We start from the raw sequence: 55,788 nt of genomic DNA, 5'->3' as shown, positions 1-55,788 counted from the left end.
TCCGGGCGCACCGCAACGAGGACGGCAGCGCGGACTACTACAGCAGGGCCCAGTTCGCCCCGCTCAGCCTCGGCGACCCGGACATGGGGGTGGCGGCCGAGAACGTTGCCGCCTGCTACGGCATCAGCCGGGACCGCCAGGACGCTTTCGCGCTTAGCAGCCACCGCCGTGCCCTGGCGGCCGCCGCCGCCGGGCGGTTCGACGGCGAACTCGTGCCGGTCGCCGCGCAGTCAGGGGCCGCCGTGGCAGCCGACGACGGTCCGAGGCCCACCCTTGGCCCGGCCCTGATGGCCCGCTTCCCGCCCGTGTTCGCTGCCGGCGGCACGGTCACGGCCGGGAACTCCTGCTTCGACGCGGACGGCGCGGCCGCTGTCATCATTACCTCCGTGGAACGGGCCCGGCAGCTGGGCGCCCCCGACGGGCTCCTGGTGCTGGCAACCGAGACTGCCGGGGTGGCGCCGCACCTGCTAGGCATCGGGGCGGCCGCGGCGGCCGGGCGGCTCCTGGCCGCCCACGGCCTCACGTCTAAAGACCTGGGCCTGGTCGAATTCAACGAGGCATTCGCCTCCCAGACGCTCGCGTGCCTGGATCAGTTGGGGATCGATCCGGAGCGCGCGAACCTCGACGGCGGCGCCCTGGCTCTCGGGCACGCCTACGGAGCTTCGGGCGCGGTGCTGGTGACCAGGCTGCTGGCACAGGCCCGCAGGTCCCGGGAGCCCGGCCAGCTCGCCTTGGCCATGATCAGCATCGCCGGCGGCATGGGCACGGCCGCGCTGCTCGGGTACTGCAGCCTGGGCTGACCCTCCCGGGCCACCCGGGGGACATGCCCATTCTTCGCCGCGGCCGGTGGACATGCGGGGCTAATGTCCCGTGGCTGCGGACAACGGAGGACATGTCCAGCGGGTATGGGTTCCGGGTGTGGGCCGCTCGGGCACCGCGGACGGGACATGCCCATTCCTCGGCTTGAAGGGTGAACACTATGGCTCTATGTCCAGTGCCCGCGGCCCGGGGAGGACATGTCCAGCGGGTATGGGTTCCGGGTGTGGGCCGCTCGGGCACCACGGGCGGGACACGCCCATTCCTCGGCTTGAAGGGTGGACACTGTGGCTCTATGTCCATTGCCCGCTGCCGGGGGAGGGCATGTCCAGCGGGTGTGGGCTCCGGGTGTGGGCCGCTCGGGCACCGCGGGCGGGACATGTCCATTCCTCGGTTTGAAGGGTGGACACTGTGGCTCTATGTCCATTGCCCGCGGCCCGGGGAGGACATGTCCAGTGGAACTGGGTCCGGGAGAGCGCCCCGGGGCAACCGTCAGGGGACTAGTCCTCCGGGTCCTCCGGGTCCTCGGGCTCGCCCAGGCCACGCGCGGCCAGCGCTTCGCCGGTCTGCCGGGCGAAGGCCACGGTGGTGATGAACACTGGGAGCACCAAAGCGCGGGGGTTGCGGTCGAGTCCGCGGGCCCGGGCGGAGTCGCGGACGTTCAGGTAGGCCTCGGCAACGAACGGGATGCTGCGGAGCATGATGGCAATCGTCAGGGCGAAGCGCTCAGGGTCCGCACCGAAGCGCCGGAACGGCCGGGCCAGGGATGCGACGCCGTCGAGGAGCGCCTGCACCGGGGTAGTGGCGGTGAGGATCGAGGCCGCCACAACACAGACCAGAACGTTCAGCACGATCCGCGCGGCGGTGGGTGCGCCCAGCTGCCACCACTGGAAGACGCCGATCGCCAGCAGGACCGGCAGGACCGGGCGCACCGCGCGGAACAGCCGGGCGGGGCCCGCGCCGCTGAGCAGGAACAGCCCGCACAGCAGCGCCAGCGCGACGGCGGACACCGCCCAGTCGGAGATCAGGAAGGACGCCATTCCGCACCCGACAACCAGCAGGAACTTCAGCCAAAGCGGCGCCCGGTGGATCAGGGAAGTGCCTGGCGAGTAGGTTGCCAAAAGGAAGCCGTGGCCGCTCACGGCCGCTCCAGCCCGCCCTGCTGAAGCCCGGCCAGCCCGGCGCCCCCGGCACCGGTCCCAGGCAGGCCCTCGGGAGGCAGGCCCGCAGCACTCAGGGCGTGGTAGTGCCGGACGGCCTCGGCCGGACCGCCGTCGAACACCACCCTCCCGGCATCCACCACAAGGACCCGGTCCATGTCCTGGGCGAGCTCGAGGTCGTGGGTGGACAGGATGACCTGCTGGCGGAGCCCGGACAGCGTGCGCCGCAGCAATTCGCGGTTGCGCAAGTCCAATAGCGTGGACGGCTCGTCCAGGACCAGCACCTCAGGGTCGACGGCCAGGACGGCGGCCAGGGCCAGGAGTTGGCGTTCGCCGCCGGAGAGTTCGTAGATGCTCTGGTCCGCGAGGCGCAGGAGCCCGAACCGGTCCAGGACTGTCTCCGCGTGGGCGCGGCGCTCCGTGGTGTTGCGGATGGAGCGCCGCAGGGACAGCTCCACGTCCTCGCGCCCGGTGGGCATGACCAGCTGGGAAAGCGGATCGGTGAAGACAAAGCCCACACGGCGGCGGACCTCCCGCACGGCGCGGACGGTATCGGCGCCGTCGACTCCCACCGTGCCGTCGCTGGGTGCAACGAGCCCGTTGAGGAGCCTCAGGAGGGTGGACTTGCCCGAGCCGTTCGCCCCGATAATCCCAATGCGCCGTTCCGTGAATGTGAGGGAAAGCTCCTGGAGCAGCGTCTTGGGATCGGTGCGGCCGTCAACGGACACCCGCACCGAGACCCGGTCCAGGACGATGGTGCTCACGGGCGGGCGTCTGCCGTCCGGACGCGGCGGAGCAGCAGATCCGGGAAGGCCTTGTGCAGGGCCACGGCAATGCTCACGGCCAGGACGTTTTTGATGATGTCGCCGGGGTAAAACACGAGGTCGGCCAGGAAGGCCTTGGAGAAGTCCAGCTTGGCGTTGACCATCATGCCCAGGATGCCCAGGCCGTGGATGAAGACGATGCTGCTCACCATGGCGGCGGCGAACAGGAGCGCGGCGCGGAGTTTGCCGGTCCGGGTGGCGGTGCGAGCGAGCACGACGACGGTCAGCCAGCCAACCGCCGTGGCGGCCAGCAGGAAACCGATGATGTAGCCGGCGGAGGGGCCGGCGAGGACGCCCAGCCCGCTGCGCCCGCCGCTGAAGATCGGCAGGCCGGCGAATCCCAGCAGCAGGTAGAGTCCCAGGGCAGCGAAGGCGCGCCCCGGGCCGAGCGCCAGCCCCGTGAGCATGACGGCAAGAGTCTGCAGCGTGATGGGCACGCCGAGTCCGCCAACGGGAATGGCGGCGATCAGCGCGGAACCTGCCACTAGGGCGGCGAACACGGCGATCAGGCCGAGGTCGGTGGCGTTCCAGCGGCTACGGCGGCGCGAGAGCCCGGTCTTGGCTGTGGCGGGGTGGTCGGTCTGCGTCATGGTGTTCCTGTCGAAGGTGCGGTGCGGTGCGGTGCATGGCGTCGATGCGGCGCACAACGGAATGGTGATTTCGACTGTACGGCCGCGGCCGTCCGGGTTTTTTGTAGGTGCCCCACTAAGCGGCGGCCCGGATGCTGGAGGGCGCCGCCAACGAATGCCGTCCGCGGCACGCGGGGCGGCCGGCTGCGGCCGCCGGTGCCCATGTCACGGAGCCCGGGCGGGGCCGGTAGACTTGTAGAGGCCGTGCTCTCGGCCGACCTGCCCCGGCCCCGCCCAGACTCCACCCGATGTGCCGCGGCATTCCCTGTTGTGAAAGGCCTTAGCTGCATTGATTACCGTCCAGGATCTCGAACTTCGCGCCGGCGCCCGCCTCCTCATGGACCAGGTGAGCTTCCGGATCGACAAGGGAGACAAGATCGGCCTGGTCGGCCGTAACGGTGCAGGCAAGACCACACTGACGCGGGTGCTCGCGGGCGAAGGCCTGCCGGCCGCCGGCAAGGTGACCCGCAGCGGCGAAATCGGCTACCTGCCGCAGGATCCGCGCACCCCGGACATGGAGCAGCTCGCACGGGACCGGATCCTGTCCGTCCGCGGCCTGGACGTCGCCGTCGGCAAGCTCCGCGTGGCGCACGAAGAGATGGCCAGCGAGGACGCAGCAGTCCAGCGCAAGGCGATGAACCGCTACGACCGGCTGGAATCCGAATTCCTGGCCGCCGGCGGCTACGCGGCGGAAGCCGAGGCCGCGGCGATCTGCTCGAACCTCGCCCTGCCGGACCGCCTGCTGAACCAGCCGCTGAAGACCCTGTCCGGCGGGCAGCGACGCCGTGTGGAGCTCGCGCGCATCCTCTACTCGGACGCCGAGACCATGCTCCTCGATGAGCCCACCAACCACCTCGACGCCGATTCCATCTCCTGGCTCCGTGAGTTCCTCAAGAACCACCAGGGCGGCCTGATCGTCATCAGCCACGACACCGAACTGCTCGAAGCGACGGTAAACAAGGTCTTCCTGCTGGACGCCAACCGCGCCCAGATCGATTTCTACAACATGGACTGGAAGCGCTACCTCACCCAGCGCGAAACCGACGAGCGCGCCCGCAAGCGGGAACGCGCCAACGCGGAGAAGAAGGCCCAGGTCCTCATGGACCAGGCGAACAAGATGCGGGCCAAGGCCACCAAGGCCGTCGCGGCGCAGAACATGGCCAAGCGCGCCGAACGTCTCCTCGGCGGGCTCGAAGCGGTCCGCGAAAACGACCGCGTGGCAGCCCTGCGCTTCCCGGACCCCTCGCCCTGCGGCAAGACCCCGCTGACCGCGGACGGCCTGAGCAAGTCCTACGGCTCGCTGGAAATCTTCACCGACGTCGACCTCGCGATCGACCGCGGCTCCAAGGTGGTCATCCTGGGCCTCAACGGTGCCGGCAAGACCACGCTGCTGCGCATGCTCGCCGGCGTCGACAAACCGGACACCGGCGAAGTGATCCCCGGCCACGGCCTGAAGGTGGGCTACTACGCCCAGGAGCACGAGACGCTCGACGTCGACCGCACCGTCCTGCAGAACATGCGTTCTTCCGCCCCGGACATGAACGATTCCGAAGTCCGCGGCATCCTGGGCTCATTCCTGTTCTCCGGGGATGACGTCGACAAGCCCGCCGGTGTCCTCTCCGGCGGCGAAAAGACCCGTCTGGCCCTGGCCACCATTGTGGCATCGAGCGCGAATGTGCTGCTCCTCGACGAGCCCACCAACAACCTGGACCCCGCCAGCCGCTCCGAAATCCTCGGCGCCCTGCGCAACTACACCGGCGCCGTCGTGCTGGTGAGCCACGATGAGGGCGCCGTCGAGGCGCTCAACCCGGAGCGCGTCGTCCTGCTTCCCGACGGCATCGAGGACCACTGGAACGAAGACTACCTGGACCTGATCACGCTGGCGTAAACCCCTAACGGACGGGCATCTCCACGGCGCCCGTGATCCGGCGGAGTTGTTCGTAGCTGATCGAGAACATCGAGTTGTGGTCGCCTGCCCCTGCCCAGAGCACGGGGTGTGCCGCCAGCGACTGGTCCAACAGCGTCCGGATCTTCTCCGGATGCCCCACGGGAGCCACACCGCCCACTTCCTGACCGGTGTGTTCCAGGACGAATTCGGGGGAGGCCCGCCGGATTTTCCCGGCCCCCAATTGTGCGGCGACCTTGCGGACATCGACCCGGGCGGCGCCGCTGGCCAGGATCAGCAACGGCGTGCCGTCGAGGTCGAACACGAGGCTGTTCGTGATGGCCGCGACGTCGCAGCCCAGGGCGTTCGCGGCAGCGGCCGCCGTCGGGACTTTCGACTCAAACACCGTGACGGTGTCCTCGGCGCCCAGTGAGGTCAGCGCGTGCTTCACCCGGGCCACCGGCTCCGGAATCAAGGCGCCCACGTCTCAGTAGCCCTGCGCGTCCAGAATCGCGTCTTCCTCTTCCTCCGCGGTCGCGTTCTTCCGCTTGCGGGGGACAGGACGACGCCGGGCCACCGGGCCGCTGGAGTGGAGGAATCCGCCGTTGGCGGCCTCAGCTTCCGCGTCCTCCGCGTCAATCGCGGCGTTGCGGGCCTGCTGCCGGGCGGCATAGCCGAATCCGACGAACATCAGCACACCAAAAGCGAACCACTGCAGGGAGTAGGAGAGGTGGGTTCCTTCATCGGTGGACGGTTTGGGGAACGGGAAGGGCATGGCCTGCACCGAGGGGGACTCCGAGGCAAGTTGTCCGTAGGCGCCCCTGAGCAGCGGATATCCCAGTTGCGTGGAATAAGTCGGGAGGTCGATCGAGGCCAGCTGGCCGTCAGGGGCCCCGCGCTGGAGCTCGGGTTCGCCGGCCTTGAGGCGGGCAACCACCGTCACCGGTCCCTGCGGCGGCACGGGCACAGAGTCGGGCCGGCCCGGCGTGTTGTTCCCGATCGGCAGCCAGCCCCGGTCAATCACCACAGTTTCGCCGGACTCGAGCCTCAGCGGCACCACGACCTCGTACCCGGGCTGGCCGTTCAGCGGCCGGTTGCGGACGACTCGCTGGCCAGCGGCGTCGTAGCTGCCCTTGAGTTCCACCTGGGTCCACTCGCGCTCCGGATCGAGCCGGCTGAACTGGTCCCGGACGGCGGAGAAGGGCACCGGTGTGGCGGAGTAATTGGAGACCACCCGGTTGATTTCAGCCAGTGTCTCGGCGCGGCGGTCCATCTGCCACCGGCCAAGACCCACGCAGGCTGCGGCGAAGACCGCGGCGAGCAGCAAGTACCCCAGCCACTTGCTGGAGAAGAGAAAGCGGTACATTCAGCCGATCCTGCCTGACGGGTCCAGGGGGGCAGTCTTGTCGAAGGACGCGGTCGCTTCGAGGGCCAGTGTCTCTTTCCACAGCCCGCGGGTCTGGAGATAGTCCTCAAGCCAGGAGCGGTGTTCACCGCACGCCAGCCAGATCTTGCGCCGCTCCGGGGTGTGGATCTTGGGGTTGTTCCACAGGAGCTGCCATTCCGCCGGCGTGCGGCAGGCCTTCCGCGAGCAGACGGTGCCGGGGGCCGCGGCGGTGCCGCCGCCGTTCCCGGCCAGGTCAAAGAGGTTCATGAAGCTGCCCGTCCGTGGGTGTCGTCGTCGTTCTCATCATCGATCAGTTCGCCTTGCAGCAGCGTCACGGCGGCGTCATCCCCGGCGCCATCCGAGGCGGACGCCTGGCCCGGGTCTGTGAAAGCCGGGGCGTCCAGCTCGACCTGCGGCACATAGTCCAAGAGGGAATCGCTGTGGATCTCCGCCTTGTCGCTGCCGTTGGCGATCACCACCGCAACCCACGGCAGGAACACGGCCCCCAGGACGGGAAGGAGCTTGAACCAGCCGTCCACGACGAAAATGAGGATCAGGCAGACCATGCGGATCCCCATGGCGATCGCGTATTTGATCATCCGCTGGCGCATCTCGTCCGAGTGCGCGGCAGCGGCGTCGGTAATGCTGTGCACCTCAGTGCCGCCGGACTCGGCGTCCGGCCTCCCGGGCACAGGAACACCGGGTCGGTTTTTGAGTGTCACGGCTGTTAGATCACGCTCCCAAGGCTTACTCCGATTCTCTCACCATCGGCGGAGCCGCCCAAACGGATGCGAACCGGACGCTAAGATCGGAGGCAGGAAAAATCCAGCCCCCAGCGCGGCCTTCCCTGCCGCAGAATTCCGGAGCCCCGCATGTCTGAAACACCCACCACCGGCCGCAGCGTTCTGATCACCGGCGGAAACCGGGGGATCGGCCTGGCCATCGCCGAGTCCTTCCTGGCCAACGGCGACAAGGTCGCAGTGACCTTCCGCAGCGAATCGCCCCTGCCCGAGGGCATTCTCGGCGTCAAGGCAGACGTCACGGACGAAGCCTCGGTTGACGCCGCGTTCGCCGCTGTCGAAGCCGCCCACGGCCCCGTCGAGGTACTCGTTGCCAACGCCGGCATCACCAAGGACACGCTCCTGATGCGCATGAGCGAAGACGACTTCACCTCCGTGCTCGACACCAACCTCACGGGCGCCTTCCGCGTCATCAAGCGCGCGTCCAAGGGCATGATCCGGGCGCGCAAGGGCCGCGTGGTCCTGATCTCCTCGGTCTCCGGCATGTACGGCGCGCCGGGCCAGATCAACTATTCGGCCTCCAAGGCCGGCCTCGTGGGCATCGCCCGTTCGCTCACCCGCGAGCTTGGCGGCCGCGGCATCACCGCGAACGTGGTGGCGCCGGGCTTCATCAACACCGACATGACGGCCGAGTTGCCCGAGGCTACCCAGAAGGACTACCTGACCAAGGTTCCCGCCGGGCGCTTCGCCGAGGCCTCCGAGGTCGCCAACGTCGTTCGCTGGATCGCCAGCGACGAGGCCTCCTACATCTCCGGCGCGATCATTCCGGTCGACGGCGGCCTCGGCATGGGCCACTAGATCCCGACGGCGGCGCACGGCCGCCTCGCGCGCACCGGCCGTGCCGGGCGCGGCGGCCATAGCGGACGACGGCGGTATCCGCCGTCGTCCGCTGCCATCTGCCGCCCGCCGCCTCCATCCCCGGGACGCCCGCCCGACTCCTCGACGCCGGGCCTTTTTGCCCTTGGCAGTGCCGGCCCGGGAGCGTGTAATGGGCTCACAGCCCCTGACCTGCCGCGGCAGGGGCGTGGACGCAGGAGGAAAATCATGAGTGATCTGAGCAAATGGACGCCCTCGGACATGCTGGAACCCGTCCGCCGCTTCCTTGACGGAGACTTGACGCTGGCGCCCAGCATCAAGATCGAACAGTTCCAGGAGGGCAACACCCTGGTGGTTCGGGCCGAAGTGCCCGGCATCGATCCCGACACGGACGTCGACGTCTCGGTCAGCGAGGGCATGCTGAACATCTCGGTGGAGCGGGAGGAAAAGTCCGAGCAAAAGAGCAAGACCGGTTACCGCTCGGAATTCCGTTACGGCTCGGCCACACGAAGCATTGCGTTGCCTGCAGGGGCGAAGGAAGAAGACGTCACGGCCACCTACAAGGACGGCGTCCTGGAGGTGCGCGCGCCGGCGCCCGAGGTGGCGCCCGTCGAAACCACAAAAAAGATCCGGATCGACCGCAGCTGATACGGCGCTGGTCGAGACGGTACTCGCTGATCCTGCACTCGCTGATCCTCTGCGGTTTGACCCTTTACTGGCCGTGCGATGAGGCTGGCGGCAGCTGCCGCCGCGGCGTCAGCGGGCCTCGTCGCGGGCCCGCTGGAGCCAGCCCGCGACCTCGGCGTCGAGGTCATCTTCCGAGCGACGCTCCAGGTGGTGCATCCAGACGCCGGGGGACGGGCTGACCACTGACTTGAACCTTGATGCGTCGATACGGCTGGGCCGCCCGCGTCCCCAACCGGGGGGACATGTCCAGTCCTGACCCCCGGCACTGGACATATGGGCCACATGTCCAGGCCAGAGCCCACACGGAGAGCATGTCCCGCGCAGGGGAGGTGCAGGGGAGAAACAGGGGACACGCCATGCTCCCGGAAACTACGCCGCCGGGGCTTCTTTGTGGAGGCTGAACAACTGAAAAGGCGAAGACCGCTGGCATGATGGATTGCAGACCCAAAGTGTTTGGACGTTTGGAACAAAGGAGCTTGTATGGGACTGCTGGAGAATAAGACTGCGATCGTGACCGGTTCGTCGCGCGGAATCGGCGCCGAAGTCGCCAAGTTCCTCGCTGCCGAGGGTGCTGCCGTGGTTGTGAACTACCGTCAGAAGGCGCCGCGCGCCAACAAGGTTGTCGCCGAGATCGAGGCCGCCGGCGGCCGCGCGGTGGCGGTCGGGGCTGACCTCACCACCCAGGAAGGCGTCCAGGCCCTGGCCAGCGCCGCCATGGAGAACTTCGGCTCGCTCGACCTCCTGGTCCTCAATGCCTCCGGCGGCATGGAGACCGGTATGGAAGAGGACTACGCCCTGAAGCTGAACCGTGACGCGCAGGTGAACATGCTCAACGCTGCTGCGCCCCTCATGCCGGAAGGCTCCCGCGTGGTCTTCGTGACCAGCCACCAGGCCCACTTCATCGACACGGTGCCCACGATGCCCGAGTACGAGCCCGTCGCGCGCAGCAAGCGCGCGGGCGAGAACGCCCTGCGCGAACTCGTCCCGGACCTGGCCGACAAGGGCATCTCACTTGTGGTTGTTTCCGGCGACATGATCGAGGGCACCGTCACGGCCACCCTGCTTGACCGCTCCAATCCCGGCGCCATCGAGGCCCGCCGTGCCGAGGCCGGCAAGCTGTACTCGGTCACGGAGTTCGGCGCCGAGGTCGCCAAGATGGCCACGGCCGACGTCGAGACCGGTCACACCGAATACGTCGGCGGCGCCGATTATTTCGATAAGACCGCAGCCAAGTCGGCCGACAAAGGTTCCCACTAGGACCTCAGGCCCGCGGCCGCGATGGCACGTCGCGGCAATGTTTCCCCCAAAACATTGCCGCGACGTGCCATCCCGCAGTTAACGCAACGGAACAGCGTCAGACCCCCGAGATGTACCGCACGGCGTCGAGGTAGGGAAGGTTCACGGCGGCATCTGCGGCCGCACGGACGGCCGGCTTCGCATTGAACGCGATGCCGATTCCTGCGGCGCCGAGCATGTCGAGGTCGTTGGCGCCGTCGCCCACGGCAATCGTGTGCTCCATGGGGATGCCTTCGGCCGCCGCCCACTCGCGCAGGTACTTCTCCTTGGCGGCGCGGTCGACGACGTCGCCGATCACCTTGCCGCTCAGCGCACCGTCGACGATCTCGAGTTCGTTGGCAATCCAGTAGTGCAGGCCCAGGTCCTCGGCGATCGGCCGGAGGATCTGGTTGAACCCGCCGGAGACCACGGCCACGGCGTGGCCGGCGGTCTGGAACGCCGCCACGAGCTCGGCGGCCCCGTCGGTCAGCTTGACCTCGGCGCGGACCTTTTCGACGACGTCGGCAGGCAGCCCGGCGAGCACCGCCACCCGGGCGTGCAGGCTCTGGGCGAAGTCCAGCTCGCCGCGCATGGCCGCCTCGGTCACCGCGGTCACTTCCTCGCGCTTGCCGGCATAAGCGGCCAGGAGCTCGATCACTTCCTGCTGAATGAGCGTGGAGTCCACGTCCATGATCAGGAACTTGCGAGGCGCGTTGCGCAGTTCCGCGGGAACCAGGGCCGTGTCCACGCCGTCGATGCCTGAGGCCGCCAGCGTGCGGCGCGGACCCTCCAGCAGCGACGCCCGGAGGGAGGCTTCGGCGTTTCCGGGCTCTGCATCGAGGGAATCCAGTGCGCAGTCCGCCGCATACACCTCGAAGCGGCCGTCGCCGGTGCGGGTTTCGGCGTCGACGCTCAGCCCCGCGGCCGTGAGAAGCGACCGCAGGCGCTCGATGTCGGGAAGGGACAGTTTCAGGCCGTAGCTGACTGCGGTCACGTTCGAACTCATGGCTTCAATCCTAGCGAGCGGGCGCCGGACGGCCCGAATTCGTTGCGCACCGGCCCCCGCCGCGTGACGCCCCACGGCAGCCCGCGGCGCCGGTTATCAGTCGTCCGCTTTTTTGTCCTAGTGTCTACTCCTATGAGTGAAGTTCTTGAAATGGCCGGCGTGAGCGTTGTACGTGGGGCTAAGACCCTCCTGGACAAGGTCGACTGGCAGGTCAAGGAAGGCGAACGCTGGGTGATCCTGGGACCCAACGGCGCCGGCAAGACCACTCTTCTTCAGCTGGCAGGGGCGCGGATCCACCCCACGTCCGGCACGGCGGGCATCCTGGAGGAAGTGCTGGGCGCCGTCGACGTCTTTGAACTCCGGCCCCGGATCGGACTGTCCTCCGCCGCGCTGGCCAGCCAGATCCCGGAACAAGAAAAGGTCCTCAATGTCGTGGTCACGGCCGCGTACGGCGTGACCGGCCGCTGGCGCGAAGGCTACGAGAAGGACGACGAACGGCGCGCCTTCGGGCTGCTGAACGAGTGGGGCATGGGCCCGCTGCTCAACCGTCCCTTCGCCTCGCTCTCCGAGGGGGAGCGCAAGCGCGTCCAGATCGCCCGAGCCCTCATGACCGACCCTGAACTCCTGCTCCTCGACGAGCCCGCCGCCGGGCTGGACCTCGGCGGCCGCGAGGACCTCGTCCGGCGCCTGAGCGAACTCGCCCGCGATGAGTCGGCCCCGGCGATTGTCCTGGTCACGCACCACCTCGAGGAAGTGCCGCCGGGCTTCACCCACGCCATGCTCCTGCGCGACGGCGGTGTGGTGGCTTCCGGCCCGCTGCCCGAGGTCCTCACGGCCGAAAACCTGAGCGCGACGTTCGGCCTGCCGCTGGACGTCACCGTCACCGCCGGCCGGTACACCGCCACCGCCAGCCGCTGACGGGGCCGCTGACCGCGCGTGGAGCTCCTCAATAGCGTCTTCATTTTCTTCGCCGGGCTGTGGGCGGGCACCATCAACAGCGTCGTCGGCTCCGGCACGCTGGTCACCTTCCCGGTGCTGATCGCCCTGGGCTACCCTCCCGTCACCGCGTCCATCAGCAACGCCATGGGACTTGTGGCCGGCAATGCCGCCGGCGCCTGGGGCTACCGGAGGGAGCTGACAGGCCGGGGCAAGCAGTTACTCCGGCTCCTGCCGGCCTCACTGCTGGGCGCCGTGACCGGCGCCTACCTGCTGCTGCACCTGCCCGAGAAGGTCTTCTACTACGCCGCCCCTGTCCTGATCGTGCTGGCCCTGCTGATGGTGGCCTTCCAGCCGCGGCTCCAGCGGTGGGTGAAGAACCGGGAAGAAAATCCCGAGCACGCGATCCGGGACCGCCGCCACGGTGTGCTGCTGGTGGTGCTGGTGTACCTGGCCGGCGTCTATGGCGGCTACTTCGTCGCGGCGCAGGGCATCCTGCTGGTCGGCATCCTGGGCGTGTTCATGACCGGGACCATCCAGAACGCCAACGCGATGAAGAACATCCTGGTCCTGGGCGTGAACGTCGTCGCCGCCTGCTCCTACCTGTTGTTCGCCTTCGACCGGATCAGCTGGGGAGTGGTCGGCCTGATCGCCGTGAGCTCCCTGATCGGCGGGGTGATTGGCTCCAAGGTGGGGCGCAGGCTTTCCCCGGTGGTCCTGCGCGGGGTCATCTTCGTCCTGGGCCTGGTGGCGCTGGGATTCATGATCGCCAACCTTTTCAAATAACTACACGAACCTGCTGAAATGACCTGCCCGTGACTTTTTACTATCTTGACTCCGCCGACGACCCGCGGGTTTCGGACTACACCCAACTCACGGACGTGCACCTGCGCAAGGTCCGCGAACCCGCCGAGGGCCTGTACATCGCGGAGTCTTCCCGCGTCCTGCGCCGGGCCCTGGCGGCGGGGCACCGGCCGCGGTCCTTCTTCCTGGCCGAGAAATGGGCCGAGGACCTGGCGGATGTCTTTGCGCAGTACCCGGACGTCCCGGCCTATGTCGGCCCGGCCGCGCTCCTGGAGGAAATCACCGGCTTCCACCTGCACCGCGGCGCCATGGCCGCCATGCACCGGCCTGCCCCGGTGCCCCTGGCGGAACTGCTCGCGGGAGCCCGCCGGGTGGCCGTGCTGGAAGACATCGTGGACCACACCAACGTGGGGGCGATCTTCCGCTCCGCCGCTGCCCTGGGCGTGGACGCCGTCCTGGTGTCACCGCGCTGCGGGGATCCGCTGTACCGGCGCAGCGTGCGGGTCAGCATGGGCACGGTGTTCCAGGTGCCGTGGGCGCGGCTGGAAGACTGGGCGGGAGGATTGGCCGCGCTCCGGGAGCAGGGTTTCACCGTGGCCGCCATGGAGCTCACGGATGACGCCGTGGACCTGGACAAACTCGCGGCCCGGCGCCCCGAGCGGCTGGCGCTGGTGCTGGGCACGGAGGGGGCGGGCATGAGCGAAGGCACCCTGGCCGCCGTCGACCTCGCCGTGAAGATCCCGATGCGCCCGGGCGTCGATTCACTCAACGTCGCGGCGGCGTCGGCGGTCGCGTTCTGGGAGCTCCGCCCGAAGGGCTGACGTGCGCAAACGGCGTTCGTCACTCCGTCCGCTTTCCGCTATGATTGATAGCTGGCCGTCCGGTGCTTTCCGCCGGCCATCCCATTCATACCTGGCAGCTGGCAAAATCCAGTTGTGCGAACAAAGGTCCAATTATGAAGTCTGATACCCACCCGAAGTACGAAGCTGTTGTTTTCAACGACCTGGCTTCCGGCGTCAAGTTCCTGACCAAGTCCACCGTGTCTTCTTCCAAGACCATCGAGTGGGAAGACGGCAACACCTACCCGGTCATCGACGTCGAAATCTCCTCCGAGTCCCACCCGTTCTACACGGGCAAGCAGCGCATCATGGACTCCGCAGGCCGCGTCGAGCGCTTCAACGCTCGCTTCAAGGGCTTCGGCGGCAAGAAGTAACTTTCTTCCCCAAGGTCTTGTAGGAAGCCCGCACCGGCAACGGTGCGGGCTTTTTGCGTTGCCCTCGCGTACCGCCGTGCGTCGCGCCGCTGGCGGCGCCCGGGCCGCCGCCGCTTCCGTCGCGCCGCAGGCAGGATTGCCGTGGCAGGATTAATGCCATGACGACCCTTCCCTATGCTTCCGGTTCCGCGCACGACGACGGCGGCCGTCACCACGGCGAATACAAGGTCCCGGGCGGCAAGCTTGTGGTCGCCGATTTCGACGTCGTGGACGGCGTGCTGACGAACGTCTCGCTCAGCGGTGACTTTTTCCTGGAGCCGGACGAGGCGCTGCCGGAGATCAACCGGGCCCTCACAGGGCTGGCCCTGGACACCGGCGCCGCCGACATCGCGGCGGCCGTGACGGCGGCCCTGCCCGAAGACGCCGTGCTGTTTGGCTTTTCTGCCGACGCCGTCGCGGTCACCGTCCGCCGCGCCCTGGCGAAGGCCACGGGCTGGGCGGACCACCACTGGAACATCATCGCCCCGTCCGTCCTGCCCACCCACGTCAACGTTGCCCTGGATGAGGTCCTGACCGAGGAGGTCGGGGCCGGGCGGCGCAATCCCACCCTGCGGTTCTGGGACTGGGAGGAGCCCTCCGTGGTGATCGGCAGCTTCCAGTCGGTCCGCAATGAGCTCCACCCCGCAGGTGTGGCCAGGCACGGCATCAGCGTGGTCCGCCGGATCAGCGGCGGCGGGGCGATGTTCATGGAGGCCGGGAACTGCATCACCTACTCGCTCTACCTCCCGCAGACCCTCGTGGACGGCATCAGCTTCGCGGACTCGTACAGTTTCCTGGACGCCTGGGTCATGGCCGCGCTGGAGAAAGTCGGCATCAGCGCCTTCTACGTGCCGCTCAATGACATCGCCACCGAGCACGGCAAGATCGGCGGGGCGGCCCAGAAACGGCTCGCCAACGGCGGCATGCTGCACCACGTCACCATGAGCTACGACATCGACGCCGACAAGATGGTCGAGGTCCTGCGCATCGGGCAGGAGAAACTGTCGGACAAGGGCACCAGGAGCGCGAAAAAGCGGGTGGATCCGTTGCGCCGCCAGACCGGCATGGCCCGCGCCGAGATCGTCGCGGCCATGATGGACGTCTTCGCTGAACGCTATGGCGCCACGCCGTCCGAACTCACCGACGCCGAACTCGAGGCGGCCGGCCGCCGCGTCGAGACCAAGTTCGGCACCGCGGAGTGGCTCCACCGGGTGCCTTGAGCCCCTGCACCCCCGTCGGTTGCTCCGTAACGGCCCTATAGAGCCGCCAAAAGGGCAGTTACGGAGCAGTCGATCGGGGATTCGCCGCCAGGGCCTGCGCCGTGAGTGAACGGTGCAGGTGGCTGCGCTGTTCGATAATGATGCGGCGCAGCGCCCGCGGTGCTTCCGGGTGCCCGGCGAGCCAGTGGTCCGTCCGGACAATGACGGAGTGCGTGTCCGGGGTGCTGCCGTCCAGGTCCTGCCCGGCCGGGTAGAGCCCCCGGACAATCCGGCTCGCGATTTCAATGCTGCGCCCGCCCCACACGTCCACCAGGCAGTCGAAATAGCGGTCAGTGAATCCGCGCAGCAGCGGCGCCGGGGCAGTGTTGAAGCCGGCGATGGTGGCGCTCAGCAGCTGGTTGGAGAGCGAGGTGCCGTGCACGGCTTCCTGCCAAGCGGCCTCCTTGACGGCTTCCTCGGGGCGGGCCGCGAGGGCCGTGGCGTGCCCTGACTTGCCGGCGGCGGTGTTGTCCCGGGCAAGCTCCCCGTCCAGCTGGGCAACGGTGGCTTCCCCGTTGGCGGCAAGGGCATGCCAGAAGTTCCAGCGGAGCTCCGCATCCACGGACAGGCCGTCAAGGACCGTGCTGCAGTCGAGGATGCCGCGGAGCAGGTCCAGCCGGCTGTTGTCGAAGCGGCTGGCCGCGGCGACCGTGCGGGCCCACGCCAGCTGCTGGTCAGAGCCCGGCGCGGCCCGCTGGAGCTCGTCCGCAGCGAGGGACAGGAAGCCGTGGCGGACGGCGGCACGGCCGGCCGCGGGGACATAGCGTTCGATCGCGGTGGCGGCGTTGCCCAGGACATTCAGCAGCACACCGATCCCGGTTTCGGCGGGTCCGAAGCGCTGGACGGCGTCGACGTAGAGGGCGGCCGGCGTGACCGCGTCACGGGCCGAGTCCCACAGCGCCGTCCAGCACAGCGCCCGTGCCATGGGATCGCTGAGCTTGTCCAGGGAGTTGCGCGCCGTGGTCTCGGAGGGCGGGTCCAGCCGGACCTTGGCGTAGCTAAGGTCGTCGTCGTTGACCAGCAGCAGGGCGGGCCGCGGTTTACCCGCCAGTGCCGGGACGTCGGTCCGGTCGCCGCTGACGTCGGTCTCGACGCTGTCCGAGCGGACCAGGGCGCCGGCGTCGTCAAAGTCGTAGAGGCCGATCCGCAGCCGGTGCGGCCGCGGCTCCTGCCGGCCCGTCGTCGGGTCCTCCGCGTCCTGGAGGACCGTCACGGTGCCCAGGACGCCGTCGTGCTCCTCGATCTCGCTGGCGAGGGTGGAAATGCCGGAGGTCTGCAGCCACTGCCGGGCCCAGTCCGCGAGGTCCCGGCCGGATGCCGAGCTCAGCGCGGTCAGCAGCTCGGCCAGGGTGGTGTTGCCGTAGGCGTGGTCCTTGAAGTACTGGCGTGAGCCGGCAATGAACGCCTCGAACCCGACGTACGCGACAAGCTGCTTCAGGACAGAGGCGCCCTTGGCGTACGTGATGCCGTCGAAGTTCTGCTTCGCGGCCTCGAGGTCCGGGATGTCGGCAACGATCGGGTGCGTCGTGGGGAGCTGGTCCTGCACGTAGGCCCAGGCCTTGCGGTTGTTGGCGAAGTTCACCCAGGCCGTGTCCCAGTCCGTGGTCCGGTCCACGCCCAAGGTGCCCATGTAGTCCGCGAAGGATTCCTTGAGCCACAGATCGTCCCACCACTTCATTGTGACGAGGTCGCCGAACCACATGTGTGCCATCTCGTGCAGGAGGGTATTGGCGCGGGCCTGGTACTGGGAGTCGGCGGCCCGGGAGGTGAAGACGTAGCTTTCCGTGAAGGTCACGAGTCCCGGGTTCTCCATGGCGCCGAGGTTGTATTCAGGCACGAACGCCTGCTCGTATTTGCCCCACGGGTAGGGGAAATCGAAGAGCTCGTTGAAGAAGCTCAGCCCGTTCTTGGTGAGACTGAAGAGCGCCCCGGCGTCGAAGGACGCGGCCATGGACGCGCGGCAGTAGAGCGCCAGCGGCACCTCCAGGACCGTGCCGTCGGCCAGCCTGCCGCTCCAGGTGTCCCCGGCCTTGAAGTACGGACCGGCCAGGACGGTGGTGATGTACGTCGACATCGGCTGGGTGGGGGCGAAGTCCCAGAGGCTCGTGGCGGGGTCGGACGTTAGCTGGGTGCGCAGGACCTCAGCACCGTTGGAGGACACCTGCCAGTCCGACGGGGCCATGACATGGAACGTGAACTCGGCCTTCAGGTCGGGCTGCTCGAAGTTCGCGAACACCCGGCGCGCGTCAGCGGGTTCGTACTGGGTGTAGAGGTAGCACTGCCCGTCGGCGGGATCCACGAAGCGGTGCATGCCCTCGCCTGAGGTGCTGTACAGGGCCGTCCCGGTGATGGTGACCTGGTTCTCGGCCTGCAGGTTGTCGAGCCGGATGCGGGAGCCGTCCACGACGTCGGCCACGGCCAGGCCCTTGCCGTTGAGGAAGACGCTGTGCACGCTGCCCGCGATGAAGTCCACGAAGGTCGACGCTCCGGGTTCGGTGGCCGAGAACGTGATGACGCTGCGGCTCGGGTAGCCGGCGACACCCGGGTCCGCTGCCTGCCGGACGTCCAGGGAGACGTCGTAGCTGTGCGTGGTGATGAGGGCGGAGCGGGCCGCGGCTTCGTCGCGGCTCAGATTCTGATTCGACACCCCGCTATCTAATCACGGGAGCCTGTGTGCCGGATCACGTCGGCGGGAACATCAGGAACGCGGCGCCCAGCCCGAGCAGGGCGATCAGCAGCCAGGACGCCAGCGCGGCCAGCAGCGCGCGGGCGCCGGTGTGGAGGAGTTGGCCCACCCGCACCGCGGAGCCCAGTCCGAACAGCGCCATGCCCAGCAGCGCGTCCTGGACAGCGGCGGCCGCGTCCAGGACGGCGGGGGAGAGCCAGCCGGTGGTGCGGAGGGCCGCCAGGGCCACGAATCCGAGAACAAACAGCGGGATCACCGGCGGGCGCTTGGCGCCGTCGGCTTCGGAGCCCAGACGATGGTGGAAACCCGCGGCGGCCACCACCGGTGCCAGCAGGATCACCCGCGTGAGTTTGACGACGACGGCGACTGCCAGGGCGGCGGTGCCCGCGGTCTGGGCGGTGGCGACCACCTGTCCCACGTCGTGTACTGAGGCGCCGGTCCACGCCCCGAAGGTCTCCGGCCCGAGGCCCAGTGGCCGCGCGAGCAGCGGCAGCACCCCGATCGCCAGCGTCCCGCACAGGGTCACAAGCGCCACCGGCAGCACCGTTTCCTCCTGCCGGATCCGGCGCACGGCGGCCATCGCCCCGATCGCGGACGCCCCGCAGATGGCGAACCCCGTAGCCACCAGCAGCGATACGCGCGGAGGAAGCCGGAAGAGCCTGCTGATCCCGTAAGTGCCCGCGAAAGCCGCCGCCACCACGGCCGCAATCAGCAGCAGCGCCGCCCAGCCCAGGCCCAGCACGTCGCCGAGGCTGACCTTCAGGCCGAGCACCACGATTCCGGCGCGCATGAGGTGCTTGCCGGCGAAGTCCAGCCCGGGACGTGCCGGCCCGGCGGTCCAGCCCGCCACACCCGGCAGGTTGGCGGCCAGGAGCCCGAGAAGCACGGCCAGGGTCATCGCCGGGAGCGCGGGGAGCAGCTGATGGACAGCGACGGCGGCGGCAACGGCCGCTGCGGCGCCGATCAGGCCTGGCGCGGCCGCGGATGCGGGAGTGGTGGAAGGCACGCCCCTACATTGCCGTACGCGGCGGGAAAAGCAGTAACTGCGGCCGCCCGGGCAGGCGCCCGTGCGCCGACCGCGCCGTGCGGGGGCCGCCGAAATGATTTCGTAACGAAAAAGTGGTTGGCTAGTCACCATGTCTGACCTATTCCAGGATTACTCCGAGGCTGCCGGCCGCACCGGCGCCTACGACGAGATGTTTACCCCCGGCCAGCAGGCCCGGAAGTCCTACGGGCAGGTGGCCGGGGCCCTGCGTGAACTTTCATTGGCCGATGTGAGCGCCCGCGCCGATTCCATGGCACGGACCTTCCTGGACCGCGGCGTCACCTTCGACTTCGCCGGCGAGGAGCGCCCCTTCCCCCTGGACATCGTCCCCCGGGTGATCCCCGCCGATGAGTGGAGCGTCCTGGAACGCGGTGTCGCGCAGCGGGTCCGGGCCTTGGAAGCCTTCCTCAACGACGTCTACGACAAGATGACCGTGGTGTCCGACGGCGTCATCCCGCGCCAGCTCGTCACCACGAGCGCCCACTTCCACCGCCAGGTGCACGGCTTCGAACCCGCCGGCGGCGTCCGCGTCCACATTTCCGGCATCGACGTCGTCAGGGACGCCGCGGGCACCTTCCGCGTCCTGGAGGACAACGTGCGGGTGCCCTCGGGCGTCAGCTACGTCCTCGAGAACCGCCGCGCCATGGCCAAGGGCCTGCCCGAGGCCTTCGGCCAGCAGCTCATCCGCCCTGTCGAGGAATACCCGCGCCGGCTCCTGTCCGCGCTGCGCAAAACGGCGCCCGCCGGCGTCGACGATCCCACCGTCGTGGTCCTGACCCCCGGCGTGTTCAACAGCGCCTACTTCGAGCACACCCTCCTTGCCGGCCTCATGGGCGTCGAGCTCGTCGAGGGCCGCGACCTCATCTGCCGCGGCAACCGCGTCTACATGCGCACCACCGCCGGTGAGCAGCGCGTGGATGTCATCTACAAACGCATCGACGACGAGTTCCTGGATCCACTGCAGTTCCGGGCCGATTCCATGCTCGGCTGCCCGGGCCTGGTCAACGCGGCCCGCGCCGGTGGCGTGACCATCGCCAACGCGGTGGGCAACGGCGTCGCCGATGACAAGCTCGTGTACAGCTATGTCCCGGACCTGATCCGGTACTACCTCAGCGAAGAGCCCGTGATCGCCAACGTGGACACCTACCGGCTCGAAGAGAAGGAAGCCCGGGAACACGTCCTGGACCGGCTCGACGAGCTCGTGGTCAAGCCGGTCGACGGCTCCGGCGGCAAGGGCCTCGTGATCGGCCCGGATGCCTCCAAGGAAGAACTCGAAGCCCTCCGCAAGCGGGTCATCGCCGATCCCCGCGGGTGGATCGCGCAGCCGGTGCTGCAGCTGTCCACGGTGCCCACGCTCAGCGGCGACAAGTTCGGCCCCCGGCACGTGGACCTGCGCCCGTTCGCGGTCAACGACGGCGAGGACGTCTGGGTGCTTCCCGGCGGCCTGACCCGGGTGGCGCTCAAGGAGGGCTCGCTGATCGTCAATTCAAGCCAGGGCGGCGGCTCCAAGGACACCTGGGTCCTGGCGGATTCCCCGCAGGTTCCGGTCGAAGTCATCCCGCGGCCCACCATCACGGTCCGTGAGCGGGTTTCGGTCTGGCCGGTCGAAAGCAACTGGCGCGACAGCCAGAAAGAGCAGCAACAGCAGCAGCAGATTTCTGACGCGCAGGAGGTAACCGCGAATGCTTAGCCGTATTGCCGAGTCACTGTTTTGGATCGGCCGCTACGTGGAACGGGCCGACGGCACAGCCCGGATCCTCGACGTCCACCTGGAGCGCCTCAACCACCTGCCCATGGAAGAACAGCGCAGCGTCGCGCAGGAGCTCCTGGCGGTGATGGGTGCACGCCCGCAGAATGACGAGTTCGGCCTCCCCGAGCTGTTGAACGCCCTGGCGTACGACAAGCACAGTGCGACGTCGATTGCCGGCTCGCTCGGCGCGGCCCGGGAAAACGCCCGCCGTGCCCGGGAGACCGTCTCCTCCGGGCTCTGGGAAAGCCTCAACACTACCTACTACGGGCTGAACCAGCACCGCAAGGACGTCGTGGGCACCTACCGGTTCTGCAACTGGGTCCTGGAGCGCACGGCGATGGTCAGCGGCCTCGCCGACACCACCGTCAGCCACGACGAGAGCTGGCTGTTCCTGGTCCTGGGCCGGTCCCTCGAACGCGCCGACATGACGGCCCGCATGCTGTCCACGCGCGATGTCCTCTCGGCCGGCATGTCCTGGGTGAACATGCTCCGCTGCGCGGGCGCGTACGAATCCTTCCTGCGCACGCGCCGGGCGGCCTTCGGCGACCAGCACGCGGCAGAGTTCCTGCTCCTGGACCGGCTGTTCCCGCGGTCGATCGTCTACGCCCTGCGCGACGCCGACGAGTGCCTCGCGAAGCTGGACCCCTCGGCCCAGCGCGTCGGCTTCATCAACGACGCCCGCCGCATTGTCGGCCAGGCCCGCACCTTCCTGGAGTTCCACCGCACAGACGACCTGATGTCGGAACTGCCGGAGCACATGGAGCGTGTGCAAAAGGCGGTTTCGCAGGCCTCGGACGCCATTTCCCGTAAGTACTTCAATCAGGCAGACGAACTGGCCTGGGTGGGAGAAGTTTCATGACCCGGCTGAGGATCGTCCACAAGACGGCGTACAAGTACAACAAGCGCGTCACCCTGTCCTACAACGAGGCCCGGATGACCCCGCTGACGGACCCGCAGCAGGTGGTCCTGGAGTCCTCCATGAAGGTGTCGCCCTCGCAGGCGGCCCTGAGCAGCTACCGCGACTACTGGGGCACGCGCGTGACGGCCTTCGACATGCAGATGCCCCACGAACACCTCGAAGTCCTCTCCACCACCACCGTGGAGGTGCACCGGGTGGAGAAGATCGCAGCCGAGGCCGACATCGTCGGGTGGGACGTCCTGGCGGCCCCGGAGACGCTCAACCAGTACAGCGACTGGATTCCGCAGTCCCAACTGACCGGTCCGGGCACCGAAGTGCTTGGCATCATTCCGGGCGTCGTCGAGGGGAAGACGCCGCACGAGGCCGCCATGGCGGTCTTCGCCTGGATGCGCGGCGAGATGACGTACATGAAGGGCTCCACCGGCGTCACCACTAACGCCGAGCAGGCCTGGAACCAGCGGCAGGGCGTCTGCCAGGACCTGGCGCACCTGGCCATCGGCTCCCTGCGCAGTTGCGGGATCCCGGCCCGCTACGTTTCCGGCTACCTTCACCCTCGTTCGACGGCGGACATCGGCGAGACGGTGGCAGGCCAGTCCCACGCGTGGCTCGAATGGTGGGACGGCGAATGGCGCAGCTGGGACCCGACCAACCACAAGCCGGCCGGGGACTTCCACGTCACCGTGGCCCGGGGCCGCGACTACCGCGACGTCCCGCCGCTCAAGGGCATCCTGTCCGGCGGCGGCGGATCGGCCCTCAACGTCAGCGTGGAGATCACCCGCCTCGCCTAGCCGCACAACGTTGCTCTATCAGTTATGGCTGCTCTGAGCCCTCAGAACAGCCATAACTGATAGCGCAACCCGGGGACCGGGGCGGTAGGGGACCGGGGGTAAGGATTATTCCAGGCCCGACCGGGTGGCGTCGTCCAGCGGTGTCCACCAGGTCATCGGCGGGACCACCTTGAACCGACGGCCGGTGACGGTATCCGGCGTGATCCGGACGAAGTGCTCCTTCTTCCCGGCCTGCCACGGGAACAGCAACAGGCCCACGGTGTCCATGACTTCCTCAGGGTTCTGCACCGGCGCGGCCTGGCCTTTGGCCACGACGCTCCAGGCGATCCCGGTGTCCGCGTCGACGCCGTCCGCTTCCACCGCTACCGGCGTGTCGCCCGTGGCTGCCTGCAGCTTGGTGCCCACTGCGGTGCGGAACACTAGCGTCCCGTGATCGACCTTGTAATTGATCGGGAAGATGTCGGGATGATCGTCCACCCAGACCGCCAGCCTACCCACCGAGACGCTGCGCAAGAGTCGCCAGCATTCGTGATGATCGAGGTTTTCCACGGCGTGGGGCTGGTCCTTCGACGTCTGGCCGCCCGGGTTCGCATCAGTACTCATGCCGGCGAGCTTACGCCGCAGGGGTGAGCAGGGGCTAGGGCAAAAGGTCCCAGCCATGGAACAAAGCGCTAATAAATGCCCACTACTCGGGACCTTCCGTTCAGTTCACGGTATTCTGGCATCACGTCGTCAGCGTCGACGAGCGCCGGAGCGATTGGGGCAACAACATGCATTCGACGGGTAAGAGCCATGGCCATACCGCCTCCGAGCCAAATCCCAGTCTTGAGGAGCTGCTGAAGGGTTTTGGTTCCAGGGCCGAGGAACTCCAACAGTCTCAGGAACGCATGGCCGGATTGCTGGAAGCGGTTGTGGCGGTGGCCGAGGACCTGAGCCTGGATGCAGTCCTGGAGCGCGTAGTGCTGTCGGCGTGCCGGTTGCTGCATGCCCGGTTCGGCGCCTTGGGGGTGATCGGCGATGACCACGCCCTGAGCCACTTCATCACCGTCGGCATCGACGAAGAGCTTGCACAGCAGATCGGTCCGTTACCGACAGGCCACGGCGTACTCGGCCTGCTGATTTCCGATCCCCGGCCAATGCGGATGCACGATCTACGAAAACATCCGGAGTCTTACGGCTTCCCGGCACACCACCCGCCCATGCATTCCTTCCTGGGCGTCCCGGTCCGCGTCCGCGAAGTCGTCTTCGGAAACCTCTACCTCACGGAGAAGGAAAGCGGCGGCGATTTCACCGACGAGGACGAAGCCCTGGCAGTCGCCCTCGCCGCAGCCGCCGGCGTCGCCATCGAGAACGCCCGCCTTTACGACGACGCGCGCCGCAGGGCGCGGTGGCTGGAAGCCAGCATGGACGTCTCCGGGCTGATGTTGAGCACCGACCGGGACTACACCTCGGGCGGCCTTGACCCGATTGCCGCCCGCGCCCTCCAGGAGTCCGCGTCCGACCTCGCCTTGCTGGTGGCGCCCGCGGCCGACTCGCCGAGCTACGTGGTGATCGGCGTCGCCGGTGAACGCGGACGGTCCTTTTCGGGACGGTCGCTCCACCTTGAGTCCGAACGTCTGGAAGGAGTTCTCGACGGCGGCGAGCCGGTGCTCTTCGACGACGCGTCCGACGTCGTCGGGGAGGTCGACGGCTCCGTCACGGGGCCGCTGCTGGCCGTGGCACTCAGCACCCAAGGCGCCCACCACGGGCTTCTCCTGCTGGCAAAGAACAAAGATTCGGTCCGCTACGCCAGGACAGACATTGAAATGGGAGCCGTCTTCGGTTCCCACGTGGCCCTGGCCCTGGAACTGGCCAGAGTGCACCGGCTGCGCGAAGAGCTCCTGGTCTTCACCGACCGTGACAGGATCGCCAGGGACCTCCATGACCTCGTCATCCAGCGGCTGTTCGCTGCCGGACTGAGCGTGCAGAGCCTCACCCGCTTCACCAAGGAAGAATTGGCGCTGGAGCGGATCCGCAACATCACAGGCGAACTCGACGAGGCCATCCGGAGCCTCCGCGACACCATCTACTCCCTCAAGAGCAGCGGCGGAGAAACCGAACTGCTGAGCGGCCGGATCCGCCGGGTCACGAAGAGTTCGGCGAAGTCCATGCCTTTTGCCCCGCGCCTGACCATCACCGGACCGGTGGATGCCGTGACACCGGACAAGGCCGACAACGTGGTGGCTGTTGTCTCCGAGGGCCTCAGCAACGCGATCCGGCACTCGGGCGCGGACACGATTTCCGTCTCAGTCGCCGTCATCAAGGGCCGGGTGACGGTGGTGATCAACGACAACGGCACCGGATTCGCCGATCCGGAAAAACGCGGAGGCCTGACAAACCTCGAGGACCGGGCGCGGATGCTCGATGGCGAGTGCACCATCACCAGCACGCCCGACGCCGGTACGAGCCTCGAGTGGTCGGTGCCCCTTTAGGGCCCCTTCATTTTTCGGCGGTATGCCCGGACTGCAGGTGCTACCGGACGCTGTGCGGCCGGTTCGCGTCACCGGCGTTCCCGCCGGACGCCACCGGGACCGCCGGACTGGCGATGAAGACGGCTGCCTGGGTGCGGCGTTCGAATCCAAGCTTGGCCAGCAGCGAGGAAACGTAGTTCTTGACGGTCTTTTCCGCCAGGAACATCTCCGCCGCTATCTGCCGGTTGGTCAGTCCGCCGCCCACAAGTTCCAGTACCCGGCGTTCCTGAGGCGTGAGGGACGAGGTACGGGGGTCGACTTCCTCGGTATCCACCAGGCTGTCCACGACGCCGGCGGCGACGCCTTCCTCAAAGAGCGATTCCCCGGTGGCCGCCCGCCGCAGGGCCCCGATCAGGTCGGTGCCGCCGATCTCTTTGAGTACGTAGCCCCGGGCGCCTGCCAGCACGGCGCCGCGCAGTGCCTGTTCGTCGTCAAAGCTCGTCAGGATGATGCAGTTCAGGGAAGGGTCAACAGAGCGCACGTCGCGGCAGACCTCAATACCGGTCCCGTCAGGCAGCCGGGCGTCCAGCACACAGACGTCCGGATGCAGGGCCGGAATCCGGCGGGTTGCCTCGACCGCGGATCCGGAACTGCCGACCACGACGAATCCCTCGCCTTCGAGGAGTTCCTGCAGCCCTCGCCTGACCAGCTCGTGGTCGTCAAGGATGAAGACGCGTATAACCGCCGGCACGCCATCGGGTGCAGTGAGACCTGCATCTGACCAGGCAATCATGGTTCTCCTGTCCGGCCGCCTTCTGCTGCACCGTTTGATTCTGTAGTTCGCTGACTTCCCCAAGCCTTAGCCATTCTTCTGCACACCGTGTCCCGGGACAAGGGTCCTAATGCCCACCCGCCGGCGGCGCCGCATGACTTTTGGCCCTAGGCGCCCACAGGGCCCGGCGGCATCATGGGAGCGGCGCCATCCGTGCCCGGCCGATACGACGATGAGGGATCACCAATGAACGAAGCCAGCGACACCCGGACCATCATTGTGGGCGTTGACGGTTCGGAGCCTTCTGTGGAGGCTCTCCGGCAGGCGCAGCGCCTTGCCGTGCCGCTGTCCGCCACAGTGGTCGCCCTGGCCTGCTGGGATTACCCGCCGGTCTACGACGGCTACGTCGCCGTCGGCATCGATGACTTTGATGTCCGGGCGGGGGAGATCCTCGCCGAGGCAGTCGCCAAGGCGTTCGGCCCGGACGCTCCCGCCAACGTCGAAACCCGGCTCGTCCAAGGCCATCCGCGCCACGTGCTCATCGAGGAAAGCAAAACCGCGGACATGCTGGTTCTGGGCCGCCGCGGCCACGGCGGCTTCGGCGGCCTGCTTCTGGGATCCGTCAGCTCCGCCTGTGTGGCGCATGCGCATTGCCCGGTGCTGATCGTGCACTCGCCCGAGAACGAGTCGTGACGCCGGAGCTATTCGAAGGTGGAGCGGCGCGGGTCCGAAAGGCGCGTGGTCCAGAGGTCGGGCCGGTTGACCTTGAAGCGTCGTCCGGTCAGCGCCTTGGGAGCGACCCGCACGTAATAGGCCTTCTCGCCAGGCTGCCAGGGCTCCAATAGCAACGCATCCACGGCATCCTTCTCCTCCTGGCTCTCAATGAGCTCGGCTTCGCCGCGGGCCATGACGCTCCACGCCGCTTCGTCGTGGGCGTCGTAGCCGTCGATTTCGAAGGCGACCGGCTTGGAGGTGATGGCGCCCCACAGTTTCGTGCCGCCGGAGGTGCGGAAGACAATCGCACGCCGTTCAAGCACAAAGTTCACTGGAAAGATCTCCGGATGGCTGTCCACGATCAGCGCGACGCGCCCCACGGCTTCGGTATCGAGGAGGACCCAGCACTGGTCCATGGTGAGCGAGTAATCGGGCGAGGGCGTGGTTGAGTCCATGGACAGACACCCTACGGGCAGGCCCGGAGTCCCATTAGGGCCATAAGGCCCGGTCAAGGGGCCATAAGGCCCGGCGGCCACACCCCGCAGCGCGCTCCCCGTGCCGCCAGGCGGATCCGGGGAGCTCCGGACGTCACCAGGGGCTGGGCTTGTAGTCCTTGAGGAAGACGCCGTACTGATCTTCGCCGGCCTCGCCCATGACGATCGGGTCATAGACGCGGGCCGCGCCGTCAACCAGGTCCAGGGGCGCGTGGAAGCCCTCTTCCATGAGACGGACCTTGGTGTAGTGCGGGCGCTCGTCCGTGATCCAGCCGGTATCCACTGCGGTCATCAGGATCCCGTCGGCGTCAAGCATTTCCTGGGCACTGGTGCGCGTCATCATATTCAGCGCCGCCTTGGCCATGTTCGTGTGCGGGTGCCCGGGGCCCTTGTAGGCGCGGGAGAACTGGCCTTCCATGGCGCTGACGTTGACGATGTACTTCCGCCGCGCGGTGGAGCGCTTCATGGCGCCGCGGAGCCGGCTCACCAGCAGGAACGGGGCCGTGACGTTGCACAGCTGCACTTCGAGCATCTCCAGCGGGTCCACCTCGTCCACCACCTGGGTCCAGCTGTTGATCGTGGCGAGATCCGGCACCAACCCGCCGGCGTCGATCGCGGTGCCCGAGGAAATGCGCTCCAGTGAGGCAGAACCCGTGGACAGGGCCAGGGAGGTGATGGCGTCCCCGGCCAGCACAGGGTGTTCAAGCACCGTGCTGGCCAGTGCCAGCGGGTGCTTGTCATGCGCGTGGCCGAACGTGACGAGCTCGGGCCCCCCATTGCCGGCCTGAAGGGCCGCGGGCAGCGGCTCGTCCTCGGCGTCGACCAGGGGCTTATAGGCGTTTCCGGAGCGCCGCACCGTCTGGGCCGCGTTGTTGATGATGATGTCCAGCGGACCTGCGGCGTCCAGGGAGTCCGTCAGGGCCATCACCTGGGACGGATCCCGGAGGTCGATGCCCACGATCCGGAGCCGGTGCAGCCAGTCAGCACTGTCCTCCATCGCGGCAAAGCGGCGCGCGGCGTCCTTCGGGAAGCGTGTGGTGATGGTGGTGTGGGCGCCGTCCCGGAGGAGCCGGAGCGCGATGTACATGCCGATCTTCGCCCGGCCGCCGGTCAACAGGGCATTGCGGCCGGTCAGGTCGGTGCGCGCGTCGCGCTTACTGTGGCTGAACAGGGCACACTCGGGGCACAGCTGGTGATAAAAGGCGTCCACCTGGGTGTAGTGCTGCTTGCAGATGTAGCACGGGCGAGACCTGATGAGGTGCCCGGCGATTTCGCCGGTCGCGGACGGGGCAAGCTTGTTGCCGCGCGTCTCGTCGTCGATCCTGTCCGGGGCCGCCGTCGCTGTCTGGGCGATGACGGCGCGGTCCGCTTCGGCGATCTCATCGCGCTTGGCAACCCGGCGGTGGCGCTTGACCGCCTTGAACATCTTTCCGGTGGCACGGCGGACGGACACGTAGTCCGGGTGTTCCTCGTCGTACGCGTGGATGGTGTTCAGGACCTTCAGGCAGGCCCGAATCTCCTCCGGGGTCAGCTCGGCAGCGGCCGGCTCGGCTGGGGTCAACGCAGCAACGGAAAGATCGGAGGATAGATCGGGGGAGCTCATTGCCCCAATTTTACAGGCAACCGGTGCCCTGCCGGACCTCCGGCAGGGCACCGGCCTTAGTAGGCCTTGGTCGAGCGTTTGCCCTGGGAGTCCACGCCGACGGCGGCGGCCTGCGCCTCAGCGACCCTGTCCACCGAGTCCCGCAGTTCCGGCCAGTTTTCGGTGGCGGCACGGACGGCATCCGGTACAAGGCGCAGGTTGGCGGCGGAGAGCGCCCGTTCTGCGTCGCCGGGCTCCGGGACGAGCTGCCCCTTGGACAGGACCGTGATGCCGGACTCCGTGACCTTGAAGCCGCGGGCGCGGTCGAGTTCGGCGTCGAGGCCGATCGCGGCCCCGGCCGGAACCTTGACGTTCTTGTCGAGGATGGCGCGCCTGATCACAGCACCCTCGCCGACATTGACCTTGTCCATGAGCACCGAATCCAGGACCCGGCTGGATGTGCCGACGTACACATCGTTGGAGAGCACTGAGCCCTCCACGATGCCGCCCGAGACGACGACGCCGTTGGCCACGATGGAATCGAGGGCGCTGCCCACGGTGTTGGATTTGCCGCGGACAAACTTGGCCGGCGGGGAGACGCTCTGGCGGGTGTAGATCGGCCACTCGGAGTTGTAGAGGTTGAACACCGGCACAGGGGAGATCAGGTCCATGTGGGCGTCGTAGAACGAGTCAATGGTGCCGACGTCGCGCCAGTAGGTGCGGTCCCGTTCGGTGGACCCGGGAATGTCGTTGAGCGTGAAGTCGTAGACGCCGGCCTCACCCTGGGAGACAAAGTAGGGGATGATGTCCCCGCCCATGTCGTGCTTGGTGTCGAGGCGCTCGGCGTCAACGTGCAGGGCTTCGACGAGGGCATCGGCGTTGAACACGTAATTGCCCATGGAGGCCAGGAACTGGCTCGGGTCGGCCGCGAGGCCGGGCGTCGAGGACGGCTTCTCGACGAAGGCGGAAATCTTGTCCGGGTTTTCGGGGTCGGTTTCGATCACGCCGAACTGGTCCGCCATGTGCAGCGGCTGGCGGACGGCGGCTACCGTCGCCTTGGCCCCGCTGGCTACGTGCTGCGCCACCATCTGGGAGAAGTCCATGCGGTAGACGTGGTCTGCGCCCACCACGACGACGATGTCGGGGTTGGCGTCGTGGATCAGGTTCAGGGACTGATAGATGGCGTTGGCACTCCCCAGGAACCAGCTCTTGCCGACCCGCTGCTGGGCCGGAACGGAGGCCACGTAGTTGCCTAATTGGGTGGACAAGCGCCACGTTTCAGAAATGTGCCGGTCCAGGCTGTGCGACTTGTATTGCGTCAGCACCACAATTTGCAAATAACGCGAATTCACAAGATTTGAAAGGGCAAAGTCAATGAGCCGGTAGCTTCCGGCAAACGGCACGCCCGGCTTGGCCCGGTCCGCCGTCAATGGCATGAGCCGGTTTCCCTCGCCACCTGCGAGGACAATTGCCAAGACTTTCTTTTGCTGCGGCATGGTTATCGCTCCTGAACGCCTTCGTTACTCCCCAAAACAGTCCGGCATGCCCGAACGTCTTCACACTAGATCAGTTCCACCGTAACGACTACCTTGGTGCATGTGCGAATAGACATTGTGACCAAAGAATTCCCGCCGGAAATCTACGGCGGCGCCGGAGTCCATGTGGCCGAGCTCAGTAGAGTCCTGGCCCAACGTGTGGACCTACAGGTGCGTGCCTTCGGCGCGCCCCGCGAGCCCGGGTACCACGGAGCGACGGTCACGTCCTACTCCGTGCCCGAAGACCTGGGCTCCGCCAACGCCGCCATCCAGACCCTCGGGGTGGATCTTAGGATCGTTCCGGACATTGCCGGCGCGGACCTGGTGCACTCCCACACCTGGTACGCCAACATGGCAGGACACATTGCGTCCCTGCTCCACGGCATTCCCCATGTGCTCAGCGCCCACAGCCTGGAACCGTTGCGCCCGTGGAAGGCCGAACAGCTCGGCGGCGGCTACGCGGTGTCTTCCTGGGTGGAAAAGACCGCCTACGAGGCCGCCGCCGCCATCATCGCCGTTTCGGAAGGCATGCGACAGGACATCCTGCGCAGCTATCCGGAGGTGGACCCGGCCAAGGTCAAGGTGGTCCACAACGGCATTGACGTCAGCTTGTGGAACCGGGACGAGGGCGAGGACGTGGTCCGGGCGCTCGGGATCGACCCCTCGCTGCCGAGCGTAGTGTTTGTCGGCCGCAACACCCGGCAAAAGGGCGTTCCCTACCTCCTCCGTGCCGCCGCCAAACTGCCGGCCAATGTCCAGCTGGTGCTGTGCCTCGGCGCAGCCGATACTCCCGAGCTGGCGGCCGAGACCGCGCGCCTCATCGAGGAGCTGCAGAGCAAGCGCACGGGCGTGATCGTGGTGGAACGGATGCTGCCCCGCAACGAGCTCATCCAGGTCCTCAGCCACGCCACGGCGTTCGCCTGCCCGTCCATCTACGAGCCGCTGGGCATCGTGAACCTTGAAGCCATGGCCTGCGGTGCCGCCGTGGTGGCCAGCGCCACCGGCGGCATCCCGGAGGTTGTCGATCACGGAGTGACCGGGCTGCTCGTGGAGCTCGAACAGGTCACCGACGGCACGGGCACCCCGCTCGACCCGGAAAAGTTTGTCACCGAGTTCGCCGCCGCCCTGACCGAGGTGGTGTCCGATCCCGCCCGGGCCCGGGCCATGGGGGAAGCGGGCCGGCGCCGGGCGGAGGAGCACTTCTCCTGGGAATCCATCACAGAGACCACGCTGGAGGTCTACCGTTCGGTCCTTCCAGGCCCGGCCTCCTGACCGGCAGTCCTCCAGACAGAGATATGGACTCAGGCAAGGACTGCTGAACACCCGACGGCGCCGCCCCCTCAACGGGGAGCGGCGCCGTCGTGCGTTCAAGGCTTGGCCGGATGATGGTGCCGCCGAAAGCTCAGGCGCGCGCGGCCTTGGACTGCAGCGTGGTGCGGGCGAGCAGGATCTTCTCATCGACGGGCGCCTGGCCGCTGGCCCGCTGCTTCCGGAAGTAGTCCCGGGCCTCGTCCTGCCGGATCTTTTCCGCCCCGGTCGAGATCTCGGCGCGGAGATGCTCAGGTCCGTAGCCGAACGCGTCCACCAGGTCGACGGCGTGCGGCCGGATCTTCACGAGGAGCCGGTTGATGTACTCGCCCACGGTGCGCCCGCGCTGCATCGACAACCGGCCGTTCATCAGGTACCAGGACAGGTTCTTCTCGATGAGCGACAGGCCGAAGAGATCACGCAGCCAGGTCAGGACCTTGTGCGTACCGGGGTCGGTGACGTTGCCGAGGGCTTCGGTAAAGGCCTCCCACTGCAGCAGCTCGGCGTGCGCCTGTGCGGCTTCGATGAGCTCGTGCTGGTGTGCGTTGAACAGGGCGGCGCCCTGCCGCTGCGGGAGCCTGTTGGCCCCCTTGAGCGCCGCGCCGACCTGCGCGACCATGGCCTGGACCCGGTCGGTCAGGAGGGCGCGCTGGCTTGATTCGTCGCGGATGGCGATCGCGGCCTTCTGCACGGAGCCGGAATCGGCCATGAACTGGGCCACCTGGCGCAGGCCGCTGCGGTGCAGCGCAGTGCCCGTCGCCTGGGACACGACGTAGCGGGCCAGGACACCGACGTTGGCGTTGCGGAACTCCTTGGCGTAGTCCGCGAGCAGGCGCTTGGCGACGAGCTGCAGCAGGACCGTGTTGTCGCCTTCGAAGGTCACATAGACATCCAGGTCCGCGCGGAGCGACGCGAAGCGGTTCTCGATCAGGAAGCCGGCACCGCCGCAGGCCTCGCGGCATTCCTGCAGCGTGTCCAGGGCATGCCAGGTGCTGAGCGGCTTGAGCGCCGCGGCCAGGGTCTCGAGGTCCTGCCGGTCCTCGTCGGTGTCGTGCCGGCCGGAGAAAACGTCGTCGAACTTCTCGAGCAGCTGCTCGTGCGCGAAGCTGGCCGCGTAAGTGGTGGCGAGCCGGGTGAAGAGCCTGCGCTGGTGCCGCTGGTAGTCCAGCAGGACCTCCTCGTCGGTCTGGGAGGAGGCGTTGAACTGCCGGCGCTCGGTGGCGTACTGGATGGCGGTCTTCAGCGCGAGCTTGGAGGCGGCCACGGCGGCACCGTCGAGCGAGACCCTGCCCTGGACGAGGGTGCCGAGCATGGTGAAGAAACGCCGGCCCGGGCTGGCGATGGGGGAGGTGTAGTTGCCCTCGGCATCGACGTCGCCGTAGCGGTTGAGCAGGTTGGTGCGCGGGATGCGGACATTCGCGAAGTGGAGCCGGCCGTTGTCGATGCCGTTCAGGCCGCCCTTGACGCCGTCGTCCTCGCCGCCGATCCCGGGCAGGAATTCCTTGGTGTCGGGGTCGCGCAGATCCAGGTAGAAGGCGTGCACGCCGTGGTTGACGCCCTTGGTCAGGAGCTGGGCGAAGACGACCGCGCCCAGGCCGTCGATCGCGGCGTTGCCGATGTAATCCTTCCACGCGGCCCGGAACGGCGTGTGGATCACGAATTCCTCGGTGGCCGGGTCGTAGGTGGCCGTGGTGGCGATGCTGGCGACGTCCGAGCCGTGCCCGGTCTCGGTCATGGCAAAACAGCCGGGAATTGCCAGGCTCATGATGCCCGGCAGCCACTTGCGGTGGTGGTCCTCGGTGCCCAGGTGCATGACGGCGGAACCGAAGAGGCCCCACTGCACGCCGGCCTTGATCTGCAGGGAAGGATCGGCGGTGACCAGTTCCTCGAAGCCTGCAATGTTGCCGCCATGGTCATCGTTGCCGCCAAGCGCGGACGGGAAGGCCCGGTGGACGGCTTCGTGGCGCACGAGGTGCTCCAGCTGCCCGAAGGCACGCCGGCGGTGTTCGGTGTGGGTCAGGCCTTCGATCTTGTGCAGTTCCGGTTGGCCGGACACCGCGCGGGCGTGCCGGCGAACGTCGGCCCATTTGCCCAACAGTTGCTCGCCAAGGGCTGCGACGTCGACGGCGGGCTGCTCCGGGGCGCCGGGCCGGCTGGCTGCCGATGTTGTGCTGCGTCCGGGCTCGGTGCCGGCGGTACGGTCGGCGAGTTCAGTCATGTCGATTCCTTCTTTGGTTCTGACAATTCAGTGCTAAGGCCTCAGTTCCGGGGTCTCGGCTGCGAGGCCGGGGCCCTGGTGCCGGTGCTAGGAGGTGCCGCGGTCCGGCACAGGGTCCGCCCCCGCCGGGGGCGGCGTCTGCAGTTCGGGAGCGATCCCGAAGCAGAGCCAGTCCGTAATCTGCCGTGCCATGGCCTCCTGGTCCGGCTTGGCGGGTCCCGGCGGGCTGGCGAGCCACTGCTCTCCGGCGTTCCGCACCAGCCCGATCGCGGCGTTGGGCCAGTAGCCGATCACGGCTTCCTTGTCCTGGCCGCCGCCCAGGTGGCTGCGCATGGGCCGGGCGATCATGTCGCTGATGGCGGCGAAGAAGTGGCTCAGCGCCCCGGCGGTGGAGACGGACGGACCCGCCGTGTCTGCGTCGCCGTGGCCGTGGCGCGTCACGAACGTATAGACGTTCGGGCTGGTCTCGGCCATCTGCAGGTAGGCCGAGACCATGGCGAACAGGCCCTCGCGCGGTGTCTGGGCGCTCTGGGCGGCCTCCTGGATCCGGCGCTGCATCTGGCCCAGCACCACCTCGCCCACGGCCTGCTGGAGACCGGCTTTGTCACCAAAATAGCGGTAGAACACGGACTTTGACGTTCCCGCGGCTACGGCGATGTCTTCCATGGAAGCGTCGCTGCCCAGGGCGTGCACCGCCTTCCGGGCTGACTTGATGAGCTCCCGCCGCCGTTCCTCGCGGTGGGACTGCCACCGCGAGGAACGGCCGTCGACGCCGGACGGCCCACCGGGGGTGCCGGAGGGGGCGCCCGACGCGCCGCTTGACGGGGTGTTTGGCGGGGTGCTGGACCGGGGGCCGGCGCCCCTGGCGGCGGCCTTGCCGCTGGCCGTGGTGGCGTCCGGCGGACTAGCGTGGGGGATGTTCACGATACCCAGCGTATCAGGTACGCTGGGTATCGGTAACCGCTTTGATCGAAGGAGACAGCCCATGTCCGTCAACGGACAGTCAGTACCCGGCCCGCAGGAACCGACCGCCGCCACGCAGCTCCGCAAAGCCGTGGTTGTGGGCGGCAACCGCATACCGTTTGCCCGGACCGGCGGCGCCTACACCAAGTCCTCCAACCAGGACATGCTCACCGCCGCCCTGGACGGACTCATCGCCCGCTTTGGCCTCCAGGATGAGCGGATCGGGGAAGTCGCCGCCGGAGCCGTCCTTAAGCACTCCCGCGACTTCAACCTCACCCGGGAAGCAGTCCTCGGCTCGGCCCTCTCCGCCGAGACCCCCGCGTATGACCTCCAGCAGGCATGCGCCACCGGCCTGGAGACAGTCCTCGGCCTGGCCAACAAGATCAAGCTGGGCCAGATCGAGTCGGCGATCGCCGGCGGCGTCGACTCGGCCTCGGATGCCCCCATCGCCGTCAGCGAAGGGCTCCGCGAGGTGCTCCTGGACCTGAATCGGGCGAAGACGGTATCCCGGAAGCTGCAGGTTCTCAGCCGGCTCCGGCCCAAGGACCTGGCCCCCGATGCCCCGAACACGGGGGAGCCGCGCACCGGGCTGTCAATGGGCGAGCACCAGGCGCTGACCACCGCGCAGTGGAAGATCACCCGGGAGGCCCAGGACGAGCTCGCCTTCAACAGCCACAAGAATCTTGCCGCGGCCTACGACGCCGGCTTCTTCGACGACCTCTTGACGCCCTACCGGGGCCTGAGCCGCGACTCCAATCTGCGGGCCGACACGAGCCTGGAGAAACTGGCGACGCTCAAGCCGGTCTTCGGCAAGAACCTTGGCGCCGAGGCGACGATGACGGCCGGCAATTCCACCCCGCTGACGGACGGCGCCTCCACCGTGCTGCTCGCCTCCGAGGAATGGGCCGATGCCCACGACCTCCCCAAGCTCGCCGCCGTGGTTGACGGCGAAGCGGCCGCCGTGGACTTTGTCCATGGCAAGGACGGGCTGCTCATGGCACCGGCCTTCGCGGTGCCGCGGCTGCTCGCACGCCACAACCTCACCCTTGAGGACTTCGACTTCTTCGAGATCCACGAGGCCTTCGCCGGGACGGTGCTGAGCACCCTTGCCGCGTGGGAGGACGAGGAATTCGGCCGCACCCGCCTGGGCCTGGACGGCGCCTTCGGCAGCATTGACCGGTCCAAACTGAACGTCAACGGCTCTTCGCTGGCTGCCGGGCACCCGTTCGCCGCCACGGGCGGCCGGATCGTGGCGTCGCTGGCCAAGATGCTGCATGCCAAGGGCCAGGCCGACGGCCGCCCGGCGCGCGGGCTTGTGTCCATCTGCGCCGCCGGCGGCCAGGGCGTCGTCGCAATTCTCGAAGCACTCTAAGGGGAACCCGATGACCGACACATACACCCGGTTCGTCAGCCACGGACCCGGCCGGGACATTGCCAAGCGGCTCGGGCTCCCGCAGCCGGTGGCCCTCCGGCGGTACCGGCCCGGTGCCCCCCTGATCGAGGGGCCGGTCCTGGTTCAGGGCTCCACCAGCGGCGCCGACAGCCTGGCCGCGGCCCTCCTGGCTTGGAACCTCGACGTCCGGCGCCACGCGATCCCGAAGGAGAAGCTCGGAGCCATCATCCTGGTGCTGGACGAGTTGGCCCGTCCCGAGGACCTGGAGCACCCGGTCCTCACGGCGGCCACCTCGCTGCGCGACCTGGCCCCGAATGCCCGTGTCATCACAGTGTCCCGTACGGCGGACTCCGCGGTGGAGCCGGCGACGGCGGCGGCCCGGCACGGCGTGGACGGTCTCTTGCGGTCGCTGGCGAAGGAACTGCGCGCGGGCGCCACAGGGAACGGCATCCTGCTCGCCGCCGGCGCCGACACCACCAGCCCCGGGACGCTGGGGGCGTTGCGGTTCTTCCTGTCCGGCCGCTCGGCGTTCGTGGACGGGCAGTTCCTGACCGTCACCTCCGGTGCGGGGCAGCTGCCCGATGACGTCGAGAAGCCGCTGGCCGGCAAGGTGGCAGTGGTGACGGGCGCCGCCCGGGGCATCGGGGCAGCGATCGCCCGCACCCTGTACCGCGACGGCGCCACGCTCATCCTCGTCGACATCCCGGCTGCGGGCGACCATCTCGCGGCCGTGGCCAACGAGGTCCACGGCACGGCCCTGCAGCTGGATATCAGCCGCAGCGACGCCGGCCAGCGGATCATTGACCACGCCGTGGCACGCCACGGCCGGCTGGACATCGTGATCCACAACGCCGGAATCACCCGTGACAAGCTCCTGGCCAATATGGATGCGGGCCGCTGGAACTCCGTCATCGCGGTCAACATCGCCGCGCAGTTGCGGATCAATGACGCCCTCCTGGCCTCGGAGCACTTCCGCGACTCGCCGCGGATCGTCTCCGTGGCCTCCACAAGCGGGATCGCCGGAAACCGCGGCCAGACCAACTATGCCGCGTCCAAGGGCGGCGTGATCGGCATGGTCCGCGCCACCGTGCCGCTCATCGGCGAGCGCGGCGGGTCCATCAACGCCGTCGCTCCCGGCTTCATCGAAACGGAGATGACCGCGCGGATCCCCTTCGCCACCCGCGAAATCGCGCGCCGGCTCAATTCCCTGCAGCAGGGCGGTCGGCCGGGGGACGTCGCCGAGGCCATCGCGTTCCTTGCCAGCGACGCCGCCGGCGGGATTTCCGGAGAGGTGCTCCGCGTCTGCGGGCAGAATTTGGTCGGCGCATGAGCAGTTCCCAGACCGTCATCCTTGGGGAGATGCCGGCCCTGTCCAAGCTCTACGTCAACGCGGCGGCCACCGCGGCGCGGCGGCGGGTCCTGGGCACCCACGGCGGCACCGAACTGCCGCCTTACACCCACGAAGTCCGCGGCGTGCGGGCCGACGTCACCAACCTGACCGCCTACCAGCACCTGATCGGTGAGACCGCGAGCGATGTCCTGCCCGCCGGGTTCATCCACGCGCTGGCGTTTCCGCTGGCCATGAGCGTGATGAACCGGGACGACTTTCCGTTGCCGCTGCTGGGCATGATCCACCTGAGCAACATGGTGGTGCAGTCCGCGCCGGTGCTGTTCACCGAGGCTCTGGACATCCGTGCCCGGGTGGACAACCTGCGTGGACACAGGGCCGGCACCCAGCTTGATGTCGTGGCGGAGGTCCGGGCCGCCGGGCAAGAAGAAGTCCGCTGGCGCGGGGTCTCGACCTACCTGGCCAAGGGCGTGTTCCTGCCCGGGATCGACAAGCCGTCGGTGCCGGTAACGCCACCGCCGTTCTCGGCACCGGATCCCACGGCGATCTGGCAGTTGGGCGTCGACACCGGGCGCGCCTACGCGGCCGTGTCCGGCGACTTCAATCCCATTCACCTAAGCGTCCTGACGGCCAAGGCCATGGGGCTGCGCCGGTCCCTCGCCCATGGCATGTACCTCGCGTCGCGCGCGCTGGCGGACGTCGGTGCCGTCAAGGGGGACTCGTTCAGCTGGGAGGTGGCCTTCGAGGCGCCGGTCTTCCTGCCGGCCCGCGTGGCACTGGACATCAGCACCGTTCAGGCCGGCGGCGGGGCATGGCAGCGCTCCGACTACGTGGCGTGGAACCCGTTGTCCGGGCGGCGGCACTTCAGCGGCTCCGTCGCGGCGCTGTCCTAGCCGGTAGCCGGCCAGGAACGACGGCGGCGTCCGCCCCCCTGCACGGGGACGGACGCCGCCGTCGTGGTCCGGGCGTTTGGCCGGAGTATCCGTGTGTCAGTCGCTGGCCGCGGAGGACTTCACGACCCGCAGCATCCGGTGCAGGCTCATCAGGATCGACTCGACTGCGCTGGGGGCGTCGGTGGCCGTTTCCTCGGTGCCGATCCGTCCCGTCAGCGCCTTGACGGCAGAGTCGGCCGCTTCAATCCGCTCCAACTGCTCTTCCGGGCTCTCCTCCTCGATCGAGCGCAGGATGTCAGCCACGGCGGACATGGCGTCGGCAAGCGGCTCGGTATATTCATCCGGCACCACAAAGGGTGTGTCCTTGGCCCAGATGACATCGGACAGCACCTGCGTCACGTCCTGGACGTGGAAGGTCACCCGCTCAAGATCCCGCAGGTTGCGGTAATCCAATTCGATGTCCCGAGGGTGGAGCCGGCGCCGGGGATTCGCCCGCCGGCTGGCGTCCGCCTTCTCCACGGCCAGCCGTACGGAGCGCGCGGAGGCTTCGAGCGAGTCGGACCGCTTGGACCAGTCCTCGTGTTCCGGCGGCCAGCTCTCCTTGAGCGCCGTGGCCATGTCCCGTAGCTGCTGGGCGAGTGCCAGGCGAAGTTCCGCGATGCTGAGCTCGGCGGCCCGGAAGTGCAGGGGCGGGAAGACCAGCAGGTTCACAATGATGCCCACCGTGACTCCGACGCCCATCTGGAAGAGGTACCCGAAGGAGAACGTGTCCGGGTTGTGGCCGCCCACGAGCAGGACAAGAAGCGCCGCCGTCGGGATCCAGTCCCGGCCTGCGCCGATCTTCGGAAGTCCGGCCAGGACAACACCAAAGGCCATCACGATCCCGACTGTCAGCGGTGAGGGGCTGCCGAGGATGAAAAGCACAAAGGCCAGTCCAATCCCTAGCGCCAGCCCCGCGAGCGTCTGCACTCCCTGCTTCATGGAGCCGGCGACGTTCTCGTACATCGCCACCAGGGCGCCCAGCGGAGCGTAATAGGGGTAGTCGGCCGCGGAGCCGGGCATCAGCGGGGCGATGGCGAAGGCCACGCCCGCGGCCAGTCCTGCCTTCATGGCCAGCTGCAGCCGTGGCCACAGCAGCGCCGAGGACACGTTGCCGGCCACGATCCGCCAGAGCCGCCGGAACACGGAGGGGCCTCCGGTGTGCGTTGCCTCGTCTGTCGTAGTCATCCCGGCTCACCCTAGGCTGGAGATGTTGCTGCGACAAATGGACGAACCCCGGCAGGACAGTGTTTTCCGGTCAGGCTGCGCCGTGTCCCGGGGTGACCTCTTCGCCGGGGCGCACCGGTCCGGGCGGCGTGCCGTCGCCGAACGGCCGGCCGCCCAGTGCTTCGCGGCCGTGGGCGGAGAGCCAGTTGCCCAGCTCCGGTCCGCGCGGGACAACGCCGGTGGGGTTGATGTCCTCGTGGACGATGTAGTAGTGCTGTTTGATCTGCACGAAGTCGGTGGTGTCCCCGAACCCGGGGGTCTGGAAGAGATCACGGGCGTAGGCCCACAGCACCGGCATCTCGCTGAGCTTCTGCCGGTTGCACTTGAAGTGCCCGTGGTACACGGCGTCGAAGCGCGCCAGGGTCGTGAAGAGCCGGACGTCTGCCTCGGTGATGGTGTCGCCCACGAGGTACCGTTGCCTGCCAAGGCGCTCCTCGAGCCAGTCGAGGGCCGTCCATAGCCGGTCGTAGGCGGCGTCGTAGGCTTCCTGGGAACCGGCAAAGCCGCACCGGTAGACGCCGTTGTTCACTTCCGTGAAGACGCGCTTGTTGACGGCGTCTATTTCTTCCCGCAGATGTTCCGGGTATAGGTCCGGCGCGCCGGGGCGGTGGTACTGCGCCCATTCCGTGGAGAAGTCGAGGGTGATCTGGGGGAAGTTGTTGGTCACGACCTGCCCGGTGGGGACGTCCACGATCGCCGGGACCGTGATCCCGCGGGGGTAGCCGGGGAAGCGGCGGAAGTAGGCGTCCTGGATGCGTTCGATCCCGAGGACCGGATCCTTGCCGTCCGGGTCGAGGTCAAAGGTCCAGGACCGGGCATCGTGGGTGGGGCCGGGCTGGCCGAGCGAGATGACGTCCTCCAGGCCCAGGAGCCGGCGCACGATCACCGTGCGGTTGGCCCACGGGCAGGCACGTGCTGCGATGAGCCGGTAACGCCCAGGCTCGACGGGCCAGCCGGGTTCGCCGCTGCGGCCGGGGGCTCCGTCCCGGGTGATCCGGTCCTCGATGTAGTTGGTGTCGCGGGTGAATTCCGCGCCGCCGGTCACGTACGCGCCTTTGGTGCTGAATCCGGGGTCGTCGGTGTGGGTAGTCTGGCTCATGGTCCCAGCCTACGGCGGGGAAATGACGTGTCCGAACACGGCCGTGAACACCGGCGCCATCGGCTGCCACGCAAACCACCAGGCGACGGCCACCACGGCCGCGAAGAGGGTAATCCACACCGCGGCAGGGACCGAGGTGGCCCGGGCCAGCAGATAGGCGTCCGACGTCGTGAGCCTGTCACGGTGCCGGAGATGGACGTTTGCCAGTTTAAGAAGGTCCCTGACGGCGGCGACCAGGAGCGCCAGGCCCAGCACGATCATGACGTGCCCGTTGAACACCGGCGGCACAAACAGCACCAGGAGCGCCGCGGCCAGCACGGCGGCGGCGGTGATGAGCAGGCCCGTGCCGTTGCGGAGGAACAGGAAGGACGCCAGGAGGATCACGGTTCCCACGGACATCGCCGCAGGTCCCCAGCCGTTGAAACCGCACCAGACCATCACGGCGCCAACGACCGCGGGCACGGGGTAGCCCCAAAAGGTGGACCAGGCTGCGGAGGCACGGCTCCTGCTGAACGTCGTGGTGGTGCCGGAGTGATCCAGGCCCAGACGGATACCGCCGAGCCGCTGTCCGGTGGTGAGGGCGGCAAAGGCATGGCCGAGTTCGTGGGTCACCGTGGCGAGCAGTCCAAAGTAGCGCCAGGTGAGGCGGGGCAGGGACACGGCCACGGCCAGCAGGATCACCACGGCGAGCTCGGTGCTGGTCACGTGCGGGCTGGGGGCGTGGGCGAATCCGGCCACGATCCGCTCCCACCATGTCTGGGCCAGGTTCGGTTCCCCGGCCACGAGAAACCGGGTCATGGCCTGCCCGAGGCGTGCTGAAGGATCCGGTAGCGTTCGTCGTCAACCATAGGGTGCAAGGCTAGCGCGGACGCTGCGACGGCGTCGAAACGGATCCGGGTCAAGGCCGGGTGCGGCCGTGCATTACACACGCGGCGGAGCGGACGAACGGGCCGAAAGACCCGTCCGCACGTAGATCCGTGTCCGTAAGGTGGAATCCGACCATCAATCCTGCCCAGCCAGGAGTAACTATGGACAATCCGGACGCCGCGGCCGCAACGCCGCGGAACACGCTGCCCGGGGACGCGGCCGATGAAGTCCGTGCCCTCGAGGCGGTCGAAAGCCATCACACGGCGATGCTCAAGCGCCTCGTCGCCCTGACCGACGCTCTCATCCACGCCGTTACGGCGGGCAAGACCGTCGCCGAGCACGATGCCCACGAGGTCCTCGTGGAGTGGTGCGAAACCGACCTCCTCCCGCATGCGGTCGCCGAGGAGGGCCCGCTGTACGGGGGAGCGGAAGGTACGCCGGAGGCCCGGCTGCTCGTCGCGGCCCTGCTGGCCGAGCATCAGGCGATAGCTGGAGCGATCGACCAATTGCGCGGAGCCGGTGGCGTGGACGCCGCCGTCGCGGCCGGCACCCTGAGGGGCCTCTTCGCCGTGCACCTGGAGAAGGAGAACCGTCTCCTGCTGCCGTTCCTTGTGGAGCACCCGGACCTGTCGCTGGCGGCCGCCGTCGAGGGGCTCGAAGAACTAGTAGGTGAATCCCACATCCATGGAGGGGGCGCGGGCCGCGGGGGCAGCGTCTAGAGTGGGCGCATGGCGGACCGTACGCACCACGAGAATCCCGACTACTCCGTGCTTCCCGGGCACACCGACACCACAGACGCGCTCCTGCGCGAACTTGCCGCGGCCCATGGCGTCGGCACGACGTACTGGGGCTGGGACGGCATAGAGCGTTCCGTGGCCGCGGACACGCTCCGGGACGTCCTGGGAGCCTTGGGAGTCCCGGCCAACGGGATTGCGGAGCAGCAACGCTCGCTGGCGGAGTCCCGGCTCGCGCCGTGGCGGCGTATCCTCCCGCCGGTCGTAGTACTCAGGGAGGGGGTGCCGGGGGAGGTACGCGATGTCCACGTCGATGTCCACGTGCCGCACGGAAGCCGCGTCCGCGTCTGGATCGACGCCGAGGACGGCAGCAGGCACGAGGCCGCCCAGCAGGAGAACTGGGAACAGCCGGTCGACGTCGACGGCGTCCTCACCGGCCGTGCGACCTTTGCCATCCCCGGCCACATTGGCCTCGGCTGGCATACCCTGAGGGCGGACGCCGACGGCACGCTGGCCCAGTGTCCGCTGATCGTGACGCCCGGCCGGCTCCGGACCTCGGCCCGGCTCGCCGGACGTCGCTCCTGGGGGTTGACGGCCCAGCTCTACTCCGTGCGGTCCGCGCGGTCGTGGGGGATTGGCGACTTTGCAGACCTCACCGACCTCGCCGTCGTCGCAGGTGAGCAGGGGGCCGGCTTTGTCCTGGTCAATCCGCTGCACGCCGCCGAACCGGTACCGCCTGTGGAAGACTCCCCGTACCTGCCCACCACACGGCGCTTTTTCAATCCCCTCTACCTGCGGGTCGAGGAAATCCCGGAATACGGTTATCTGGACGCACCCGGCCGGGCCGAGGTGGCGCGCCTGGCCGCGAGCCTGCAGGCAGCCAACCAGTCCCGGGACCTCCTGGACCGCAACGCCGCCTACGCGGCGAAGCTGGCCGCCCTGGAACTCGTTTATGCGGTCCGCCGGGGACCAGCCCGCAACCGGCAGTTCGCCGACTTCTGCGCCGAGCAAGGACAGGGACTCGAGGACTTTGCGCTGTGGTGTGCGCTAGCCGAACAACTGCCGCCGTCGGCGCCGGAGTGGGCCGGGCCGGCGGCACACCCGGATTCACCGTACTGTGCCGAGCAGCGTTCAACGCTCGCCGCCCGGATGGATTTCCACCGCTGGCTCCAGTGGCTCTGCGACCAGCAGCTCGAGGCGGCACAGCGCTCGGCGCATCAGGCAGGCATGGAGATCGGCATAGTCCATGACCTCGCGGTCGGCGTGAAACCTGGCGGCGCCGACGCCTGGACCCTGGCCGGTGTCCTGGCTCGGGGCGTGAGCGTGGGCGCACCGCCGGACATGTTCAACCAGCAGGGCCAGAACTGGTCCCAGCCGCCGTGGCATCCGGGCAGGCTCGCCGAATCCGGGTACGCCGCCTACCGCGACATGCTCCGGACTGTGTTGCGGCACGCCGGGGGCATCCGCGTGGACCACATCCTGGGCCTGTTCCGGCTCTGGTGGATCCCCGAGGGCGCCGGCCCGGGCAACGGCACCTACGTCTATTACGACCACGAAGCCCTCATCGGCATCCTCGCGCTGGAGGCTCAACGCGCCGGGGCGATCGTGATCGGTGAGGACCTGGGCGTGTTCGAACCCTGGGTCCGCGACTATCTGGCCGAACGGGGGATCCTCGGCACCTCGATCCTCTGGTTCGAACATGACGCGAACGGCCCCATCCCGCCGGAACACTACCGCCAGCAATGCCTGACGAGCGTGAACACGCACGATCTTCCCCCGACGGCGGGCTACCTCGCCGGTGAGCACGTCACCTTGCGGGAATCGCTGGGGCTTTTGGGGCGCCCCGTGGATGAGGAACGCGCCGAGGCAGCGGCAGAACAGGAGGCGGTCCTGGCGCAGGTCCGGGCCCGCGGATTGCTGGCGGAAGGCGGCGGCACGGACGGCCCGGATGTCCGGACGACGGTCGAGGCGCTCTATGCCTACACGGCGCTGGCACCGTCCGCGCTGCTGGGCGTGGCGCTCGTGGACGCCGTGGGGGAGTCGCGGACCCAGAACCAGCCGGGCACCAGCACCGAGTATCCGAACTGGCGCATCCCGCTGGCCGGGCCCGAGGGCGTCGTCCTGATCGATGACCTGCCGGCCAATGAGCGCTTCCTGTCCCTCCTGGGTACGGTCCGGAATGCACTCCATTGCGCCACTGATGAGTGATCTGCTGAACCAGTAGGTCAGGTATTTCCCGGCCTACACACAGGAACGGGTGCCCATAATGGTCCCGAAGCTCCGGTCAACCGCTATTTGGTCGGAGCTTCGCCACGTCCGAGTGCACCCGGCTGTCTCCGGTGAAGCTAAGCCTTGTCCTCGACGAGGATGACCAGGGTCTCGGGCAGTACGCCGTCGTAGGCCATCGCCTCGCCCATTGCTTCGCTTTGCATCGCAGCCTTGAATGCGTCCAAGTCAGGAACGTCCATCATTACCGCAACGTGCTTGGGGTTCTGCGGGTCGACGAACGTCCGGATGTTGGTGACGCCAAGAGGGCCGAACACCTCTTCGCGCTTGGGTGAGGCAAGCCAGTGATCCTTGTCTTTGATGTCGTGGTGGCCGATTATGGTTGGCATGGCGCATCCTCTCTTAGGGGGCCAGCGGTCCGCAGGCCCACTGCGCCGAAGGCTACTCGCCGCTCCATAGCCGGGCAAGACTATCTTCTTGCCGCATGCCGCCGGGATCTGCGTGCCTTCGGAATGGCCGTGCTCCACAGGATGGCCGCCCGACTCGTTTACCGGGTTTCCCGGTCGCGCTCCTGCGATAAGGGCCTTTGGGCACAGGCCGGACGCACGTGTTCGTTCCTACAATGAATCATGGCCGCCGACGTAACCGAGGTGGAACACAAGTACAGCCCGGCGGAATCTGCTGCCCTTCCGCAGCTGGCCGCTCTTCCGGGAGTAGGCCGCGTGGGCGAGGCCGCCATCGAGGAGCTGGACGCTGTCTATTTCGACACCGAAGAACTGGCACTGGCCGCTCAGCGAATCACCCTGCGGCGACGCACCGGCGGCCAGGATGCGGGGTGGCACCTGAAGCTCCCGCTCGCCGCGGAGGGACGCCGTGAAATCACGGAGCCGCTTGGAAGCGATCAGGGTCCGGTCCCGGAGCGTCTGCGTCAGTTGGTGCAGGTTCATGCCCGGAGTCACGGGCTGGTGCCGGTCGCACGGCTCAAGACCCGGCGGAACTCGATTCCCCTGTATTCCGCCCAAGGCACGGTCCTGGCCTCGTTCAGCGACGACCGGGTGGAAGCGCAAACCTTCCTGACCCCCGCGGAACGGTCGCGTTGGCGGGAATGGGAAATTGAACTCGTCGACGGCACCAGACAGCTGCTGGCCGACGCGGATGATGTGCTCGCCGCGGACGGAGTCCCCGTGGCCGCCCTGCCGTCCAAGCTGGCCAGGGCGCTCGGTTCTAACGTACCTGTGAGTCCCGCAGCGGTGCCCGACCCGCGCCGGCACGGGCCGGCGTCGGACGTCCTGCTGTTGTACCTGGCCCAACAGGTTCAGGCCCTCAAGGAGCACGATCCGGGTGTCCGCACTGACGAGCCGGATGCCGTGCATCAGCTGCGGGTGGCCGCGCGCCGGTTGCGGTCGGCGCTGGCGTCGTTCCGGAAGCTCATGGACGCCACGACGCCCCGGTTCCTAAGGGCAGAGCTCCAGTGGCTGGCCGGCGCTGTTGGAGAGGCGCGGGACACCGAAGTCATGCGGGCCAGGCTCAAGGACCTGATGAGTGCCGAGCCCGCTGAGCTGTTGATGGGTCCGGTTGCGCAGCAGATCGAGGAGAACCTTGGCGCCACCTATCACCAGGCCCATGCTGCAGGGTTAGCGGCGCTGGACAGCGACCGCTACTTCCGCCTCCTCGATTCCCTCGATGCCCTGATTGCCGGACCGCCCCTCACGGACGCTGCAAGCGGGGATGCACGGCGGACAATTGGCCTTCTTGTCTTGGCTGAACGCAAACGGTTGAAGAAAGCCGTTCGCGCCGCGATCAGCGCGACGGGAACGGCGCCGGAGGATGCCGCGCTGCATGAAGTCCGGAAATGCGCCAAGCGCTTGCGCTATGCCGCCGAAGCGGCAGCCCCGATTTTCAGCAAGCAGGCAACGTCCCTTGCTCAAACCGCGGAGGGGATCCAGGAGATCCTCGGGGACCTCCAGGACAGCGTCGTAACCCGGGAAACCCTTCGAATGCTGGCGGCCCAGACCGCGGCGGGCGGGGGCAACGGATTCAGCTATGGGCGCCTGCACGCGCTGGAGCAGCAGCGCGGCGAGGAGGCCCGTGCCAGCTTCTACCGCGCGTGGCGGAAGTCCAGGCCGGAGCCTCTCCACTGGAACTAGACGCCGTTCGCAACCGCAGAGAGAGCCCTATGACCGAACCCCGCACCGGCTTGCCGGCCATCTGGTCAGACGGACTCGGCCGCGCGAGCATCCGCGCCGTCCAGGCCCTGGCGGTGGCTGCCCTTGCCTACGCGATCATTTGGGCCGCCACGCGCATCCCGCTTGTCATCATCCCGGTCCTGATCGCCGTCATCCTGGCTGCAGCGATTTCCCCGCTCGTCCGCTGGCTCACCGGGCATGCCTGGCCGCGCGCCCTCGCCGTCGTCGCCTCCTTCGTGGCCATCCTCGCAGTCGTCGGAGGCATCATCACGGGCATCGTCTTCCTGGTGAACAACCAGTGGGCAGAGCTCTCAGCCCGCGCCGCTGCGGGGATTGACCAACTGCATGCCTTCCTGAATAACGGGCCGGTCCCCGTCACCGACCGACAGATCACCGCAGCCATCGACTCTGCCCGGGTGTTCCTCACTTCCAGCACCTTCGGCGCAGAAGCCCTCACCGGGGCACGGACCGTGGGGGAAATCTTCACCGGCGCGTTACTGATGGTCGTGACCTTGTTCTTTTTCCTCAAGGACGGCCTTGAGATCCGGACCTTTCTCATCGGCTTCCTTCCCGCGGACCACCGCGCCAGGGCACGCCTGGCCGCGGACCGCAGCACCGCCGTCCTGGGCGGGTACGTCCGCGGCACTGCCATCGTCGCCGCAATCGACGGCCTCACCGTCGGGATCGCCCTCGCCGTTATGGGAGTTCCGCTGGCCCTCCCGCTGGGTGTGTTCATCTTCATGGGCGGATTCATCCCCATCGTCGGTGCCACAGTCGCAGGCACCCTGGCGATCGCCGTCGCGCTGGTCTCCAACGGTCCCATCCAGGCGCTGATCGTCCTCGCCATCGTCATCGCGGTGAACCAGCTCGAACACCACTTCCTGCAGCCGGTCCTGATGGGCAAGGTGCTCAGCATCCACGGGCTCGCCATCCTGCTCGTCCTGGCCGCCGGCACTATCCTCGCCGGAATCGTCGGCGCGCTGCTGGCCGTTCCGATCACCGCCGTCGCCTGGACCGTCCTCAAGACGTGGACCGAAAAAGATCAGCTGCCCGGACCGGAGATGCCGGTGCCCGAGCTGCCGGACGGAGAGCCCCTTGAGTGAGAGGGCATGAAAGGCCCTGTCGTGGACATCCCGGCGTGGCTGGTCCAGAATCGGAATGTGCCCCCGGCCAAGCAGTACGGGCTTTTCTTCGAAGGTGACATGCCGCCGCGGCGCTCCCTGCGCACTGCGTGGCTGCTGGCATTGTTCTTGGGCTTCACGGGCGCGGACCGGTTCTACCTTCACCGCCCCGTCACCGGCGCCCTGAAGCTGTTGACGCTCGGCGGCGCCGGCATCTGGTGGCTCATTGACCTGTTCCGGATCACCGAAGAATACGCTGCCGACGGTGCATCAATGCCCTTAGTCGGGACCGACTCCCTGCGACGCGGCCTGCGCACGGCCTCAATTGTCCTGGTCGGCGCCTTCACGGGTGCGCTGTTCTGTGTCACCGCGGCCCCCGTCACCGGGACTGTCACCGCCACTGTCACCGCCGTAAACGCCCTGCTGCACCCGGCCCCGCCGCCACCGGCGAAGGAGTGGGTCACCGTCGCGGAGGCCTCGGGCACGAAACCCCCGGGGCCGGTCGTGACCGTTACCGGCAAGCTCCACATCGAGTACGCCTTCACCGGGCCCGCCGTCGCCTACCTCCAACCCGTGAAAGGGCCGGCGCTCACCGTGCTGTCCCTGGTCAAGGCCGGCGCCGGGGCGATCGGCCTCACCCTGGCCCCGGGAACGTACACACTGATAGTCAGCACCACCGGCACCATCTGGCACCTCACGGCCCAGGAATACCGTCTACCCGGGTAGGGCAGGACGGAGTAACACACGGTCCTGGTCGCCCGGAAAGTGTTCACTTTCACGGAGTACTCCGTCCGGGTGGAACAAAGACAAACCGGCGGGAAGGGCATCGGAAGGCGATCCCGGCCGGCTTTCTTTTTTGCCTTGACTCCGGGTAAGCAACGGGCGCACAGTGATGGCCTGTGGCTGGGGCAGTACACATCCATATCGCAAACCGGGCAGGCCGGTCACGACCGACTATTGTCCGTACCTGCTTGACGGAGAACCCCCATGCCAGACATCGGCTTCCAGCACCACGTTCCGGCCAGTGCACCATCGACGGACAGTCCGCGTCCTCGATGGAGAGCCGCTCTGGTGGCCGTGGTCCTGGTCCTCGCCGGCCTCCTTGGGGTCGCGCCACCAGCCCAGGCAATCTATAACGGAACCATCCTCAGCCCCAACAAATACCCGTGGGCCGTGAGAATCCAGCTTGTCTATCCCGATGGTGCCGTCGCTACCTGCAGCGGGGCCTTGATCAGCTCCTATGCGGTCGTCACTGCCGCTCACTGCCTTCACTACAACGGCGGAACGCCACGAACAGCGGACGTCACGTTCCACTATGGATCTCACCCCGGGCAATTCACCGTGCCGGTCCCGGTCTCGCAGGGAGGGCTGATTGTCCACCCGGGCTTCAACGAGTCGTTGCTCAGGGACGACATCGGCGTACTCCATCTGGCGCATCCCGTGGCTGAAGTGCCAATTCCGCTGGCCACAGTGAATCCTCCGGCGAACACCAGCGTCGTGCTAGCCGGCTACGGCTGCCTCGGAGACCCGTTCCTCAGCCATCAAAGCTGCCCTCTCGGCCTGCCTGCCAGCCTCGCGGCGATGTCCACGAGAGTAGTCGCCTCGGGGTCATGTTCGTCTATCACCGGGGAATGGAGTTTCTGCACCTTCTCGCGCGCCAAATCTGCCAACCACGGCGACAGCGGGGGGCCGGTGCTGCGGACGGAAAACGGCGTTCTCAAGCTTGTCGGGATCATCTCTGCCTACGAAGACCCGCCCGCGGCGAAGTACCTCGACTTATCGACGTCCATCCCGTACGAGTCATCCTGGATCCGGGCGACCCACAGCGGAGTCTGAGTTACAACAAAAAAACACCCTGGAATCCTTTGATTCCAGGGTGTTTCCCATTGTGCGCGGAGGGGGACTTGAACCCCCACCCCCTTTCGAGGACTAGCACCTCAAGCTAGCGCGTCTGCCATTCCGCCACCCGCGCAGGTGGTAATTCCGAGTTCGTTTCGCCTTTCAGCGTTTTGCTTTTCTCGGAAGCAGCGAGAAAGACTCTAGCACGACTTTTCCGGAAACAAATAATCGGGGTCAGCGGGGGTGGTGTGGGTAGGCTGAAGCAAGCAATTGAGCCACCCGCCACGAGGAGCCGCTATGACTGACAACCGGACCGACATCAGGCCCGAGGACGAGGTCGTCAGGATCTGCCAGGAGCTGATCCGGATCGATACATCCAACTACGGCGACGGCTCCGGCCCCGGTGAACGCGCGGCCGCCGAGTACACCGCCGGGCTCATGGCCGAAGTCGGGCTGGACGCCGAAATCTTCGAGGCGGCCCCGGGGCGTGCCAGCGTGGTGACCCGGCTGGCGGGGGAGGACCCCTCCGCCAGCGCCCTCGTGGTCCACGGCCACCTGGATGTGGTGCCGGCCCTCCGCGAGCAGTGGTCGGTGGACCCCTTCGGCGCCGAACTCAAAGACGGCCTGATCTGGGGACGCGGCGCGGTGGACATGAAGGACATGGACGCCATGATCCTGTCCGTGCTGCGCAACTTCGCCCGTACGGGCCGCAAGCCCAAGCGCGACATCATCTTCGCGTTTTTCGCCGACGAGGAAGCCGGCGGCACCTACGGGGCCCGCTACGCCGTCGACAAGCGCCCCGAACTCTTTGAGGGCGCCACGGAGGCGATCTCCGAGGTCGGCGGCTTCTCCGCGACCATCGGCGGGCAGCGCACATATCTGCTCCAGACGGCCGAGAAGGGCCTCTCCTGGCTCCGCCTCGTCGCCCACGGCCGCGCGGGCCACGGCTCGCAGATCAACACGGACAACGCCGTGACGCGGCTCGCCGGCGCGGTCTCCCGGATCGGTGCCTACAACTGGCCGATCGAACTCACTCCCACCACGCGGCAGTTCCTCGACGGTGTGACCGAACTCACGGGCGTCGAATTCGATCCGGACGATCCGGACAAGATCCTCAAGGAACTCGGTACCGTGGCCCGGTTCGTCGGCGCCACGCTGCAGAACACCACCAACCCCACGCTGCTCAAGGGCGGCTACAAGCACAACGTCATCCCTGAATCCGCCGAGGCCCTCATCGACTGCCGCACCCTGCCCGGGCAGGAGGAGCACGTGCTGGAGATCGTCCGCGAACTCGCCGGGACCGGCGTGGACATCAGCTACGTGCACAACGACGTCTCACTGGAAGTGCCGTTCGCCGGGAACCTCGTCGATTCAATGATCGACGCCCTGCATTCCGAGGACCCCGGCGCCAAGGTCCTGCCCTACACGCTCTCCGGCGGAACGGACAACAAGTCCCTGAGCCGGCTCGGCATCACCGGTTACGGTTTTGCCCCGCTGATGCTTCCGGACGAGCTCGACTTCACCGGCATGTTCCACGGCGTGGACGAGCGCGTCCCGGCTGATTCCCTGAAGTTCGGTGCGCGGGTGTTGAACACCCTGCTCACCAACTACTGAGCGGACGCGCCGCCATGACGCCCGAGGACATCCTTGCCGGGCCGCTGCTGGACCGGATCCGCGGCCGCGCCGCCGGCTATGACCGCGACAACGCCTTCTTCCATGAGGACCTCGCGGACCTGAAGGCGGCCGGGTACCTGACGATCTTCGTCCCGGCGGCCGACGGCGGCCTGGGACTCGGCCTGGCCGACGCGGCGCAGCTGCAACGCCGGCTCGCGACGGCGGCGCCGGCCACCGCGCTGGCGGTCAACATGCACCTGGTGTGGACCGGCGTCGCGCACGTCCTGGCCGCCCGGGGTGACTCCTCACTGGATTTCGTCCTCAAGGACGCTGCACAGGGGGAGGTCTTCGCGTTCGGGAATTCGGAGGCCGGGAACGACTCCGTGCTGTTCGATTCCCGCACCGAGGCCGCCCCCTTGCCCGACGGCGGCTACAGCTTCACCGGCCGCAAGATCTTCACGAGCCTGTCCCCGGCGTGGACCCGGCTGGGGATCTTCGGGAAGGACGCCTCCGCCGCGGACGGTGCCGGGGAACTGGTCCACGGATTCATCACGCGGGACACGCCCGGGTACAAGATCCTGCCCGACTGGGACACCCTCGGCATGCGGGCCAGCCAGTCCAATACGACGGTCCTGGACGGTGCCGTCGTGCCGGCGGAGCGGATCTTCCGGAAGCTTCCGGTGGGTCCCAACGCGGATCCCTTGATTTTCGCGATCTTTGCCTGCTTCGAGACCCTGCTTGCAGCGGTGTACACGGGCATCGGGGAACGGGCGCTCACGCTCGGGGTGGAGGCCGTGAAGCGCCGGACATCCTTCAAGAACGGCGGCCGCAGTTACGCCCAGGATCCGGATATCCGCTGGAAGGTGGCAGAAGCGGCGATGGCCATGGATGCGCTCTACCCGCAACTGTCCCGCGTGGCAGCCGACGTCGACGAACTCGCGGACCTGGGCAACCAGTGGTTCCCCCGGCTCGTGGGCGTCAAGGTCCGGGCGACGGAAACCGCCCGGACCGTGGTGGATCTCGCCATCCGGGTGTCCGGAGGCTCCAGCTACTTCCGCGGCTCCGAGCTCGAGCGGCTGTACCGGGACGTGCTCGCGGGCATGTTCCACCCGTCGGACGATGAATCAGCGCACAACACCGTGGCGAACGCCTGGCTGGGTCCGCTGGACACGCCCTGACTGGACACGGCCTGGAGCGGCCCGGGGCGTCCTAGACGGTGCGCTGGACCTGGATGACCTTGCGGCGCAACCAGAAGCGGCGTCCGCCGCCGACATAGAGGCGGCTGCGCTCCAGCTCCCATTTGCCGTACTCGGAATGCTCCACGAGCCGGCGCCGGGCCTCGGGCAGAGAATCCTCAGGACCGACCGTCAGGACGAGGTACTCGTACTGCTTGACATAGTCCCGTTCCCGCCGGACCGAGCTGCTCAGAAAATGTTCTTTCATTGCTCTCCATTTTCGTCTTTTTCCGGCTAACGTGAAGTCATGAGCATCGATCCGCGTGTCGCGCTTCAATCCCTGACCTCTGCACTGGAAGAACACCTGGCGGCCGTCTCCGCCCGCAGGAGTGACGGGGATCCCGCGGTCGAAGCGGCGTTCTTCGCCGTTGCTGATGCCTTTGAAGTCTACGACGACGCCCTGTACGAAGCGTACGGCGAAGTGACGCCCCTCGAAGTGATCGACGGCGACGAAGAGGACGAGGACGACGAGGACGTCGACGACGAAGAAGACCTCGAAATCCTGCAGAACTCAGAGAACTAAACGCGTAGAACGTTGTCGGTCCGCCCGGGCCGGCGCCCACGGCTAGCAGAGGGCACCCCGTCAGCCCTTAGACGGGGTCGGAGACGTCTTCGAGCGCCTGCGCGATCTCCGGGGGGAGCGGGGCGAGTGTCGCGTCCAGGATCTCCTTGAGCTGCACCGGGGTCCGTGCGCCGACGACGGCGGTGGCCACCCCCTGCTGGGACAGGAGCCAGCTCAGCGACACGTCCAAGGCCGTCCGGCCAAGCCCCTTCGCCGCCATCGCGACCGCCTCGACCACGCTGGACGCCGGCGCCTCGAGATAGGGCTCCACATACGTGGCGAGCCGCTGCTGGGCGGCCCGGGAGTCCGCGGGGATGTGACCCCGGTATTTTCCGCTCAGGACACCCCGTCCCAGCGGACCCCAGGCCATGAGGCCAAGCCCCGCGTCCTCGATCGCCGGAATCAGCTCAATCTCCGCGGTGCGCTGCAGGAGAGAATATTCGGACTGGTTGGCGACCAGGGGAAAGCCCGCGATCGCGGCGGCCTTAGCCGTCTGCCAGCCGTTGAAGTTGGAAACGCCGACGTAGCGCGCCCTGCCGGAACGTACCGCGAAGTCGAGGGCGGAAAGGGTTTCCTCGAGCGGCACGTTGGGGTCCCAGGCATGCGCGAACCACAGGTCCACATAGTCCGTTCCCAGCCGCGCCAGGCTCGCGTCAAGACCCGAGAGCATCCCGTTGCGGGACGTGTCGACGCTGCGGCGCCCGTCCGTCGTGGTCAGGCCGGCTTTCGTGGAGATCACCACCTCGGAGCGGGCGACGACGTCGCCCAGCATGCCGCCGAGCATGGCCTCGGCCTGCCCGTCGGCGTAGGAAGCAGCGGTATCGATCAGCGTCCCGCCGCCATCGACGAAGGCCCGCAGCAGGGCGGCGGCATCCTGTTCCTCGGTTTCCCGGGCCCAGGACATGGTGCCAAGGGAAAGGGCGGACACGCGCAACCCACTGTTGCCGACATAACGCTGCTGCATGTCAGCAAGCTTACGGGGATTCGGGCTGCTTCATAACGTAGGGTCTATAGACGTGAACTGGATACAAGCGGCTCTGCTGGGCCTCGTACAGGGACTGACCGAGTTCCTCCCGATCTCCTCAAGCGCCCATCTGCGGATTGTCGGTGCTTTCCTCCCGAACGCGGCCGACCCCGGCGCGGCCTTCACGGCCATCACGCAGCTGGGCACCGAGACGGCGGTGATCGTCTATTTCTGGCGCGACATCCTGCGGATCATCCGCGCGTGGGCCGGTTCACTCTCCGGCAAAGTGTCCCGGCAGGACCCGGATGCGCGCATGGGCTGGCTCGTGATCCTGGGCAGCATCCCGATCATCGTCCTCGGCCTGCTCTTCCAGGACCAGATCGAATCGGTGCTCCGCAGCCTGTGGGGCGTCGCGACCATGCTGATCTTGTTCGGCATGGTCCTGGCCGTGGCCGACACGGTCGGCAAGCAGGACCGCGAGCTCACGCAACTGACCTACAAACACGGCCTCTATTACGGCCTCGCCCAGGCCCTGGCCCTGTTCCCGGGCGTGTCGCGCTCCGGCGGCACGATCAGCGCCGGCCTCCTGATGGGCTATACCCGTGAAGCGGCGGCCCGGTACTCGTTCCTGCTGGCCATCCCCGCTGTCTTCGGCAGCGGCCTCTACCAGCTGTACAAAGTCGTCTCCAAGGAAGGCATCACCGGCCCGTATGGACTCCCGGAAACGGCCCTGGCCACCGTCATCGCCTTCGCTGTGGGCTATGTCATCATCGGCTGGTTCCTGAAGTACGTCTCAACCCGCGGCTACCGTTTGTTCGTCTGGTACCGGATCCTCCTGGGTCTTTCCCTGTACCTGCTGCTCGGTTTCAATGTCATCAGCGCCTAGCACTAGGCTTGGGCTGTGAAATCCTGGATCTCCCGCCCTGTTCCCCAGCTCCCGGGCAGCATGCCTGCCCTGCGCCTCTTCGACACCGCCAAAGGCGCCATCGTCACCCTGGAGGCCACGGGTGAGCAGTCCATGTACGTCTGCGGCATCACCCCCTACGACGCCACCCATATGGGCCACGCGGCCAGCTATGTCGCCTTCGACCTCCTCAACCGCGCCTGGCGGGACGGCCGCCAACACGTGGCGTACGTTCAGAACGTGACCGACGTCGACGACCCCCTGCTGGAGCGCGCGACGGCCACCGGCGTCGACTGGCGCGACCTCGCGGCCAGCCAAATCGAGCTCTTCCAGACTGACATGGAGGCCCTGAACGTCCTGGCCCCAGACCACTACGTCGGCGCCGTCGAGGCCGTTCCCCTGATCGTTCCCGCCATCGAGCGGCTCCTACGCAACGGCCTCGCCTACCGGGTTTCCGGCACCGGCGGAGAGCCCGACGGCGACGTTTACTACGACGTCGAGGCCGCCGGGAAACATTCGACCGACGCCGTCGACGCCTGGACCCTGGGGTCCGTGTCCGGCCTTTCCGATGCTGAGATGCTGGAGCTTTTCGCCGAACGCGGCGGAGACCCGGGCCGGGCCGGGAAGCGCCAGGCACTGGATCCGCTGCTGTGGCGGGTTGCCCGCGAGGGTGAGCCCAGCTGGCCCGGCGGTGAACTGGGGGAGGGGCGGCCCGGCTGGCACATCGAATGCACCGTGATCGCCCAGCAGTACCTGCCCAAGCCCTTCACCGTCCAA

Annotated in this window: 52 protein-coding genes, 1 tRNA gene and 1 pseudogene (1 of these 54 only partly in view); 30 read left to right on the top strand and 24 right to left on the bottom strand. The window is 67.7% G+C overall.

Features of this window, described 5'->3' with window-relative positions; genetic code table 11:
• A protein-coding gene (locus ACVWZ7_RS00270; protein ID WP_456506536.1) for a thiolase family protein crosses the window boundary here: on the top strand, positions 1-800 show its 3' portion. 355 nt of this gene lie to the left of the window's left edge; the window shows 800 of its 1,155 coding nt (coding positions 356-1,155); its start codon lies off the left edge, out of view; it ends in the stop codon at positions 798-800.
• Positions 801-1,316: 516 nt separating this feature from the next.
• On the opposite strand, the gene ACVWZ7_RS00265 is transcribed toward ACVWZ7_RS00270, so the two are convergent.
• The 3 genes from ACVWZ7_RS00265 to ACVWZ7_RS00255 are packed head-to-tail and all read right to left on the bottom strand — an operon-like array spanning position 1,317 to position 3,390.
• On the bottom strand, positions 1,317-1,958 hold the full coding sequence (locus tag ACVWZ7_RS00265; RefSeq protein ID WP_456506535.1) for an energy-coupling factor transporter transmembrane component T family protein: 642 nt from the start codon (positions 1,956-1,958) through the stop codon (positions 1,317-1,319).
• Positions 1,955-2,740, bottom strand: a complete 786-nt coding sequence (locus ACVWZ7_RS00260; protein WP_456506534.1) for an energy-coupling factor ABC transporter ATP-binding protein — start codon at positions 2,738-2,740, stop codon at positions 1,955-1,957. The genes ACVWZ7_RS00265 and ACVWZ7_RS00260 overlap by 4 nt, the downstream gene beginning before the upstream one ends.
• Entirely contained in the window at positions 2,737-3,390 is a 654-nt protein-coding gene (locus tag ACVWZ7_RS00255; RefSeq protein WP_456506533.1) for a biotin transporter BioY, read from the bottom strand. The genes ACVWZ7_RS00260 and ACVWZ7_RS00255 overlap by 4 nt, the downstream gene beginning before the upstream one ends.
• A gap of 328 nt (positions 3,391-3,718) precedes the next feature.
• On the opposite strand from ACVWZ7_RS00255, the gene ACVWZ7_RS00250 reads away from it, so the two are divergent.
• Positions 3,719-5,317, top strand: a complete 1,599-nt coding sequence (locus tag ACVWZ7_RS00250; RefSeq protein ID WP_456506532.1) for an ABC-F family ATP-binding cassette domain-containing protein — start codon at positions 3,719-3,721, stop codon at positions 5,315-5,317.
• Between the two features lie 4 nt (positions 5,318-5,321).
• Here ACVWZ7_RS00250 and ACVWZ7_RS00245 read toward each other — a convergent pair whose 3' ends face one another.
• The 4 genes from ACVWZ7_RS00245 to ACVWZ7_RS00230 are packed head-to-tail and all read right to left on the bottom strand — an operon-like array spanning position 5,322 to position 7,423.
• On the bottom strand, positions 5,322-5,798 hold the full coding sequence (locus ACVWZ7_RS00245) for a YbaK/EbsC family protein (protein ID WP_456506531.1): 477 nt from the start codon (positions 5,796-5,798) through the stop codon (positions 5,322-5,324).
• A gap of 3 nt (positions 5,799-5,801) precedes the next feature.
• A complete protein-coding gene (locus tag ACVWZ7_RS00240) occupies positions 5,802-6,680 on the bottom strand; it encodes an SURF1 family cytochrome oxidase biogenesis protein (RefSeq protein WP_456506530.1) in 879 nt (292 codons plus the stop codon).
• The gene (locus ACVWZ7_RS00235; RefSeq protein WP_344367728.1) at positions 6,681-6,968 is read right to left on the bottom strand and encodes a hypothetical protein; all 288 of its coding nucleotides are present in this window, start codon (positions 6,966-6,968) and stop codon (positions 6,681-6,683) included. It lies immediately after the preceding gene.
• A complete protein-coding gene (locus ACVWZ7_RS00230) occupies positions 6,965-7,423 on the bottom strand; it encodes a DUF3099 domain-containing protein (protein ID WP_344367727.1) in 459 nt (152 codons plus the stop codon). The genes ACVWZ7_RS00235 and ACVWZ7_RS00230 overlap by 4 nt, the downstream gene beginning before the upstream one ends.
• 150 nt (positions 7,424-7,573) lie before the next feature.
• Between ACVWZ7_RS00230 and fabG the strand changes: the two genes are divergently transcribed.
• The 3 genes from fabG to ACVWZ7_RS00215 all read left to right on the top strand — a co-directional run bounded on the left by fabG (position 7,574) and on the right by ACVWZ7_RS00215 (position 10,261).
• Positions 7,574-8,299 carry a 3-oxoacyl-ACP reductase FabG gene (gene fabG, locus ACVWZ7_RS00225; RefSeq protein WP_116765718.1) on the top strand — a complete coding sequence of 242 codons (726 nt, stop codon included), beginning with the start codon at positions 7,574-7,576 and terminating at the stop codon, positions 8,297-8,299.
• Between the two features lie 246 nt (positions 8,300-8,545).
• Positions 8,546-8,965 carry an Hsp20/alpha crystallin family protein gene (locus tag ACVWZ7_RS00220; RefSeq protein ID WP_456506529.1) on the top strand — a complete coding sequence of 140 codons (420 nt, stop codon included), beginning with the start codon at positions 8,546-8,548 and terminating at the stop codon, positions 8,963-8,965.
• 519 nt (positions 8,966-9,484) lie between these two features.
• Positions 9,485-10,261, top strand: coding sequence for an SDR family oxidoreductase (locus ACVWZ7_RS00215; protein WP_456506528.1), 777 nt, complete (start codon positions 9,485-9,487; stop codon positions 10,259-10,261).
• A 97-nt stretch (positions 10,262-10,358) separates the two neighbouring features.
• Here the strand turns inward: ACVWZ7_RS00215 and serB are convergent, their stop codons facing one another.
• Positions 10,359-11,285 (bottom strand): phosphoserine phosphatase SerB, encoded by a 927-nt coding sequence (serB, locus tag ACVWZ7_RS00210; RefSeq protein WP_456506527.1) that lies wholly within the window; start codon positions 11,283-11,285, stop codon positions 10,359-10,361.
• A 132-nt stretch (positions 11,286-11,417) separates the two neighbouring features.
• Between serB and ACVWZ7_RS00205 the strand changes: the two genes are divergently transcribed.
• From ACVWZ7_RS00205 to ACVWZ7_RS00185, 5 genes are all read left to right on the top strand, one after another.
• Entirely contained in the window at positions 11,418-12,203 is a 786-nt protein-coding gene (locus ACVWZ7_RS00205) for an ABC transporter ATP-binding protein (protein WP_116765714.1), read from the top strand.
• Positions 12,204-12,221: 18 nt separating this feature from the next.
• Positions 12,222-13,007 carry a sulfite exporter TauE/SafE family protein gene (locus ACVWZ7_RS00200; RefSeq protein ID WP_116765713.1) on the top strand — a complete coding sequence of 262 codons (786 nt, stop codon included), beginning with the start codon at positions 12,222-12,224 and terminating at the stop codon, positions 13,005-13,007.
• Positions 13,008-13,036: 29 nt separating this feature from the next.
• Complete coding sequence (locus ACVWZ7_RS00195; protein WP_456506526.1) at positions 13,037-13,846, top strand: TrmH family RNA methyltransferase; 810 nt, start codon at positions 13,037-13,039, stop codon at positions 13,844-13,846.
• Positions 13,847-13,980: 134 nt separating this feature from the next.
• Positions 13,981-14,238, top strand: coding sequence for a type B 50S ribosomal protein L31 (locus ACVWZ7_RS00190; protein ID WP_090956047.1), 258 nt, complete (start codon positions 13,981-13,983; stop codon positions 14,236-14,238).
• Positions 14,239-14,396: 158 nt separating this feature from the next.
• Positions 14,397-15,497 (top strand): lipoate--protein ligase family protein, encoded by a 1,101-nt coding sequence (locus tag ACVWZ7_RS00185; RefSeq protein ID WP_456506525.1) that lies wholly within the window; start codon positions 14,397-14,399, stop codon positions 15,495-15,497.
• Between the two features lie 58 nt (positions 15,498-15,555).
• Here ACVWZ7_RS00185 and pepN read toward each other — a convergent pair whose 3' ends face one another.
• Complete coding sequence (pepN, locus tag ACVWZ7_RS00180) at positions 15,556-18,183, bottom strand: aminopeptidase N (RefSeq protein ID WP_456506524.1); 2,628 nt, start codon at positions 18,181-18,183, stop codon at positions 15,556-15,558.
• A gap of 34 nt (positions 18,184-18,217) precedes the next feature.
• Positions 18,218-19,228 (bottom strand): YeiH family protein, encoded by a 1,011-nt coding sequence (locus ACVWZ7_RS00175; RefSeq protein ID WP_456506523.1) that lies wholly within the window; start codon positions 19,226-19,228, stop codon positions 18,218-18,220.
• 130 nt (positions 19,229-19,358) lie between these two features.
• On the opposite strand from ACVWZ7_RS00175, the gene ACVWZ7_RS00170 reads away from it, so the two are divergent.
• The 3 genes from ACVWZ7_RS00170 to ACVWZ7_RS00160 are packed head-to-tail and all read left to right on the top strand — an operon-like array spanning position 19,359 to position 22,724.
• Positions 19,359-20,957, top strand: a complete 1,599-nt coding sequence (locus tag ACVWZ7_RS00170; protein WP_116765708.1) for a circularly permuted type 2 ATP-grasp protein — start codon at positions 19,359-19,361, stop codon at positions 20,955-20,957.
• Entirely contained in the window at positions 20,950-21,876 is a 927-nt protein-coding gene (locus ACVWZ7_RS00165) for an alpha-E domain-containing protein (protein WP_091254130.1), read from the top strand. The genes ACVWZ7_RS00170 and ACVWZ7_RS00165 overlap by 8 nt, the downstream gene beginning before the upstream one ends.
• Positions 21,873-22,724 (top strand): transglutaminase family protein, encoded by an 852-nt coding sequence (locus ACVWZ7_RS00160; RefSeq protein WP_344367716.1) that lies wholly within the window; start codon positions 21,873-21,875, stop codon positions 22,722-22,724. Before ACVWZ7_RS00165 ends, ACVWZ7_RS00160 begins: the two co-directional genes overlap by 4 nt.
• A 105-nt stretch (positions 22,725-22,829) precedes the next feature.
• Here ACVWZ7_RS00160 and ACVWZ7_RS00155 read toward each other — a convergent pair whose 3' ends face one another.
• Positions 22,830-23,327 carry a pyridoxamine 5'-phosphate oxidase family protein gene (locus ACVWZ7_RS00155; RefSeq protein ID WP_237563289.1) on the bottom strand — a complete coding sequence of 166 codons (498 nt, stop codon included), beginning with the start codon at positions 23,325-23,327 and terminating at the stop codon, positions 22,830-22,832.
• A gap of 167 nt (positions 23,328-23,494) precedes the next feature.
• Here ACVWZ7_RS00155 and ACVWZ7_RS00150 point away from each other — a divergent pair, with 167 nt between their 5' ends.
• Positions 23,495-25,195 carry a GAF domain-containing sensor histidine kinase gene (locus ACVWZ7_RS00150; protein WP_344367715.1) on the top strand — a complete coding sequence of 567 codons (1,701 nt, stop codon included), beginning with the start codon at positions 23,495-23,497 and terminating at the stop codon, positions 25,193-25,195.
• Between the two features lie 40 nt (positions 25,196-25,235).
• On the opposite strand, the gene ACVWZ7_RS00145 is transcribed toward ACVWZ7_RS00150, so the two are convergent.
• Positions 25,236-25,967 (bottom strand): response regulator transcription factor, encoded by a 732-nt coding sequence (locus tag ACVWZ7_RS00145; RefSeq protein ID WP_344367714.1) that lies wholly within the window; start codon positions 25,965-25,967, stop codon positions 25,236-25,238.
• A gap of 225 nt (positions 25,968-26,192) precedes the next feature.
• Between ACVWZ7_RS00145 and ACVWZ7_RS00140 the strand changes: the two genes are divergently transcribed.
• The gene (locus ACVWZ7_RS00140; protein WP_456506522.1) at positions 26,193-26,639 is read left to right on the top strand and encodes a universal stress protein; all 447 of its coding nucleotides are present in this window, start codon (positions 26,193-26,195) and stop codon (positions 26,637-26,639) included.
• A gap of 8 nt (positions 26,640-26,647) precedes the next feature.
• On the opposite strand, the gene ACVWZ7_RS00135 is transcribed toward ACVWZ7_RS00140, so the two are convergent.
• The 3 genes from ACVWZ7_RS00135 to glgC form a co-directional block, all read right to left on the bottom strand.
• Entirely contained in the window at positions 26,648-27,115 is a 468-nt protein-coding gene (locus ACVWZ7_RS00135) for a pyridoxamine 5'-phosphate oxidase family protein (RefSeq protein WP_116765703.1), read from the bottom strand.
• 133 nt (positions 27,116-27,248) lie between these two features.
• Positions 27,249-28,757: an SDR family NAD(P)-dependent oxidoreductase gene (locus ACVWZ7_RS00130; RefSeq protein WP_456506521.1), complete on the bottom strand. Its 1,509-nt coding sequence runs from the start codon at positions 28,755-28,757 to the stop codon at positions 27,249-27,251.
• A 56-nt stretch (positions 28,758-28,813) separates the two neighbouring features.
• Positions 28,814-30,232, bottom strand: a complete 1,419-nt coding sequence (gene glgC, locus ACVWZ7_RS00125) for a glucose-1-phosphate adenylyltransferase (protein WP_425547244.1) — start codon at positions 30,230-30,232, stop codon at positions 28,814-28,816.
• A gap of 102 nt (positions 30,233-30,334) precedes the next feature.
• Between glgC and glgA the strand changes: the two genes are divergently transcribed.
• Positions 30,335-31,543, top strand: coding sequence for a glycogen synthase (glgA, locus tag ACVWZ7_RS00120; RefSeq protein ID WP_116765907.1), 1,209 nt, complete (start codon positions 30,335-30,337; stop codon positions 31,541-31,543).
• Between the two features lie 130 nt (positions 31,544-31,673).
• On the opposite strand, the gene ACVWZ7_RS00115 is transcribed toward glgA, so the two are convergent.
• Positions 31,674-33,797, bottom strand: a complete 2,124-nt coding sequence (locus ACVWZ7_RS00115) for an acyl-CoA dehydrogenase family protein (protein WP_456506520.1) — start codon at positions 33,795-33,797, stop codon at positions 31,674-31,676.
• Between the two features lie 87 nt (positions 33,798-33,884).
• Entirely contained in the window at positions 33,885-34,715 is an 831-nt protein-coding gene (locus tag ACVWZ7_RS00110; RefSeq protein WP_456509037.1) for a TetR family transcriptional regulator, read from the bottom strand.
• A gap of 67 nt (positions 34,716-34,782) precedes the next feature.
• Here ACVWZ7_RS00110 and ACVWZ7_RS00105 point away from each other — a divergent pair, with 67 nt between their 5' ends.
• The 3 genes from ACVWZ7_RS00105 to ACVWZ7_RS00095 are packed head-to-tail and all read left to right on the top strand — an operon-like array spanning position 34,783 to position 38,394.
• Positions 34,783-36,132, top strand: a complete 1,350-nt coding sequence (locus tag ACVWZ7_RS00105) for an acetyl-CoA C-acetyltransferase (protein ID WP_344367707.1) — start codon at positions 34,783-34,785, stop codon at positions 36,130-36,132.
• A 10-nt stretch (positions 36,133-36,142) separates the two neighbouring features.
• The gene (locus ACVWZ7_RS00100; RefSeq protein WP_344367706.1) at positions 36,143-37,483 is read left to right on the top strand and encodes a 3-oxoacyl-ACP reductase; all 1,341 of its coding nucleotides are present in this window, start codon (positions 36,143-36,145) and stop codon (positions 37,481-37,483) included.
• Positions 37,480-38,394: a MaoC/PaaZ C-terminal domain-containing protein gene (locus ACVWZ7_RS00095; RefSeq protein ID WP_456506519.1), complete on the top strand. Its 915-nt coding sequence runs from the start codon at positions 37,480-37,482 to the stop codon at positions 38,392-38,394. Before ACVWZ7_RS00100 ends, ACVWZ7_RS00095 begins: the two co-directional genes overlap by 4 nt.
• A gap of 96 nt (positions 38,395-38,490) precedes the next feature.
• Here ACVWZ7_RS00095 and ACVWZ7_RS00090 read toward each other — a convergent pair whose 3' ends face one another.
• The 3 genes from ACVWZ7_RS00090 to ACVWZ7_RS00080 all read right to left on the bottom strand — a co-directional run bounded on the left by ACVWZ7_RS00090 (position 38,491) and on the right by ACVWZ7_RS00080 (position 41,557).
• On the bottom strand, positions 38,491-39,504 hold the full coding sequence (locus ACVWZ7_RS00090) for an FUSC family protein (protein ID WP_456509036.1): 1,014 nt from the start codon (positions 39,502-39,504) through the stop codon (positions 38,491-38,493).
• Between the two features lie 187 nt (positions 39,505-39,691).
• Complete coding sequence (locus ACVWZ7_RS00085; RefSeq protein WP_456506518.1) at positions 39,692-40,759, bottom strand: glutathione S-transferase family protein; 1,068 nt, start codon at positions 40,757-40,759, stop codon at positions 39,692-39,694.
• Between the two features lie 9 nt (positions 40,760-40,768).
• Positions 40,769-41,557, bottom strand: coding sequence for a M50 family metallopeptidase (locus ACVWZ7_RS00080; protein ID WP_456506517.1), 789 nt, complete (start codon positions 41,555-41,557; stop codon positions 40,769-40,771).
• Between the two features lie 230 nt (positions 41,558-41,787).
• Between ACVWZ7_RS00080 and ACVWZ7_RS00075 the strand changes: the two genes are divergently transcribed.
• Positions 41,788-42,345, top strand: a complete 558-nt coding sequence (locus tag ACVWZ7_RS00075) for a hemerythrin domain-containing protein (protein ID WP_456506516.1) — start codon at positions 41,788-41,790, stop codon at positions 42,343-42,345.
• A gap of 9 nt (positions 42,346-42,354) precedes the next feature.
• Complete coding sequence (gene malQ / locus ACVWZ7_RS00070) at positions 42,355-44,568, top strand: 4-alpha-glucanotransferase (protein ID WP_456506515.1); 2,214 nt, start codon at positions 42,355-42,357, stop codon at positions 44,566-44,568.
• Between the two features lie 137 nt (positions 44,569-44,705).
• On the opposite strand, the gene ACVWZ7_RS00065 is transcribed toward malQ, so the two are convergent.
• Positions 44,706-44,975 (bottom strand): hypothetical protein, encoded by a 270-nt coding sequence (locus tag ACVWZ7_RS00065; RefSeq protein WP_344367698.1) that lies wholly within the window; start codon positions 44,973-44,975, stop codon positions 44,706-44,708.
• A gap of 240 nt (positions 44,976-45,215) precedes the next feature.
• On the opposite strand from ACVWZ7_RS00065, the gene ACVWZ7_RS00060 reads away from it, so the two are divergent.
• From ACVWZ7_RS00060 to ACVWZ7_RS00045, 4 genes are all read left to right on the top strand, one after another.
• Positions 45,216-46,733 (top strand): CYTH and CHAD domain-containing protein, encoded by a 1,518-nt coding sequence (locus tag ACVWZ7_RS00060; RefSeq protein WP_456506514.1) that lies wholly within the window; start codon positions 45,216-45,218, stop codon positions 46,731-46,733.
• Between the two features lie 29 nt (positions 46,734-46,762).
• Positions 46,763-47,875: an AI-2E family transporter gene (locus tag ACVWZ7_RS00055; protein ID WP_344367695.1), complete on the top strand. Its 1,113-nt coding sequence runs from the start codon at positions 46,763-46,765 to the stop codon at positions 47,873-47,875.
• 6 nt (positions 47,876-47,881) lie between these two features.
• Positions 47,882-48,619 carry a TM2 domain-containing protein gene (locus ACVWZ7_RS00050; protein ID WP_456506513.1) on the top strand — a complete coding sequence of 246 codons (738 nt, stop codon included), beginning with the start codon at positions 47,882-47,884 and terminating at the stop codon, positions 48,617-48,619.
• Between the two features lie 261 nt (positions 48,620-48,880).
• Positions 48,881-49,729 (top strand): S1 family peptidase, encoded by an 849-nt coding sequence (locus tag ACVWZ7_RS00045; RefSeq protein ID WP_456506512.1) that lies wholly within the window; start codon positions 48,881-48,883, stop codon positions 49,727-49,729.
• Positions 49,730-49,782: 53 nt separating this feature from the next.
• Here the strand turns inward: ACVWZ7_RS00045 and ACVWZ7_RS00040 are convergent.
• Positions 49,783-49,865 (bottom strand) — tRNA-Leu (locus ACVWZ7_RS00040).
• A gap of 164 nt (positions 49,866-50,029) precedes the next feature.
• Between ACVWZ7_RS00040 and ACVWZ7_RS00035 the strand changes: the two genes are divergently transcribed.
• On the top strand, positions 50,030-51,346 hold the full coding sequence (locus ACVWZ7_RS00035) for a M20/M25/M40 family metallo-hydrolase (protein ID WP_116765687.1): 1,317 nt from the start codon (positions 50,030-50,032) through the stop codon (positions 51,344-51,346).
• 14 nt (positions 51,347-51,360) lie between these two features.
• Positions 51,361-52,524 (top strand): acyl-CoA dehydrogenase family protein, encoded by a 1,164-nt coding sequence (locus ACVWZ7_RS00030; RefSeq protein WP_456506511.1) that lies wholly within the window; start codon positions 51,361-51,363, stop codon positions 52,522-52,524.
• Between the two features lie 31 nt (positions 52,525-52,555).
• Here the strand turns inward: ACVWZ7_RS00030 and ACVWZ7_RS00025 are convergent, their stop codons facing one another.
• Positions 52,556-52,789, bottom strand: coding sequence for a DUF5703 family protein (locus ACVWZ7_RS00025; protein WP_018772920.1), 234 nt, complete (start codon positions 52,787-52,789; stop codon positions 52,556-52,558).
• A 39-nt stretch (positions 52,790-52,828) separates the two neighbouring features.
• Between ACVWZ7_RS00025 and ACVWZ7_RS00020 the strand changes: the two genes are divergently transcribed.
• The gene (locus ACVWZ7_RS00020; RefSeq protein WP_091254200.1) at positions 52,829-53,104 is read left to right on the top strand and encodes a hypothetical protein; all 276 of its coding nucleotides are present in this window, start codon (positions 52,829-52,831) and stop codon (positions 53,102-53,104) included.
• A gap of 67 nt (positions 53,105-53,171) precedes the next feature.
• On the opposite strand, the gene ACVWZ7_RS00015 is transcribed toward ACVWZ7_RS00020, so the two are convergent.
• The gene (locus ACVWZ7_RS00015; RefSeq protein WP_344367690.1) at positions 53,172-54,107 is read right to left on the bottom strand and encodes an aldo/keto reductase; all 936 of its coding nucleotides are present in this window, start codon (positions 54,105-54,107) and stop codon (positions 53,172-53,174) included.
• Positions 54,108-54,159: 52 nt separating this feature from the next.
• Here ACVWZ7_RS00015 and ACVWZ7_RS00010 point away from each other — a divergent pair, with 52 nt between their 5' ends.
• Together ACVWZ7_RS00010 and ACVWZ7_RS00005 are read left to right on the top strand one after the other, a co-directional pair.
• Positions 54,160-54,993, top strand: coding sequence for an undecaprenyl-diphosphate phosphatase (locus ACVWZ7_RS00010; protein ID WP_456506510.1), 834 nt, complete (start codon positions 54,160-54,162; stop codon positions 54,991-54,993).
• 15 nt (positions 54,994-55,008) lie between these two features.
• Positions 55,009-55,788: pseudogene (locus ACVWZ7_RS00005) on the top strand (cysteine--1-D-myo-inosityl 2-amino-2-deoxy-alpha-D-glucopyranoside ligase); the annotation flags it as partial.

The sequence above is a fragment of the Arthrobacter sp. TE12232 genome, from assembly GCF_054062615.1.
Note: the sequence above shows the minus strand (reverse complement) of the source record. Positions and strands in the feature narration are given on the sequence as shown.

Bases quoted from the DNA above. Each gene is read 5' to 3' on its own strand.
- ACVWZ7_RS00105 (WP_344367707.1), top strand. From the start codon at position 34,783: ATGTCCGTCAACGGACAGTCAGTACCCGGCCCGCAGGAACCGACCGCC.
- ACVWZ7_RS00135 (WP_116765703.1), bottom strand. From the start codon at position 27,115: ATGGACTCAACCACGCCCTCGCCCGATTACTCGCTCACCATGGACCAG.
- ACVWZ7_RS00215 (WP_456506528.1), top strand. From the start codon at position 9,485: ATGGGACTGCTGGAGAATAAGACTGCGATCGTGACCGGTTCGTCGCGC.
- ACVWZ7_RS00235 (WP_344367728.1), bottom strand. From the start codon at position 6,968: ATGAACCTCTTTGACCTGGCCGGGAACGGCGGCGGCACCGCCGCGGCC.
- ACVWZ7_RS00170 (WP_116765708.1), top strand. From the start codon at position 19,359: ATGTCTGACCTATTCCAGGATTACTCCGAGGCTGCCGGCCGCACCGGC.
- ACVWZ7_RS00100 (WP_344367706.1), top strand. From the start codon at position 36,143: ATGACCGACACATACACCCGGTTCGTCAGCCACGGACCCGGCCGGGAC.
- ACVWZ7_RS00205 (WP_116765714.1), top strand. From the start codon at position 11,418: ATGAGTGAAGTTCTTGAAATGGCCGGCGTGAGCGTTGTACGTGGGGCT.
- ACVWZ7_RS00075 (WP_456506516.1), top strand. From the start codon at position 41,788: ATGGACAATCCGGACGCCGCGGCCGCAACGCCGCGGAACACGCTGCCC.
- ACVWZ7_RS00145 (WP_344367714.1), bottom strand. From the start codon at position 25,967: ATGATTGCCTGGTCAGATGCAGGTCTCACTGCACCCGATGGCGTGCCG.
- ACVWZ7_RS00115 (WP_456506520.1), bottom strand. From the start codon at position 33,797: ATGACTGAACTCGCCGACCGTACCGCCGGCACCGAGCCCGGACGCAGC.
- ACVWZ7_RS00150 (WP_344367715.1), top strand. From the start codon at position 23,495: ATGCATTCGACGGGTAAGAGCCATGGCCATACCGCCTCCGAGCCAAAT.
- ACVWZ7_RS00220 (WP_456506529.1), top strand. From the start codon at position 8,546: ATGAGTGATCTGAGCAAATGGACGCCCTCGGACATGCTGGAACCCGTC.
- ACVWZ7_RS00165 (WP_091254130.1), top strand. From the start codon at position 20,950: ATGCTTAGCCGTATTGCCGAGTCACTGTTTTGGATCGGCCGCTACGTG.
- ACVWZ7_RS00030 (WP_456506511.1), top strand. From the start codon at position 51,361: ATGACGCCCGAGGACATCCTTGCCGGGCCGCTGCTGGACCGGATCCGC.
- ACVWZ7_RS00190 (WP_090956047.1), top strand. From the start codon at position 13,981: ATGAAGTCTGATACCCACCCGAAGTACGAAGCTGTTGTTTTCAACGAC.
- ACVWZ7_RS00240 (WP_456506530.1), bottom strand. From the start codon at position 6,680: ATGTACCGCTTTCTCTTCTCCAGCAAGTGGCTGGGGTACTTGCTGCTC.
- serB (WP_456506527.1), bottom strand. From the start codon at position 11,285: ATGAGTTCGAACGTGACCGCAGTCAGCTACGGCCTGAAACTGTCCCTT.
- ACVWZ7_RS00080 (WP_456506517.1), bottom strand. From the start codon at position 41,557: ATGACCCGGTTTCTCGTGGCCGGGGAACCGAACCTGGCCCAGACATGG.
- ACVWZ7_RS00085 (WP_456506518.1), bottom strand. From the start codon at position 40,759: ATGAGCCAGACTACCCACACCGACGACCCCGGATTCAGCACCAAAGGC.
- ACVWZ7_RS00160 (WP_344367716.1), top strand. From the start codon at position 21,873: ATGACCCGGCTGAGGATCGTCCACAAGACGGCGTACAAGTACAACAAG.
- ACVWZ7_RS00140 (WP_456506522.1), top strand. From the start codon at position 26,193: ATGAACGAAGCCAGCGACACCCGGACCATCATTGTGGGCGTTGACGGT.
- ACVWZ7_RS00095 (WP_456506519.1), top strand. From the start codon at position 37,480: ATGAGCAGTTCCCAGACCGTCATCCTTGGGGAGATGCCGGCCCTGTCC.
- ACVWZ7_RS00050 (WP_456506513.1), top strand. From the start codon at position 47,882: ATGAAAGGCCCTGTCGTGGACATCCCGGCGTGGCTGGTCCAGAATCGG.
- ACVWZ7_RS00130 (WP_456506521.1), bottom strand. From the start codon at position 28,757: ATGAGCTCCCCCGATCTATCCTCCGATCTTTCCGTTGCTGCGTTGACC.
- ACVWZ7_RS00090 (WP_456509036.1), bottom strand. From the start codon at position 39,504: ATGAAGGCAGGACTGGCCGCGGGCGTGGCCTTCGCCATCGCCCCGCTG.
- fabG (WP_116765718.1), top strand. From the start codon at position 7,574: ATGTCTGAAACACCCACCACCGGCCGCAGCGTTCTGATCACCGGCGGA.
- ACVWZ7_RS00045 (WP_456506512.1), top strand. From the start codon at position 48,881: ATGCCAGACATCGGCTTCCAGCACCACGTTCCGGCCAGTGCACCATCG.
- ACVWZ7_RS00035 (WP_116765687.1), top strand. From the start codon at position 50,030: ATGACTGACAACCGGACCGACATCAGGCCCGAGGACGAGGTCGTCAGG.
- ACVWZ7_RS00060 (WP_456506514.1), top strand. From the start codon at position 45,216: ATGGCCGCCGACGTAACCGAGGTGGAACACAAGTACAGCCCGGCGGAA.
- glgC (WP_425547244.1), bottom strand. From the start codon at position 30,232: ATGCCGCAGCAAAAGAAAGTCTTGGCAATTGTCCTCGCAGGTGGCGAG.
- malQ (WP_456506515.1), top strand. From the start codon at position 42,355: ATGGCGGACCGTACGCACCACGAGAATCCCGACTACTCCGTGCTTCCC.
- ACVWZ7_RS00065 (WP_344367698.1), bottom strand. From the start codon at position 44,975: ATGCCAACCATAATCGGCCACCACGACATCAAAGACAAGGATCACTGG.
- ACVWZ7_RS00020 (WP_091254200.1), top strand. From the start codon at position 52,829: ATGAGCATCGATCCGCGTGTCGCGCTTCAATCCCTGACCTCTGCACTG.
- ACVWZ7_RS00255 (WP_456506533.1), bottom strand. From the start codon at position 3,390: ATGACGCAGACCGACCACCCCGCCACAGCCAAGACCGGGCTCTCGCGC.
- ACVWZ7_RS00155 (WP_237563289.1), bottom strand. From the start codon at position 23,327: ATGAGTACTGATGCGAACCCGGGCGGCCAGACGTCGAAGGACCAGCCC.
- ACVWZ7_RS00015 (WP_344367690.1), bottom strand. From the start codon at position 54,107: ATGCAGCAGCGTTATGTCGGCAACAGTGGGTTGCGCGTGTCCGCCCTT.
- ACVWZ7_RS00185 (WP_456506525.1), top strand. From the start codon at position 14,397: ATGACGACCCTTCCCTATGCTTCCGGTTCCGCGCACGACGACGGCGGC.
- ACVWZ7_RS00025 (WP_018772920.1), bottom strand. From the start codon at position 52,789: ATGAAAGAACATTTTCTGAGCAGCTCGGTCCGGCGGGAACGGGACTAT.
- ACVWZ7_RS00055 (WP_344367695.1), top strand. From the start codon at position 46,763: ATGACCGAACCCCGCACCGGCTTGCCGGCCATCTGGTCAGACGGACTC.